The sequence below is a fragment of the Comamonas terrigena NBRC 13299 genome, from assembly GCF_006740045.1.
In the GTDB taxonomy this organism is placed as follows: domain Bacteria; phylum Pseudomonadota; class Gammaproteobacteria; order Burkholderiales; family Burkholderiaceae_C; genus Comamonas; species Comamonas terrigena.
Window position 1 is genome coordinate 4042300 of record NZ_AP019749.1, and the last position, 57671, is coordinate 4099970.

50 protein-coding genes and 1 pseudogene (2 of these 51 only partly in view) are annotated in these 57671 nt (G+C 60.4%); 11 read left to right on the top strand and 40 right to left on the bottom strand.

All coding sequences use genetic code 11. The features are described from left to right. The 6 genes from CT3_RS21615 to CT3_RS18315 all read right to left on the bottom strand — a co-directional run. Positions 1–444 carry the 5' portion of a YXWGXW repeat-containing protein gene (locus CT3_RS21615; protein ID WP_083520597.1) on the bottom strand. Its footprint begins 336 nt before the window's first position, so the window shows 444 of its 780 coding nt (coding positions 1–444); the start codon lies at positions 442–444; the stop codon falls past the left edge of the window. A gap of 107 nt (positions 445–551) precedes the next feature. Next, positions 552–1427, bottom strand: coding sequence for a protease HtpX (htpX, locus tag CT3_RS18295; RefSeq protein ID WP_066540899.1), 876 nt, complete (start codon positions 1425–1427; stop codon positions 552–554). Positions 1428–1502: 75 nt separating this feature from the next. Then, positions 1503–2378 (bottom strand): DUF3025 domain-containing protein, encoded by an 876-nt coding sequence (locus tag CT3_RS18300; RefSeq protein ID WP_083520598.1) that lies wholly within the window; start codon positions 2376–2378, stop codon positions 1503–1505. Positions 2379–2401: 23 nt separating this feature from the next. Then, positions 2402–3382, bottom strand: a complete 981-nt coding sequence (locus CT3_RS18305) for an NYN domain-containing protein (RefSeq protein ID WP_066540901.1) — start codon at positions 3380–3382, stop codon at positions 2402–2404. A gap of 234 nt (positions 3383–3616) precedes the next feature. Continuing rightward, on the bottom strand, positions 3617–4669 hold the full coding sequence (pyrC, locus tag CT3_RS18310; RefSeq protein WP_066540902.1) for a dihydroorotase: 1053 nt from the start codon (positions 4667–4669) through the stop codon (positions 3617–3619). A 97-nt stretch (positions 4670–4766) separates the two neighbouring features. After that, a complete protein-coding gene (locus CT3_RS18315) occupies positions 4767–5765 on the bottom strand; it encodes a Bug family tripartite tricarboxylate transporter substrate binding protein (protein WP_083520599.1) in 999 nt (332 codons plus the stop codon). Positions 5766–5917: 152 nt separating this feature from the next. On the opposite strand from CT3_RS18315, the gene CT3_RS18320 reads away from it, so the two are divergent. Next, on the top strand, positions 5918–6754 hold the full coding sequence (locus CT3_RS18320; protein WP_083520600.1) for an IclR family transcriptional regulator domain-containing protein: 837 nt from the start codon (positions 5918–5920) through the stop codon (positions 6752–6754). Between the two features lie 85 nt (positions 6755–6839). Here the strand turns inward: CT3_RS18320 and CT3_RS18325 are convergent, their stop codons facing one another. The 5 genes and pseudogenes from CT3_RS18325 to CT3_RS18345 all read right to left on the bottom strand — a co-directional run bounded on the left by CT3_RS18325 (position 6840) and on the right by CT3_RS18345 (position 11263). After that, entirely contained in the window at positions 6840–7577 is a 738-nt protein-coding gene (locus CT3_RS18325; protein ID WP_066540905.1) for an amino acid ABC transporter ATP-binding protein, read from the bottom strand. A gap of 32 nt (positions 7578–7609) precedes the next feature. Further along, positions 7610–8281 carry an amino acid ABC transporter permease gene (locus CT3_RS18330; RefSeq protein WP_066540906.1) on the bottom strand — a complete coding sequence of 224 codons (672 nt, stop codon included), beginning with the start codon at positions 8279–8281 and terminating at the stop codon, positions 7610–7612. 1 nt (position 8282) lies between these two features. Further along, positions 8283–9038, bottom strand: coding sequence for an amino acid ABC transporter permease (locus CT3_RS18335; protein WP_066540907.1), 756 nt, complete (start codon positions 9036–9038; stop codon positions 8283–8285). Positions 9039–9144: 106 nt separating this feature from the next. Then, a pseudogene (locus CT3_RS18340) lies at positions 9145–10033 on the bottom strand (amino acid ABC transporter substrate-binding protein). Positions 10034–10321: 288 nt separating this feature from the next. Next, entirely contained in the window at positions 10322–11263 is a 942-nt protein-coding gene (locus CT3_RS18345) for a LysR substrate-binding domain-containing protein (RefSeq protein ID WP_172591766.1), read from the bottom strand. A 284-nt stretch (positions 11264–11547) separates the two neighbouring features. Here CT3_RS18345 and CT3_RS18350 point away from each other — a divergent pair, with 284 nt between their 5' ends. The 4 genes from CT3_RS18350 to CT3_RS18365 all read left to right on the top strand — a co-directional run bounded on the left by CT3_RS18350 (position 11548) and on the right by CT3_RS18365 (position 15584). Next, positions 11548–12231 (top strand): hypothetical protein, encoded by a 684-nt coding sequence (locus tag CT3_RS18350; RefSeq protein ID WP_066540909.1) that lies wholly within the window; start codon positions 11548–11550, stop codon positions 12229–12231. A 412-nt stretch (positions 12232–12643) separates the two neighbouring features. Then, a complete protein-coding gene (locus CT3_RS18355) occupies positions 12644–13207 on the top strand; it encodes a TRAP transporter small permease (protein ID WP_066540910.1) in 564 nt (187 codons plus the stop codon). Then, positions 13204–14502, top strand: coding sequence for a TRAP transporter large permease (locus CT3_RS18360; protein WP_066540911.1), 1299 nt, complete (start codon positions 13204–13206; stop codon positions 14500–14502). The genes CT3_RS18355 and CT3_RS18360 overlap by 4 nt, the downstream gene beginning before the upstream one ends. Before the next feature lie 44 nt (positions 14503–14546). Then, entirely contained in the window at positions 14547–15584 is a 1038-nt protein-coding gene (locus CT3_RS18365) for a DctP family TRAP transporter solute-binding subunit (RefSeq protein WP_066540912.1), read from the top strand. Between the two features lie 127 nt (positions 15585–15711). Here the strand turns inward: CT3_RS18365 and CT3_RS18370 are convergent, their stop codons facing one another. Further along, positions 15712–17553 (bottom strand): Na/Pi cotransporter family protein, encoded by a 1842-nt coding sequence (locus tag CT3_RS18370; protein ID WP_218568100.1) that lies wholly within the window; start codon positions 17551–17553, stop codon positions 15712–15714. A 262-nt stretch (positions 17554–17815) separates the two neighbouring features. Between CT3_RS18370 and CT3_RS18375 the strand changes: the two genes are divergently transcribed. Continuing rightward, positions 17816–18928: a malate/lactate/ureidoglycolate dehydrogenase gene (locus CT3_RS18375; protein WP_066540914.1), complete on the top strand. Its 1113-nt coding sequence runs from the start codon at positions 17816–17818 to the stop codon at positions 18926–18928. Positions 18929–18999: 71 nt separating this feature from the next. On the opposite strand, the gene CT3_RS18380 is transcribed toward CT3_RS18375, so the two are convergent. Both CT3_RS18380 and CT3_RS18385 read right to left on the bottom strand, forming a co-directional pair. Continuing rightward, on the bottom strand, positions 19000–19980 hold the full coding sequence (locus tag CT3_RS18380; RefSeq protein ID WP_066540925.1) for a 2-hydroxyacid dehydrogenase: 981 nt from the start codon (positions 19978–19980) through the stop codon (positions 19000–19002). A 90-nt stretch (positions 19981–20070) separates the two neighbouring features. Beyond that, a complete protein-coding gene (locus CT3_RS18385) occupies positions 20071–21927 on the bottom strand; it encodes an ABCB family ABC transporter ATP-binding protein/permease (RefSeq protein ID WP_066540926.1) in 1857 nt (618 codons plus the stop codon). A gap of 44 nt (positions 21928–21971) precedes the next feature. Here CT3_RS18385 and CT3_RS18390 point away from each other — a divergent pair, with 44 nt between their 5' ends. Beyond that, positions 21972–22394, top strand: a complete 423-nt coding sequence (locus CT3_RS18390) for an acyl-CoA thioesterase (RefSeq protein ID WP_066540928.1) — start codon at positions 21972–21974, stop codon at positions 22392–22394. Between the two features lie 110 nt (positions 22395–22504). Here the strand turns inward: CT3_RS18390 and CT3_RS18395 are convergent, their stop codons facing one another. The 14 genes from CT3_RS18395 to argB all read right to left on the bottom strand — a co-directional run bounded on the left by CT3_RS18395 (position 22505) and on the right by argB (position 38673). Further along, positions 22505–23131 carry a bactofilin family protein gene (locus tag CT3_RS18395; RefSeq protein WP_066540930.1) on the bottom strand — a complete coding sequence of 209 codons (627 nt, stop codon included), beginning with the start codon at positions 23129–23131 and terminating at the stop codon, positions 22505–22507. Positions 23132–23373: 242 nt separating this feature from the next. Then, positions 23374–23856, bottom strand: a complete 483-nt coding sequence (locus tag CT3_RS18400; RefSeq protein WP_066541517.1) for a thioesterase family protein — start codon at positions 23854–23856, stop codon at positions 23374–23376. Positions 23857–24085: 229 nt separating this feature from the next. Next, complete coding sequence (locus CT3_RS18405) at positions 24086–24871, bottom strand: enoyl-CoA hydratase (RefSeq protein WP_066540931.1); 786 nt, start codon at positions 24869–24871, stop codon at positions 24086–24088. A 66-nt stretch (positions 24872–24937) separates the two neighbouring features. Then, on the bottom strand, positions 24938–25777 hold the full coding sequence (locus CT3_RS18410) for an acyl-CoA thioesterase (RefSeq protein ID WP_066540933.1): 840 nt from the start codon (positions 25775–25777) through the stop codon (positions 24938–24940). Continuing rightward, positions 25774–26838, bottom strand: a complete 1065-nt coding sequence (locus CT3_RS18415; protein WP_083520601.1) for an alpha/beta hydrolase family protein — start codon at positions 26836–26838, stop codon at positions 25774–25776. Before CT3_RS18415 ends, CT3_RS18410 begins: the two co-directional genes overlap by 4 nt. Before the next feature lie 4 nt (positions 26839–26842). Then, positions 26843–28036 carry an acetyl-CoA C-acyltransferase gene (locus CT3_RS18420; protein ID WP_066540935.1) on the bottom strand — a complete coding sequence of 398 codons (1194 nt, stop codon included), beginning with the start codon at positions 28034–28036 and terminating at the stop codon, positions 26843–26845. 20 nt (positions 28037–28056) lie between these two features. Next, positions 28057–30459 carry a 3-hydroxyacyl-CoA dehydrogenase/enoyl-CoA hydratase family protein gene (locus CT3_RS18425; protein WP_066540937.1) on the bottom strand — a complete coding sequence of 801 codons (2403 nt, stop codon included), beginning with the start codon at positions 30457–30459 and terminating at the stop codon, positions 28057–28059. An 84-nt stretch (positions 30460–30543) separates the two neighbouring features. Further along, positions 30544–30990, bottom strand: a complete 447-nt coding sequence (locus CT3_RS18430) for a DUF2147 domain-containing protein (RefSeq protein WP_066540939.1) — start codon at positions 30988–30990, stop codon at positions 30544–30546. A gap of 89 nt (positions 30991–31079) precedes the next feature. Next, positions 31080–32876, bottom strand: coding sequence for an acyl-CoA dehydrogenase C-terminal domain-containing protein (locus CT3_RS18435; protein WP_066540941.1), 1797 nt, complete (start codon positions 32874–32876; stop codon positions 31080–31082). Positions 32877–32925: 49 nt separating this feature from the next. Continuing rightward, positions 32926–33618 carry a TetR/AcrR family transcriptional regulator gene (locus tag CT3_RS18440; protein ID WP_083520602.1) on the bottom strand — a complete coding sequence of 231 codons (693 nt, stop codon included), beginning with the start codon at positions 33616–33618 and terminating at the stop codon, positions 32926–32928. 233 nt (positions 33619–33851) lie between these two features. After that, positions 33852–34532 carry a nucleoid occlusion factor SlmA gene (gene slmA / locus CT3_RS18445; protein ID WP_066540943.1) on the bottom strand — a complete coding sequence of 227 codons (681 nt, stop codon included), beginning with the start codon at positions 34530–34532 and terminating at the stop codon, positions 33852–33854. A 393-nt stretch (positions 34533–34925) separates the two neighbouring features. Then, a complete protein-coding gene (locus CT3_RS18450; protein ID WP_066541523.1) occupies positions 34926–36359 on the bottom strand; it encodes a sensor histidine kinase in 1434 nt (477 codons plus the stop codon). 361 nt (positions 36360–36720) lie between these two features. Next, complete coding sequence (locus tag CT3_RS18455) at positions 36721–37443, bottom strand: response regulator transcription factor (protein WP_066541524.1); 723 nt, start codon at positions 37441–37443, stop codon at positions 36721–36723. Between the two features lie 336 nt (positions 37444–37779). Then, positions 37780–38673, bottom strand: coding sequence for an acetylglutamate kinase (gene argB, locus CT3_RS18460; protein WP_066540944.1), 894 nt, complete (start codon positions 38671–38673; stop codon positions 37780–37782). Between the two features lie 151 nt (positions 38674–38824). Between argB and CT3_RS18465 the strand changes: the two genes are divergently transcribed. Next, positions 38825–39949: an MraY family glycosyltransferase gene (locus tag CT3_RS18465; protein WP_066540946.1), complete on the top strand. Its 1125-nt coding sequence runs from the start codon at positions 38825–38827 to the stop codon at positions 39947–39949. Continuing rightward, the gene (locus CT3_RS18470) at positions 39939–40838 is read left to right on the top strand and encodes a glycosyltransferase (RefSeq protein ID WP_083520603.1); all 900 of its coding nucleotides are present in this window, start codon (positions 39939–39941) and stop codon (positions 40836–40838) included. The genes CT3_RS18465 and CT3_RS18470 overlap by 11 nt, the downstream gene beginning before the upstream one ends. Before the next feature lie 948 nt (positions 40839–41786). Here the strand turns inward: CT3_RS18470 and CT3_RS18475 are convergent. The 10 genes from CT3_RS18475 to glyQ all read right to left on the bottom strand — a co-directional run bounded on the left by CT3_RS18475 (position 41787) and on the right by glyQ (position 53941). Further along, positions 41787–42890 carry a glycosyltransferase gene (locus tag CT3_RS18475; RefSeq protein ID WP_083520604.1) on the bottom strand — a complete coding sequence of 368 codons (1104 nt, stop codon included), beginning with the start codon at positions 42888–42890 and terminating at the stop codon, positions 41787–41789. After that, positions 42859–43812: a hypothetical protein gene (locus CT3_RS18480; RefSeq protein WP_127446160.1), complete on the bottom strand. Its 954-nt coding sequence runs from the start codon at positions 43810–43812 to the stop codon at positions 42859–42861. Before CT3_RS18480 ends, CT3_RS18475 begins: the two co-directional genes overlap by 32 nt. Before the next feature lie 306 nt (positions 43813–44118). Then, complete coding sequence (locus tag CT3_RS18485) at positions 44119–45267, bottom strand: glycosyltransferase family 2 protein (RefSeq protein WP_172591765.1); 1149 nt, start codon at positions 45265–45267, stop codon at positions 44119–44121. A 14-nt stretch (positions 45268–45281) separates the two neighbouring features. Further along, on the bottom strand, positions 45282–46289 hold the full coding sequence (locus CT3_RS18490; RefSeq protein WP_066540951.1) for a polysaccharide biosynthesis protein: 1008 nt from the start codon (positions 46287–46289) through the stop codon (positions 45282–45284). A gap of 15 nt (positions 46290–46304) precedes the next feature. Then, positions 46305–47693, bottom strand: coding sequence for a lipopolysaccharide biosynthesis protein (locus CT3_RS18495; RefSeq protein ID WP_127446161.1), 1389 nt, complete (start codon positions 47691–47693; stop codon positions 46305–46307). Positions 47694–47697: 4 nt separating this feature from the next. Then, positions 47698–48822: a DegT/DnrJ/EryC1/StrS family aminotransferase gene (locus CT3_RS18500; RefSeq protein ID WP_083520606.1), complete on the bottom strand. Its 1125-nt coding sequence runs from the start codon at positions 48820–48822 to the stop codon at positions 47698–47700. Positions 48823–48827: 5 nt separating this feature from the next. After that, a complete protein-coding gene (locus CT3_RS18505) occupies positions 48828–49913 on the bottom strand; it encodes a DegT/DnrJ/EryC1/StrS family aminotransferase (protein ID WP_066540955.1) in 1086 nt (361 codons plus the stop codon). Further along, positions 49914–50780 carry an acyltransferase gene (locus CT3_RS18510; protein WP_115594619.1) on the bottom strand — a complete coding sequence of 289 codons (867 nt, stop codon included), beginning with the start codon at positions 50778–50780 and terminating at the stop codon, positions 49914–49916. A gap of 23 nt (positions 50781–50803) precedes the next feature. Continuing rightward, positions 50804–52915 (bottom strand): glycine--tRNA ligase subunit beta, encoded by a 2112-nt coding sequence (gene glyS, locus CT3_RS18515; RefSeq protein WP_066540957.1) that lies wholly within the window; start codon positions 52913–52915, stop codon positions 50804–50806. A gap of 87 nt (positions 52916–53002) precedes the next feature. Then, positions 53003–53941, bottom strand: coding sequence for a glycine--tRNA ligase subunit alpha (gene glyQ, locus CT3_RS18520; protein WP_066540960.1), 939 nt, complete (start codon positions 53939–53941; stop codon positions 53003–53005). Between the two features lie 370 nt (positions 53942–54311). Here glyQ and CT3_RS18525 point away from each other — a divergent pair, with 370 nt between their 5' ends. Continuing rightward, positions 54312–55433 (top strand): SPFH and helix-turn-helix domain-containing protein, encoded by a 1122-nt coding sequence (locus CT3_RS18525; RefSeq protein ID WP_066540962.1) that lies wholly within the window; start codon positions 54312–54314, stop codon positions 55431–55433. 210 nt (positions 55434–55643) lie between these two features. Continuing rightward, positions 55644–56738, top strand: coding sequence for a TFIIB-type zinc ribbon-containing protein (locus tag CT3_RS18530; RefSeq protein ID WP_066540966.1), 1095 nt, complete (start codon positions 55644–55646; stop codon positions 56736–56738). 70 nt (positions 56739–56808) lie between these two features. Here CT3_RS18530 and rfbC read toward each other — a convergent pair whose 3' ends face one another. Both rfbC and rfbA read right to left on the bottom strand, forming a co-directional pair. After that, positions 56809–57363: a dTDP-4-dehydrorhamnose 3,5-epimerase gene (rfbC, locus tag CT3_RS18535; RefSeq protein WP_066540968.1), complete on the bottom strand. Its 555-nt coding sequence runs from the start codon at positions 57361–57363 to the stop codon at positions 56809–56811. Next, positions 57360–57671: the end of a glucose-1-phosphate thymidylyltransferase RfbA gene (rfbA, locus tag CT3_RS18540; protein WP_066540969.1), read on the bottom strand. Its footprint extends 576 nt past the window's final position; the window shows 312 of its 888 coding nt (coding positions 577–888); its start codon lies off the right edge, out of view; it ends in the stop codon at positions 57360–57362. Before rfbA ends, rfbC begins: the two co-directional genes overlap by 4 nt.

Sequence of the window (57671 nt, forward strand, 5' to 3'; positions counted from 1 at the left end):
GGGCTGGAAACTCGGGCGCGGTGGGGGTGGAACGCCCCAGCCCGGCCGTGCCGGCTCCCGCCACAGCGGTGCGCGGTGCGGCGGCTCCCAGCGCCCCGGGCGCCAGTCGTAGCGACTGCCTCCCCAGAACCAGTCCCCACTCACCCAGACATAGTCCGGGTACGGCGACACCGTGCGGTATTCCACACGGGGTGGCGGGGGCGAGCCGTACTGGGTGTAGACCACGGTGCTGGAGTCGTAATAGCCCGCGCTGCTGTACCCACTGTCCACTGGCGGTACCACACAGCCAGTCAGTGCGGCAGCGCCGACGGCAGCCACCAAAACCGCCAGCACCCGGCCTGCGGGCCGTGCCGCATGGCGGACAGGGCCAGCAGCAGGGGAAACAACGGTCTGAGTCATACAGTGGCTCCAGTAGATACACCTATAACGAACAACCCCGGTCATATGCTGACCGGGGTTGTCATCTGGGGCGTAAAGCGAGGGTAAAGACCTCGCTCGAATTGTTGCTGCCCGCCTGTTCAGGCGGCGCCCGCCCGCAAGCAGCGAGCGGCTTACTGGGCGCTGTTTTGCAGCGCAGCAATGCGCTCTTCAATCGGCGGGTGGCTGGAGAACAGCTTGCCGATATTGCCGGTGATCCCCATGGCCTGGATGCTCTTGGGCAGCTCGCCGGGCACCATGCCGCCCAGGCGGGCCAGGGCGTTGACCATGGGCTGCTTGCGGCCCATCAGCTGGGCGGCACCGGCGTCGGCACGGAATTCACGCTGGCGCGAGAACCAGGCCACGATGATGGCTGCCACAAAGCCCAGCAGGATGTCCATCACGATGGTGGTCACGTAGTAGCCGATGCCGGGGCCGGAGCTGCTCGATTCGCCCTTGCGCAGAAAGCTGTCCACGCCATAGCCGATCACGCGCGAGAGGAAGACCACAAAGGTGTTCATCACCCCCTGGATCAGCGTCATGGTCACCATGTCGCCGTTGGCAATGTGGGCCACTTCGTGGCCGATCACGGCCTCCACCTCTTCGCGCGTCATGCCTTGCAGCAGACCGGTGGACACCGCCACCAGCGCGTTGTTCTTGAAGGCACCGGTGGCGAAGGCATTGGGCTCGCCTTCGTAGATGCCGACTTCGGGCATGCCGATGCCGGCCTTCTGTGCAAAGTTCTGCACCGTCTGCACGATCCAGGCTTCATCGGCGTTGCGGGGCTGGTCGATCACGTGCACGCCCGAGCTCCACTTGGCCACGGGCTTGGAGATCAGCAGCGAGATGATGGCGCCGCCAAAACCCATGATGAAGGCAAAGCCCAGCAGGGCGCCCAGGTTCAGGCCATTGGCGGTCAGAAAGCGGTTCACGCCCAGCAGGCTGGCCGTGATGCCGAGCACCGCCACGACGGCGATGTTGGTCAGAAGAAAAAGTGCAATACGTTTCATGGGGGTTGTTGCTCCACGCGGGGGAAAACAGGACAAAGCCCTACAGCAGGTGAAATGGGGCCGGACCCTGCAATTTCAAGCGGTTGTCACCTCTGCAGGCCCCAAAGTTATCGTGGTATTGCTGGGACGCTGGCCGCGAAATACGAGGGAGTCATCATAGAAGGAAAAGTTCGTATTTTCCGGCCACCACCCCGGCACCCCCAGCACCGGCAGCGGGGCAAATGGCTTGGCCGCCAAGGCGGCGGCCTGCAGCAGGGGCTGGCGGGCCAGCGCAGCATCGCACAGAGCAGGCATGTCGGCGCAGCCGGGCAGCGCCTGCGTACCGTCTGTCGGCAGGCACAGCAGGTGGGCGGTGATGGGCTTGCGCGGTGCCGCCAGCTTCTCCAGCAGTGCATGGCCCACAGGCAGCAGGCGACTGTGCACCCACAACGGGCGCAGCGCCACCATCAGGCGCTGCCAGTCGCGGGCATGCAGCGCATCGATCAGCGGCTGCGGCGCCCACCAGACGGCACCGTTCTCGTCCAGCACCGTGAGTGCATCGCGCAACGGCCCACGCCGCGCTCCCACGCCCGCGCTGGCAATTTCAGCCGCCTGCAGCCGGTTCATCTGCAGCTTGAGCTGGGGCCAGTGCAGCCACACCAGTCCGTTGAAAAAATCGTGCAGGTTGTCCCGCGTGGGCACGCAGCGCTGCGCATGGATGAAGGCTTCATAGGCCATGCCCGCGGGCAGATCGGCCTGGGGCACAAAGCGCAGGCCGATGGCCTGCAGCGCAGGAGGCACCGCGCTGTTGAGCACGGCATGCACCGGCAGCCCTTGGCCCAGTTGCTGCGCCAAAGGCGCGCCCACGGCACGCAGGCTCTCCAGCCAGGGGCGGGACCAGTCGATGGCGCACCAGTCCGGGTGCAAGACAAGCGACGGGCCGGGTGGGCAGGCGGAAAAAGCGGCAGACATGGCCCCGATTGTCAGGCCACGGCTCAGTTGCCGACGGTGCGGTGGTAGCCGTTGCCGTTGCCGTTGCCGTTGCCAGCATTCGCCTTGTGCGCCCATTTGCCGCGCACCGCCACGCGCGAGGTGCCTTCGTCGCGCATCTCGAAGGCCTGGGTGGCAGCCAGCAGCTTGGACAAGGTGGCATAGCCATAGTTGCGGGCATCGAACGAGGCCTTGTTGGCAATCTGCGTGCCCAGTGCACCCACCGAGGCCCAGCCCTCTTCGTCCTGCATGGCCTGCACGGCATCGCGCAGCAGGTGCATCAGTCGGTGGTCCTGGCGCAGTTCACCGCCCGGCACACGCAGCCCTTGCTGGGGCAGCCTGGCAGGGGCCACCACCGCCACCGGGGGACCGGCATGGGCCGCCGGGGCCGGTGGCGGCGCCGGAGCAGGCACAGAGATCGCCCGCTCCGCCGGCTTCCCGCCAGCTGCCGCCGCCTCGGTGCGTGGCGGCGCGGGCCGCGGCTCCACCGTGCTGCTGCCGGTCCCACCCTCGCCTTCGATCTGGGTTTCCGCATCCTTGCCCGACAGGCTGCCCAGCGCCTCCAGATACAGAAAGCGCGAGCAGGCGTTGACGAAGGGCTTGGGTGTCTGGGCCATGCCAAAGCCATAGACGGCCGCCCCCTTGGCACGCAGGTGCATGACCAGCGGGGTGAAGTCGGCGTCCGAGGAGACGATGCCGAACGCATCCGGCTTCTCGGTGTACAGCAGCTCCATGGCATCCACCGTCATGGCCATGTCGGTGGCGTTCTTGCGCTTGGAATAGTCGTACTGCTGCATGGGACGCAGCGCAAATTCCAGCAGCTTGGATTCCCAGCTCTTGAGCCCGGCCTTGGTCCAGTTGCCGTAGGCACGGCGGATGTTGATCACCCCCAGGGTGGACAGCTCGTTCAGGATCTCGTCGATCATCTCGGCCGGCGCGTTGTCGGCGTCGATCAACAGGGCGATGCGCAACTGGGTTTCTGCCATGGCTGCAGGCTCTCCTTCAGGAATCTGCCCACAGCCTACACGAGCCCCCGTCTCGGCGAAACCCAGCCAGCCCAGGGCCGTGCAGCCTAGCAGGCACCACGGACACCTTCGCAAGCGGGGCCGGCCACTGGGTGTGAGGGTGCTGGCCGTCAGGCCTTTGCCGCCCGTGCACCAGCCCCCAGCCATTCGACCCCACCGCCGGATCCAGCCCGGCAGCAGGCGGCGCCATGCCGCTCAGTCTTGCGTGGACACCACGCGCCACGGCAGTGCGTCGCCGGCACGCAGCGGCTTGAGCTGCGCCTCACCGTAGGCAAAGCTGTCCGGCGGGGTCCAGCTTTCGCGGCGCAGCGTCAGCGTGCCGGTGTTGCGCGGCAGACCGTAGAAGTCGGCGCCATGGAAGCTGGCAAAGCCTTCCAGCTTGTCCAGCGCGCCGGCGTTGTCAAACGCCTCTGCATACATCTCGACGGCCGCATGTGCGCTGTAGCAACCCGCGCAGCCGGTGGCGTGCTCTTTCAGGTGGGCCGCGTGCGGCGCGCTGTCCGTGCCCAGGAAGAACTTGGGGCTGCCGCTGGTGGCCGCCTTGACCAGGGCCAGGCGGTGGGTTTCGCGCTTCAGCACCGGCAGGCAGTAGTAGTGCGGGCGGATGCCGCCCATGAAGATGGCATTGCGGTTGAACAGCAGATGCTGGGGAGTGATGGTGGCGGCCAGGAACCGGTCGGAAGCCGCCACATACTCGGCGGCTTCCAGCGTGGTGACATGCTCCATCACAATCTTCAACTCAGGGAAATCACGGCGCAGCGGAATCAGTTGCTGGTCGATGAAGGCGGCTTCGCGGTCGAACAGGTCGATCGCGGGATCGGTCACCTCGCCGTGCACCAGCAGGATCAGGCCTTCGCGCTGCATGGCCTGCAGCGTGGGATAGATCTTGCGGATATCGGTCACGCCATGGTCGCTGTTGGTCGTCGCACCTGCCGGGTACAGCTTGCAGGCCACCACGCCGGCGGCCTTCGCGGCCACGATGTCGGCGGGCGAGAGCTTGTCGGTCAGGTACAGCGTCATCAGCGGCTGGAAAGCGCTGCCGGCGGGCAGGACGGACAGGATGCGCTCGCGGTAATCGGCCGCCATCTGCGCCGTGGTCACCGGCGGCTTCAGGTTGGGCATGATGATGGCGCGACCCATCTGGGCGGCGCTGTGCGGCACCACGGCGCGCATGGCTTCCCCGTCGCGCACATGCAGGTGCCAGTCGTCGGGACGGGTGATGGTGAGGGTGTCGAGTGGGGCGGTCATGGGGCCCTATTGTCCCATTACCGCCCCACTCTGCGCTGGGCAGCGCCAGCGCTTTGTATGTCCATTGACGGCAGCGGGGCAATGCCCCGCCCGCGCATCAGTTGTTGGTGATGTGGTTGTCGGTAATCACCTTGCCCCACTTGCCGAGGTCGCTGGCAATGCGTTTGTGCATGGCGGCACCGGGGGCAAAGGCCGCCGTGGTACCCACCTGCTGCAGCTTCTCCTGCACGCTCTTGTCGTCCAACGCCTTCTTCAGGGCGGCGGTCAACTGGTCCATGACGGGTTGCGGCGTGCCGCGGGGCGCCATCAGACCGCCCCATGCCACCGCGTCAAAGCCCGGGAAGCCTTGTTCGGCCACGGTCTTCACATCCGGAGTGAACACCACGCGCTGGGGCGAGCCCACCGCGATCGGACGCAGCTTGCCGGACTTGATGTGCGGCAGCGCGGCAATCATGTCCGAGAACATCATGGGCACCTGGCCACCGAGCAGGTCGGTCATGGCCGGTGCGCTGCCCTTGTAGGAGATGTGCAGCATCTCGAATTTGCCCTGGCTCTTCAGCAACTCGGTCGACAGGTGCCCGAAACTGCCGGAGCCGGCGCTGTTGTAGTTGAGCACCTGCTTCTTGGAGGCCGCAATCAACTGGGAAATGTCCTGCACATCCAGGACTTTGGGATTCACCACCATCACGATGGGCAGGTCGTAGGCCACCCCGATGTGGGCGAAATCCTTCAGCAGGTCGTAGCGTTTCTGTCCATACAGCTTGTCTCCCAGCACGGTGGGAGAGGCCAGCATCACCAGCGTATAGCCGTCCGCGGGGCTCTTGGCGGCGGTCTCGGTCCCCACCAGGCCCGAAGCACCGGCGCGGTTTTCCACCACCATGGGCTTGCCCAGGGTCTCACCCATGTGCTGGCCCAGAATGCGCGCTGCCGTATCCGTCGGCCCTCCTGGCGGGAACGGTACGATCAGCTTGATGGGCTGGTTGGGATAGGCCCCCGCATTGGACGCCAGCGCCGGCGCGCTCCAGGCGCCTGCCAGCAGCGCGACGGCTGCCATGCAGGCCGAACGACGGGCCAGAAGAGAGGAAGTGATGGACATGGGAAAGTCTCCGAAAAATGGCGTACGCAATTTCTGAGGTGTCGCGTATCTGCCAAGCAGCATTAGATTGCGAACATTTGTTCGGAAATAATGCTATCGGACTTCCTTCCATTCCTGCGTCCAGCAGGTGACAGTTGCCAACCGCCCGCACCATGCCTTCACGCCCCCCATCCTCTGCCGCCGCGGACACATCGCCCACCTCTGCCTTGCACAGCGAACGCCTGGAGTCACTGGCCAACGGCCTGGCCGTGCTGCGTGTCTTTGCGGAGGGCACACCGACGCTGACCGCCCAGGAAGCCGCACTGCGGCTGGGCCTGACGCGTGCGGCCGCCCGGCGCCTGCTGATCACGCTGCAGCTGGAGGGCTATCTGTGCAACGAAGGCACCGAATACCGGGTCACTCCCAAAGTCATGGACCTGGGCTTTGCCTACTACGCCGCCATGAGCCTGCCGCAACTCGCCCATGGCACCTTGCAGGCTTTGGGTGAACAGGTCACGGAAGCCTGTTCGCTGGGGGTGTGGGATGAGGGGCATGTGGTGATCGTGGCGCGGCACGAACCGGCACGCATGCTGCGCGTCAACGTCGACATCGGCCGCCGGCTCCCGGCATCGGCCCACTCGATGGGCCGGGTGCTGCTGGCCGCGCAACCCGTCGCGGCACAGCAGGCCCACTTGCGTGCCCACCCTCCCCGGGCGTTCACCAGGGAGACGGTCACGGACACGGCCCAGCTGCTGCAGATCTTTCACCAGGTCGGCCAGCAAGGCTGGTGCCTGCTCACGGGCGAGCTGGCCGAAGGCTTTTGCGGCATCTCCGTCCCCATCCACGGCGCCTCGGGAAAGACCCTGGCGGCCTTGAGCATCACCATGGTGCAGGGACGCCACAGCGCGCACGACATCCAGTCGCGCTTTCTCCCGCCCTTGCAAGCCGCAGCCCAGCAGCTGGAAGCCCTGATCGCAGGGCGAGAGCGCTTTCATGGCTTCACCTTCTGAAAGCGGTCCACGCCGCCTTTTTCTGGCGCCATGACAAAAAAAGGAGCACCCGGGGTGCTCCTTTTGTGCGGGACATGCGGCCCGGTCAGTGCTGCAGGATCTTGCTGAGGAAGTCCTTGGTACGCGGCTGGCGTTCGTCGGGCTTGCCAAAGAAATCTTCCTTGGTGCAGTCTTCCAGAATCTTGCCGCCCACGTCCATGAAGATCACGCGGCTGGCCACCTTCTTGGCAAAGCCCATTTCGTGCGTCACGCACATCATGGTCATGCCTTCGTTGGCCAGGCCCACCATCACATCCAGCACTTCCCCCACCATTTCGAGGTCCAGCGCGGAAGTGGGTTCGTCAAACAGCATCACGATGGGGTCCATGGACAGCGCACGGGCAATCGCCACGCGCTGCTGCTGACCACCGGAGAGCTGGCCAGGGAACTTGTCCTTGTGGGCGGTCAGGCCCACGCGGTCCAGCATCTTCAGGCCGCGCACCTTGGCATCGTCAGCCGAGCGACCCAGCACCTTGATCTGGGCGATGGTCAGGTTCTCGGTCACCGTCAGGTGGGGGAACAGCTCGAAATGCTGGAACACCATGCCCACCTTGGAGCGCAGCTTGGGCAGATCGGTCTTGGGATCGTGCACGGCGGTGCCGTTCACATAGATCTCGCCTTTTTGCACCGGCTCCAGCGCGTTGATGGTCTTGATCAGCGTGGACTTGCCGGAGCCCGACGGGCCGCACACCACCACCACCTCACCTTTGTTGATGCTGGTGGAGCAGTCGTTGAGCACCTGGAAGCTGCCGTACCACTTGGAAACGTTTTTGAGTTCGATCATGAGTATTCCTCAGAGTCTGGGTGATACGCCGCTCAGCGAATGATGGCGATCTTCTTGTGCAGACGCTTCACCAGCCACGACAGAGCGAAGCAGATGATGAAGTAGATGACGGCAGCAGCGATATAGGCCTCCATCGGGCGGCCATAGTTCTTGCCCGCCACTTCAAAGCCCTTGAGCATGTCGTAGGCACCAATGGCGTAGACCAGCGAGGTGTCCTGGAACAGGATGATGGTCTGCGTCAGCAGCACCGGCAGCATGTTGCGGAAAGCCTGTGGCAGCACCACCAGACGCATGTTCTGGCCATAGGTCATGCCCAGCGCCTGGCCGGCAAACACCTGGCCACGCGGGATGGACTGGATGCCGGCCCGCATGATTTCCGAGAAATACGCTGCCTCGAATGCCACGAAGGTGATGACGGCCGACAGTTCCGCACCGATCGGGCGGCCGATGACCAGCGGCACCAGCAGGAAGAACCACAGGATCACCATCACCAGCGGGATGGAGCGCATGCCGTTGACGTAGATCGTGGCCGGCACGATCAGCCATTGCTTGCCCGACAGGCGCATCAGCGCCAGCAGGGTACCGAAGAAGATGCCGCCCAGCGTGGCCACCACCGTCAGGGTGACACTGAACATCAGCCCCTTGAGGATGAAGTTCTGGACCAGGTCCCAGTTGTAGAACGAGAAGTCGAGTGCCAAGTTCATATCAGTGTCCTCCCGCACCCGATGCGCTGATCATGCCCGGCACGCGGGAGCGCTTCTCGATGAAAGCCATGATGCGGTTGATCGCAAAGGCCGAGATGACATACAGACCTGTCACCGCCATGTAAACCTCGATGCCCCGGCCGGTTTCTTCCTGGGCCTGCATGGCGAACATGGTCAGCTCGGTCACCGACACGGCAAACGCCACGGACGAGTTCTTGAAGATGTTCATCGTCTCGCTGGTCAGCGGCGGAATGATGATGCGGAACGCATTGGGCAGCAGCACATAGCGGTAGGTCTGCCAGGTCGTGAAACCCACGGCCATGCCGGCATAACGCTGACCACGCGGCAGCGCCTGGATGCCGGAGCGCACCTGCTCTGCAATACGCGCCGAGGTGAAAAAGCCCAGAGCCAGCACCACCAGCACAAAGCCGGAAACCGACTTCATCGCCGGGAACAGCGAAGGCACCACGTGGTACCAGAGAAAAATTTGCACCAGCAGGGGGATGTTGCGGAAAAACTCCACCCATGCATTGCCAAAGCGCACGACCCACGGGTGGTCGGGCAAAGTGCGCAATGTGCCGATCACGATACCCGCCGCCAATGCCAGCAGCAGCGCCAGCAACGAAACCGAGATGGTCCAGCCCCAGGCCGACAACATCCAGTCCAGGTAGGTGACGTCACCGTTCTTGCCGAAACACCCTTGCACCTGCGTGCGCTCCAGGGTGTCTTCGCAGAACATCTGCCAATCCCATGCCATAGGATTTCCTTCACAAAATTTCAACTACGGGCGCGGCCCACGGCGCCCGCCCAACAAAAAACGCCCCTGGCGATGCCAGGCACCGCAGGGGCGTCACCGGGCCGATTTACTTGTTGAAATCTTCCTTGGGCTTGTTGTTGGGGTGCAGCCAGGCGTTCTTGGTCGACTCCGACAGCGGCAGACCCACCTTCTGGTTGGCCGGCGGGATGGGTTGCATGGTACAGCTTCTCCAGCGAGCCGTCCTTGACCTGGCGGGCGATGGAGTCGTTCACGGCCTTCAGGAAGGCAGGATCGCTCTTGCGCACCATGCAGGCGATGGGTTCGGTCGACAGGGGTTCACCCACCAGCTTGAAGTCCTTGGGAGCCTTGGACTTGGAGATGTTGCCCATCAGGATGGAGCCGTCCATCACGAACGCATCGGCGCGACCGGTTTCCAGCAGCAGGAAGCTGTCGGCGTGGTCCTTGCCCATGATGTTCTTGAAGTCGATGCCTTCGGCACGCTTGTTCTGGCGCAGCAGCTGCACCGAAGTGGTGCCCGTGGTGGTGGCCACGGTCTTGCCGTTCAGGTCCTTGATGTCGTTGATGCCGGAATTGGCCTTCACCGCAATGCGCACCTGCTCCATGTAGGTGGTGTTGGCGAAGTCCACGTCCTTCTGGCGGTTCAGGTCATTGGTGGTGGAGCCGCACTCCAGGTCCACCGTGCCGTTCACCACCAGGGGGATACGGTTCTGCGAAGTCACAGGCTGGTACTTGACGTCGACCTTGGCCACGCCCAGTTGCTTCTGGATGTCCTTGACGATGTTCTCGGCCATCTCGGTGTGGAAGCCCACGTACTTGCCGTCACCCAGCGTATAGGCCAGGGCGCCCGAGGACTCGCGCACGCCCAGCGTGATGCTGCCGGAGGACTTGACCTTGGCCAGGGTGTCATTGGCTTGCGCCATCGCGCTGCCTGCAGCCAGAGCGGCCACAGCAACGGCCAGCAAATGCTTCTTCATATCTGTATCTCCTCAATAGATAGGGTCCAACGCAGGACGGCAGGCCGCACCACCGGCGATGCCTGCCATGCTCACATCCTGGGAGCACATTGTGCAACCAAGCTTGCGCTGGATCGCAGTATGTGTCCACCACGTGACCGTGTCGTCAGGATTTGACCTGTATGCGTGTAAATCTCTAGGTAAGAAATTTTCATGCCAGGTTCTGCCCGGGCGCCGGGTTGCCGCATCATATGCAAGTAGGCACTCTCCGCCAATGCCGCGTTGTTTGGAAAGTATGCGCAGCCTGCATCAGGTGGGCAGTGTGCCTGCACCCTGCTCCTGCAGAAACGTCCACAGTGCATGGGCAACGCTGTTGCCCCCATCCTTGCCGACAGGTTTTTCCCTATAAGCCCTGACATCCATAGGCATTTGGAACTGGGTCAGCTCGGCCGGAGCCGCCTGCACCAGGCGCCCGCTCTCCAGTTCCTTGCGTACCGCACTGAAGGGCAGGAAGGCAATCCCATGGCCTTCCAGTGCCATGGCTTTCAGGCCTTCAGCCATATCCGTTTCGTACACCCGGTCCAGGTGGATGGGGATGCCCGCATCCTTCAGGATCAGCTCGGTCACCCGGCCCAGGTAGGCGCCGGGCGCATAGCCCAGGAAAGGCAGCGGCTGCCCCGCCGTGCCGGGCAGCGCGTACAGCGGGCGCCCCTGTGCGTCGGGTTTGGAGTACGGGGCCAGCAGTTCCTGGCCCAGGCTGACCATCTCGTATTTATTGGCGTCCAGCTGCAGCGGCTGGGAAGAGTGGTGGTAGGCGATCAGCAGGTCACAGCCGCCTTCCACCAGGCGCATCACCGCGTCATGCACATTCAGCGCGATCAGGCGGCTCTTGAAGGGGCCGAACTGCTCGTGCAAGGCCGACACCCAGGCCGGGAAAAAGGTGAACGCCAGCGTGTGCGGGACCGCAAAACCGACCATGCCCTTGCCCGCGCTGACGTGCGAGCGCAGCATGGTGCGCGTGCTTTGCAGCGACTGCAGCATCTCCAGCGCCTGGTCGTACATGGTCTTGCCCGCGGGCGTCAGCCGCGTGGGATAGGAGCTGCGATCCACCAGATCGGTGCCTGCCCAGGCTTCCAGCGCCTGGATGCGCCGCGAGAACGCCGGTTGGGTGACATGACGCAGTTGCGCGGACCGGCTGAAACTGCGGGTTTCAGCCAGGCTGACAAAGTCTTCGAGCCATTTGGTTTCCATGCCCGCCATTATCCGCGAGCGCTATGCATGGAATGCATAGTTGGCATGCAACGCCCTCCCGCGCGCCAGAGAAGTGCGTAAAACCGTTGTATCCAGCGGCCCTCGCACGCACAACTCCCGCTTCCACATCGCCACGCACCGGCATGGTGCTGTAGGCACTGTCTGAAGCGAATGCCTGCCCCTGTCCTACGACATCTCGAGAAACTTCCGATGACTATCGAAGTGATAGCAGCATGATGTGCCGTGTCACTCTGGCACGGCACATCTCCCAACCAGGAGCAGCCGTGAGCTACACCAAACGCCAAGTCCAGAATCTGTTGACCAAGCCGGAGCTGGAACTGTTCCAGGCCAGCCGCATCGGCGCCATCAAGGCCTTCAATGCACGGCAGCTGGTGGGCAAGATTTCCCGTGCACGTGCGCTGCGCGACAAGTACCGCGACCTCTACCAGCGCCAGACCGTGCGCACCGCGACCGCCCCGGCCACCCCGCGCAAGGTGACGGGCACGGCCAATCTCCGCACCGACGTCAAAGCCGATGTGATGCAAGAAGTGCTGGGCCGTTTCGAGGCCCAATTCGAGAAGGTGCAAAGCCCCCCCGGCCAGGCCAGCAAGAAAGCACCTGCTGCCAAGCGGGCGCCAGGCAAGGCCGACATCGCCATGCGCGGGGTGAATGGCACCACCCCCAGGCAGCTGGCGCGCACCCAACGCGCGGCAACCGATTTGGCGCAGGAGGTCGTGCAGTCGCGCGCCGCCACCCCCAAGCCTGCCGCCAAAAAACGCGCAACACCCTCTGCGGCAACCCAAACCGCCACCACCTCCGCCGCCAAGACGGGCCGCACCAAGGCAGTCGCCGCACCCGCCAAAACCCCGGCCAAGGCAGTGCGCGCTACCGCAGCCAAGAAATCTGCCGCAGCGAGCGCCCCCGCCAGGCGCAGCAGCCCCAAGGCAGGTAAAAAGGCCGCAGCGTGACACCCTGCCGGTGATGTGGCACCCGGCGCTGCCACCCGGCGCGCGCCCCTGCCCATGCCCATGGGGCCCGGCGTGGCAACCGCGAACGCAGCGCCGCCCGGCCCCTCTGCACACCGGCCCTTGTGAGGGCCGGTTGCCGTTCAGGGGGTGAAGCCGCTGCCGTGCCCGCCGACCGCCTCAGGCAGCCGGCGATCGCGGCCGGCCTCTGACAGGCCTTGCACATTCGTTGCGCGGATGCTCCAAACCAAGGGAAATGCCTATTGTTTGGCGACAGGCCGTGCCGCGTTGTTCCTCGATAATGCCCCAGCGCACCCACCGGTGCGTTCTCCACTCCACACCTCACGGTGCACAACGCCGCGGCGGTAGAGGGACTGCATTTCAACCATGTGTGTTTTTCTGACTTCCCGCGTTCATGTCCTCCATTCCTCCCGAGACCGAAGGTGCGGCCGATGCCGGCGCGCGCCCGGATGACCCTCGCTCGCTGCGCATCGAAGACTGGCTGACGGTGGCCATCATGGCCGCACTGGCCCTGATCACCTTTGCCAATGTGCTGGTGCGCTACTTCACCGACTCCTCCTTCGCCTGGACCGAAGAAATCTCGGTGTTCCTGATGATCCTGCTGGCCCTGGTGGCCGGCTCCGGTGCGGTGGCGCGCAACCAGCACATCCGCATCGAGTTCTTTGCCGACCGGGGCTCCGTTGCCCGCCGCCGTGCACTGGCGCGCTTCGGCACGCTGATGGTGGCCTTGCTGTTTGCGGTGATCGCCGTGCTCAGCGTGCGTGTCGTCTGGGACGATTACCGCTTTGAAGAGACCTCGCCCGGCATTGGCGTGCCGCAATGGTGGTATTCGATCTGGCTGCCCCTGGTGTCGGCCCTGATCACCCTGCGCGCCCTGGGCCTGTTTGTGCGCCAGGGCAAGCCCGGCGCCTTCACCGAAGACGAGACCATCGAAGCCTCCGGCAAGGAGGCCCCATGATTGCCACCCTGCTGTTTCTGGCCTTTCTGGGCCTGATGTTCGTCGGCGTGCCCATTGGCGCCGCCCTGGGCCTGGCCGGTGCGGCCGCGATTGCGCTGGCCAATGCCGATGCCCAGTGGTTCGGGCTGCTGGCCGTGCCGCAGAACTTCTATGCAGGCCTGGGCAAGTACCCGCTGCTTGCGATCCCCATGTTCGTTCTGGTGGGCTCCATCTTTGACCGCTCGGGCGTGGCCTTGCGCCTGGTCAATTTCGCCATCGCCATCGTGGGCCGCGGCCCCGGCATGCTGCCACTGGTGGCCATCTGCGTGGCCATGTTCCTGGGTGGCATCTCGGGCTCCGGCCCGGCCAATGCCGCCGCCGTGGGCGGCGTGATGATTGCCGCCATGAGCCGCGCCGGCTACCCCAAGAGCTTCTCGGCCAGCGTGGTGGGCGCTGCCGCAGCGACCGACATCCTGATTCCGCCATCTGTGGCCTTCATCATCTACTCGGTGCTGGTGCCCGGCGCCTCGGTGCCGGCCCTGTTTGCCGCCGGCATGGTGCCCGGCGTGCTGGCGGGGATTGCCCTGATCGTGCCGGCCGTGTGGATGGCACGCCGGCACAAGATGGGGGCCCTGGAAGCCACCCTGCCCCGCCCGGCTTTCTGGAAGAGCCTGAAGGAAGCCTCCTGGGGTCTGGCCGCGCCGGTGCTGATCCTGGGCGGCATGCGCGCCGGCTGGTTCACCCCCACCGAAGCCGCCGTGGTGGCCGTGTTCTACGGCCTGTTCGTGGGCATGGTCATACACCGCACCATCCGCGTGCGCGACCTCTACCCCATCCTGCGCGAAGCGGGCGAACTGTCCGCCGTGATCCTGATCGTGGTCTCGCTGGCCGGTATCTTTGCCTTCTCCCTGTCCACCCTGGGCGTGATCGACCCGGTGGCCGCCGCCATCGTGAACTCCGGCCTGGGCGAATACGGCGTGATGGCGCTGCTGATCCTGCTGCTCATCACCGTGGGCATGTTCCTGGACGGCATCTCCATCTTCCTGATCTTTGTGCCGCTGCTGCTGCCCATCATGAACCACTACCACTGGGACCCCGTGTGGTTCGGCGTGATCCTCACGCTCAAGGTGGCGCTGGGCCAGTTCACCCCACCGCTGGCCGTCAACCTGATGGTGTCCTGCCGCATCGCCGGTGTGCGCATGGAGTCCACCGTGCGCTGGGTGGGCTGGATGCTGCTGGCCATGTTCCTGGTCATGGTGCTGGTCATTGCCTTCCCGCAGCTGGCGCTGTGGCTCCCGGCGAAGCTGGGCTATTGAGTGTTCCCCCGGTTCCGATTCCCAACCTATAAGGAGACAAAACCATGCAACTGCGCACTTTCCTGACCACCGCCGTGGCGGCCGCCGCCACCCTGGCCTTTGCCCTGCCTTCCGCCATGGCCGAGACCAAGTACAAGAGCGAATACCGCATGTCCCTGGTGCTGGGCACCGCCTTCCCCTGGGGCAAGGGCGGCGAGATCTGGGCCGACAAGGTGCGTGAGCGCACCCAGGGCCGCATCAACATCAAGCTCTACCCCGGCACCTCGCTGGTGCAGGGCGACCAGACGCGTGAGTTCAGCGCCATCCGCCAGGGCGTGATCGACATGGCCGTGGGCTCCACCATCAACTGGTCGCCCCAGGTCAAGGCGCTGAACCTGTTCTCGCTGCCTTTCCTGTTCCCCGACTACGCGGCCGTGGATGCCGTGGTGCAGGGCGACACCGGCAAGGAAATCTTCAAGACCATCGACAAGGCCGGCGTGCTGCCACTGGCCTGGGGCGAGAACGGCTACCGCGAGATCTCCAACTCCAAGAAGGCCATTACCAAGCCCGAAGACCTCAAGGGTCTGAAGATCCGCGTGGTCGGTTCGCCGCTGTTCCTGGACACCTTCACCGCCCTGGGCGCCAACCCCACGCAGATGAGCTGGGCCGATGCCCAGCCCGCCATGGCCAGCAGCGCCGTGGACGGCCAAGAGAACCCGATTGCCGTGTACATGGCCGCCAAGCTGCAGTCCGTGGGCCAGAAGCACATGACGCTGTGGGGCTACATGAACGACCCGCTGGTGTTTGTGGTGAACAAGGACGTCTGGGCCAGCTGGACTCCGGCCGACCAGGCCATCGTCAAGCAGGCCGCACTGGACGCGGCCAAGGAACAGATCGCCATCGCACGCAAGGGTCTGGTGGAGCCCGGCAAGCCCCTGGTCAAGGACCTGGAAGGCCTGGGCGTGACAGTGGTCGACCTGAATGCGGCACAGCGCAAGGTGTTTGCCGACGCCACCAAGAGCGTCTACACCAAGTGGAAGCCCCAGATCGGCACCAACCTGGTGGACATGGCCGAGAAGGCCATCGCCGGCAGCCGCAAGTAAACAGCGCCACGGGCACATCGCTGCCGCCTGGCAGCGGCGTGCCCCGGATGCACGGGGCGCGGCAGCGCAGTTCAGATTCTGCTGCCGCACCCAGCGCTGCCAGCCTGGCGCCCGCAGTGCGCCACACTCACAGCCCTTCGATCAGCGGCGCCTCCCCCATCAGCACTTCCATCTGGCGCGCCACGGCGTGGCCCTCGCCCAGCAGCAGCACCTGGCGCAGACTGGCCAGCATGCGCTGCGCAAACCCCAGATCATTCATCAGCGAGCTCGCCACCAGGCCAGGCAAGGCACCGCCGCGGATGCCGGCGAACAGGTGCTGGCGAAACTGGTCGGCAAAGTTCTGGTTGCGGTCGTCCAGTGCCTGCAGCTGGGCGGCCCATTCGGTGTCCGGCGCATCAGAGCGGCCCAGTGCGCGCACATCGCGCAGTGCCAGCAGCACATGGTGGCGCAACTCGATATAGCTGCGCCGCGCCGCACTCTCGGAGGGCTCCGGCAGGTAGCGGTGCATATTGCGCTGCAGGCGGTGGGCGTTCTTGACGGCATCCACCATCTGGAAGGCTGCCACCTGGCTGTCGTGCCAGAACTGTTGCTGGGCCGGGTCGGCCGGCAGGTCCACCTTGCCCATGAAGGCCAGCAGCTGGGCGTAGACGCCCTTGATGTGCAACTGGTAGAGCCGGTCGGCATCCACACGCTGCAGCTCCACCCGGGCACGCAACTGGGCATCGTCGCGCGGCGGGTCTTCCAGCATGGCCAAGGGACAGTACAGCGCATGGCAGATCACTTCCAGACTCAGCCGCCCCATGTGCTGCAGCTCCTGGGCCACGGCACGTGCCGCGCTCTCGGTGGTCTGCAGCGCACTGGTCTGCAGGTAGCGGGCCTGCGTGGCTTCGGCGGCCTGCTCGGTCTGGGTGGCGATCAGCACCGCAGGCTCGGCCTTGTCCGGCAGCCAGCGGGTGAGCGCAGCCGCCAGCTGCGGCTGCCAGGGCCAGAACAGCAGCACACCCAGCACATTGAACAGGGTATGGAACAGCGCCAGCTGGATCAGCAGATTGCTGCCCGCGCCAAACCACCCCGTGGCCTGCACCACCAGCCAGCTCAGCGGTGACAGCAGCGCAAAGCTGACCACGGCCGTGCTGCAGTTGAACACCACATGGGCAATGGCCAGGCGCTGGCCGCTGCGGCTGCTGCCGATCATGCCCATCACGGCCGTGGACACGCTGGAGCCCACATTGGAGCCGATCGCGATGCACAACGACTGCTGCAGCTCCAGTTGGCCACTGCCCAGGGCCGCCAGCGTCAGCATCAAGGTGGCGTGGCTGGACTGCACCACCACGGTGATCAGCGCCCCGACGGCCACAAACAGCAGCGCGCCCTGCAGACCGTCGGCGCTGTAACGCTGCAGGTCCATGTCGCCAAAGCTGGTGAAGCCCTGCTTGATCTCGTCAATGCCCAGAAAGATCAGACCGATGCCCAGCAACAGCCGCCCAATGGCCGCGCCGCGGGCACCGGAAAAGCCCAGCAGCACCCCGAACACCAGCAGCGGCATGGCCAGTGGCGCCATGCTCAGGTTCTGGCCGGCCATGGCCAGCAGCCAGATGCCGCTGGTGGCCCCCAGGTTGGCGCCAAACAGCACGGCCAGGCTGCCCGCCAGGGTGATCAGGCCGGTGCTCAGAAACGCGATCGTCAGCAGCGACACCAAGGTGCTGGACTGCAGCAAGAAGGTGGCCACACAGCCGAACAGCAGGCCCTTGCCCGGGGTGGCCGTGCTGGCAGCCAGCAGCGTCTGCAGCCGCCCCCCGGCCAGGCTTTTGAGCCCCTGTTCCAGTTGCTGCATGCCGAACAGGAACAGCGCCAGACCGGCGCACAGCGTGAGCCAGCCCGGGCTGAACCAGAACGACCAGGCCAGTGCCCCAGCGGCCAGCGCAATCAGCGAATGTTTGGAATACGTGGAATACGCTGCGGCCAGCACGGAGGATCTCCCGTTGTCATACGGCGGTCATATGGAAGGCATATGGCGGGCATATGGAAAAGCGACTGAGCTTAGCGGAAGCGGTCCATCTCAGGGCCTGCCCGCACTTGACCTGCATCAACCGCCTCTTGCGACGCCATTGCAGCACGCCCGCGGGCACCGCGCAATGCGACACCTGTGCGACGGCACCTCATGGTTTCCCGGGTTGCCCCTGCGCTGCGTGCTTTGCAAGCTGGCAGCACCTCCGCTTCCTCTTGCCGCCATGTCCCACGCCCTGATTGCTCCCGCCACGCTGCACCGCTGGGTGCAGGACCTGTGGACCGCCGCCGGCTCCAACGCCCGCGAAGCGGCGCTGACCGCCGACCACCTGGTGCAGGCCAACCTCAGCGGCCACGACTCCCACGGCGTGGGCATGGTGCCGCGCTATGTGCTGTCCTGGCAGGCCGATGCGCTGCAACTCAACCAGTCGGTGCGCGTGGTGCACGACGGCGGCAGCCTGCTGAACCTGGACGGCCAGTGCGGCATGGGCCAGGCCGTGGCCGAGGAAGCCATGGCCCTGGCCATCACCCGCGCGCAGCAGCACGGGGTGTGCATCCTGGGCCTGCACCACAGCCACCACATCGGCCGCGTGGGCCACTGGGCCGAGCAGGCCTGCCGCGCCGGATTGATTGCCATCCATTTCGTGAACGTGCTCTCCAGTGCCTTGGTCGCGCCCTGGGGCGGGCGCCAGGCCCGCTTTGGCACCAACCCCTTCACCATCGGCGTGCCGGTCGACGGTGCGCCCCCGCTGCTGCTGGACTTCGCCACCAGTGCCATCGCCATGGGCAAGGTGCGCGTGGCATTGAACCAAGGCCACGCCGTGCCGGCCGGCTGCCTGCTGGATGCCGACGGAGCGCCCACCACAGACCCGCAGGCCATGTACCCGGCCACCGGTGACGGCATGGGTGCGCTGCAGACCTTCGGCGGCCCGGTGGCCGGGCACAAAGGCTATGCGCTGGCTTTCATGTGCGAACTGCTGGGTGCCGCCGTGGCGGGCGGCCAGACCATCCGCCCCGCCACACTGCAGCGCAACGCCGGCGTGTGGAACAACATGCTGGCCATTGTGTTCGACCCGGCCCGCCTGGGCAGCAGTGCCACGCTGGGCCACGAGGTGCAGGCCTTCATTGACTGGGTGCGCTCCGCCGAATGCCAGCCCGGCGTACCAGGCATTGCCGTGCCCGGAGAGCCCGAACAGGCCATGCGCCGTGCCCGCGCCGAGGCCATTCCCCTGGATGCCGCCACGCTGGCCGAGCTGGACCGTGCAGCGGCCCAGGTGCAGGCCGCACGCGGCAGCGGGCCGGGGCCGCTGTCCGCGCTGGTGCAGACCGGTTCCTGAGCAAGCCGCAGTTGCTCACTCCTTGACCCTGCGGCCTTGCATGCCGGCGCCATGCTGCCGGCAGAGACCGCTCAGACCGGCGAGACCAGCGGGCGACCGGCCAGATGGGCCTGCACATTGGCCACAAAGCGGTCCACCGTGGCCTGTACCGATTCGGGCGACCAACCGGCCACGTGCGGCGTCAGCAGCACATTGGGCAGATCCAGCAGCTCCTGGGGAGCGAGCGGCTCGCTCTCGTACACGTCCAGCGCGGCAAAACCCAGCTCGCCGCTGCGCAGCGCCGTGGCCAGGGCCTGGGTATCCACCACGCTGCCGCGGGCGATGTTGACCAGGTGGCCTCGCGGGCCCAGAGCGCGCATCACGGTGGCATCCACCAGGTGCAGGGTCCCGGCGCCGCCGGGCGTGGCCACCACCAGCACATCGGCCCATTCCGCCAGCGCCAGCAAGCTGTCGAAGTAGGTCCACGGTGCATCGGCCTTGGGCGAGCGGTTGTGGTAGCCCACCTCCATCTCGAACGCCTGGGCACGCAGCGCGATCTTGCGGCCGATGGTGCCCAGACCCAGCACGCCCAGGCGCTTGCCGGTGATGCCGGCGGGCAGCGGCAGCGTGGTGCGCCACACACCGGCACGCAGCTGTGCACCGTAGTAGTCCAGCTGGCGCACGCTGGCCAGCACCAAGGCCAGGGTGTGATCGGCCACGCAGCTGTCGTTGGTGCCCGCACCGTTGCCGGTGGCAATGCCACGCGTGCGAGCATGGGCCACGTCCACTTTCTCGTAGCCGGCACCCAGCGCGCAGACCAGTTGCAAAGCAGGCAGCTGGTCCATCTGCACCGCACTCAAACCCACGGAGCCGATGGTCAGCACCACCTGCACGCGCGCAGCGTGCTGCTGCAGCGCCGCCTCGGCGGCGGCGGGTTCGGGCACATAGACCAGTTCCAGACTGGGCAGGCGCTGGGCGATCTGCAGCAGATCCTCATCGGCAACGACGGTGTTGATCAGCAGGATGGGGCGGGAAGCGGCGGCGATGGGTGCGGTAGCGGTAGCGGAAGTCATGAGAGTCTTTCAGGGGAACGCAGGAAACACAGCCCCGACCGTACCGCATTCCCTGCGTGTGGCCGTGCTGATGGAGAACATGTGGACAGGCTATGCCTTCAGCGGTGCAGCTTCCGTGCCACCTTCGCTGCCATCCGCCTCACCGCTTTGCTGCAAGGCCCACATCTGGGCATAGCGCCCGTTCAGCGCCAGCAGCTCGCTGTGGCGGCCACGCTCCAGGATGCGGCCGGCCTCCATCACCAGAATCTCGTGTGCATCCACCACCGTGGACAGCCGGTGGGCGATCAGCAAGGTAGTCTTGTTGCGCGCCACCTGGGCCAGCTCCGCCTGGATGGCCCGCTCGTTGGCGCTGTCCAGTGCCGAGGTGGCCTCGTCAAAAATCAGCACCGGCGGGTTCTTCAGCAGCGTGCGGGCAATGGCCACGCGCTGCTTTTCGCCACCGGACAGCTTCAGGCCCCGTTCCCCCACGCGCGTGGCATAGCCCTGGGGCGTGGCCGCAATGAAGTCATGGATGCGGGCCGCCTGGGCCACGGCCACCACCTCGTCGTGGCGGGCGCCTGGCCGGCCATAGGCGATGTTGTATTCCACCGTGTCGTTGAACAGCACCGTGTCCTGCGGCACGATGCCGATCGCGCACCGCAGGCTGTCCTGCGTGACATGGCGGATGTCCTGGCCGGCGATGGTGATGCGTCCGCCCTGCAGGTCATAGAAGCGGAACAGCAGCCGTGCCAGCGTGCTCTTACCCGAGCCGGAGGGCCCCACCACGGCCACGGTCTTACCGGCCGGAATCTCGAAGCTCACATCCTGCAGAATGGGCCGCGCCGGATCGTAGGCGAAGCGCACCTGCTCAAAGCGCACGGCCGGCTCTCCCGCCAGCTGCAGCGGCGCTGCATCCGGCGCATCGGCCACTTCGCGCTCCTTGTCCATCAAGGTGAACATGCGGTCCAGGTCCACCAGACTTTGCTTGATCTCCCGGTAGAGCACGCCCAGAAAGTTCAGCGGGATGTACAGCTGGATCATGAAGGCATTGATCATCACCAGATCGCCCAGCGTCAGCGTGCCCGCCACCACGCCCTGGGTGGCGCGCCACAGAATGGCCACCAGCGCCACGGCAATGACCAGTTGCTGACCGCTGTTGAGCAGCGTCAAGGTGCTCTGGCTCTTGAGGCGCACCTTGCGCAGGCGCTCCAGGTTCTCGTCGTAGCGCGCCGCTTCGAAGGCTTCGTTGTTGAAGTACTTGACGGTTTCGTAATTGATCAGCGAATCGATCGCCTGGGTGTGGGCGGCCGAGTCATGCTGGTTGGCCGCACGGCGAAACTGGGTGCGCCACTCCGTCACCTTGACGGTGAAGGTGATGTAGACCGCCAGTGCAGCCAAGGTGATGGCGGCGAACCAGGGGTCGAACTGCACGGCCATGATGCCCAGCACCAGCGCCACCTCGATCAGTGTGGGCACGATGCTGTAGAGCGAGTACGAGATCAGCGACTCCACGCCCTTCACCCCGCGCTCGATGTCGCGGGTCATGCCGCCGGTCTGGCGCTCCAGGTGGAAACGCATGCTCAAGGCATGCAGATGGAGAAAGGTCGCCAACGCAATGCTGCGCGCCGCGCCGTGGGTGGCCTTGGCAAACACCAGCTCCCGCAGCTCTGAGAACAGCGAGGTGCACAGCCGCAGCAGGCCATAGGCCAACAGCAGGCCCACGGGCACCACCAGGATGGCAAGCGGGTCGCCAGGCTTCAGCGTCAGCGCATCCACCAGGTTCTTCAGCAGCACCGGCACGCCCACATTGGCCAGCTTGGCCCCCACCATGAACAGCAGGGCGGCGATGACCCGCCATTTGTATTCCCACAGATAGGGCAGCAAACGGCGCAGCGTGGCGGCGTCACGGCCAGAAGCCTGGGGCGTGGTCGTGGAAATGGGATCGGGGGGAGCGGCGTGGTGGCGCATGCGGTGACAATTTCGCAGTTTTGTTGTTTTGCGAGATTGTGCCCATGTCCACCCCCAACTCCCCCGCCCATGTCACCTTGCCCACAGACAAGGAGCTGGTGCTCAAGGTCATTCCCATGCCCGGCGACTGCAATGCCAATGGCGATATCTTTGGCGGCTGGGTGATGTCGCAGGTCGACCTGGCCGGCTCCGTGCTGCCGGCACGCCGCGTGCAGGGCCGCATGGCCACTGTGGCGGTGAAGGAATTCATCTTCAAGCAGCCGGTGCGCGTGGGGGATCTGCTGTCGTTCTATGCCCACCTGTCGCATGTGGGCCGCACCTCGGTGACGGTGGAGGTGGAGGTCTATGCCGAGCGCATCCAGCGCCAGGGCCGTTACATCAAGGTGACCGAGGCCACGCTGACCTATGTGGCCATCGACGAAGCCGGCCGTCCCCGCGCCATTCCGCCCGAAGTCAGCGGCAACTGAGGCACCTGTGCCGCCTGAGTCGGCTGCACGCCGGCCTGCAGCACTGCGGGAGAAAGATCCCGGCCTTCCGCAGTGACCGCCCTCCCGCACCACAGGAGGGCGCGGCTGGCTTACACGGCCAGCGAGGAGGACGAAGACGAGGTCTCGTCGGCCAGTTGCAGGCCGGAGGTGCTGCTGGAGGTGCCGCTGGCGCTGCTGTTGGAGAATGCGCTGCTGGAGCTGGAAGCGGTGCCGCCTGCCCCCACCTGGATGTCGCCGCTGAGCTGGCCGCCTTCTTCGATCACGATCTTGCCGTAGCGGATGGAGCCGCTCACCTTGCCTGTACTGAAGATCACCAGTTTCTGGCGCACGGTCAGGTTGCCATTGAACTCACCGTGGATCTCGGCAATGTCGATCTCGGCGGAGCCACGGAACGCGCCCTGCTCGGCAATCTGGATCACGCGGGAATTCATGGTTGCCTCGACCGTGCCTTCCACCACCAGGGTGTCGCAGTCGGTGATCTCCACCCCTTTGAGCTTGATGTTGGGGCCGACGGTGAGCTTGCTGCCGCTGCTGTCACTGGATGCCGAAGAGGTGCTGGAGCGGGGGCTGGTGGAAGACATGCTGGTGCCGGATGTACTGGATGTGCTGCCGTAGCTGCTGGAACTGCCTGTGCCCAGCGCGCTGCCGCTGGTCGAGGTACGGGTGGAAAAAGTGTCGTTGTCGCGCTTGCCGAAAAAGGGGTTCTGCACTGCCATGGGTCCTCCTGCGAAAAGCTGCATCCTAGAAAGGATGTTGTGCAACGAAGACAGCAAGATCGCAAGAGTTGTAAGCAAAAATCACACATGCAACATGCACTTGCAGTTCTTTCGTTTGCAAGTATTTTGAGAGCATGTGACGCTGGCGCGGCGCGCTTCGCCAGCACTTGGGCTTTGCACATCATGAAACCGCAAGGTGCGTACGGCAGTGCCGCGCCCGGCCAGCTTTGTGTCGGCCGTGGTTACGAGACGATGTAGGCCGCCGCACCGGCGGTCAGCAAGGTACCGTCCTCACCCAGGAATTCCATGCGCGTGGATGCCACGCGCGAGCCCAGGCGCAGCACACGCGCCTGGACACTGAACACCTCGCCAATCCCCTGGCGCAGAAAATCCACCCGCAGGTCGATGGTGCCCAGGCGCGCAAAACGCTGCATGCGCTGCACCACCGGCTCGTCCATGTGCTTGGCGGCAATGGCGGCCATCACTGCCACGCCGCCCATGGCATCCAGTGCAGCGCTGATGGCGCCGCCGTGGAGGCGGTTGTAGCCAAAGTGGCCTACCAGCTCGGGCTTCATCACCATGCGGGCCTGGGCCTCCTGCGGGGTGACGGAGACCAGCTGCAGGCCCAGCACCTTGTGGAAGCTGATCAGCTCCTCCGTCAGCTGGCGCATGGCAGCAATGAATTCTGGCTCGAAGGCCGTGGGAACCGCGGGGGTCTGGGGCATGTCCATGTCCTGTCCAATCAGGAACAGCCTGTGGCTATGCGGCCCCGGATTCCGGAGCTTGTGCTTCGGAACCCGGCACCGCCAGAACACAGGACGCTCCTATTTTTAGTGTGCAAAGGTCCCACGAAAAAGGCCCGCAGCAGAAGCTGTGGGCCGTGGCACGGGGGATCGGGCACCGCGTCACCGGATGGCGCTGCGGGAAGCGGCCGGAGCCCCCGGCCTGCCGGTCTCAGCAGTGGCTGAAATCGGGCTTGCGCTTTTGCATGAACGCGGTGAAGGCTTCCTTGGCCGCCGGAGCCGTCAGCATGCGGCCAAAGCTGGCGCCCTCTTCAGCCATCTGCGCCTTCACGGCGGCTTGCTGCCCGCCCTTCATCAGGCGCTTGGTCTCGATCAGCGCGCTCAAGGGCTTGGCCGCCAGCTTCTTGGCCTGGGCCTGGGCATAGGCGTTGACTTCGGTGGGCGGCAGCACGCGGTTGACCAGACCCACTTCCAGCGCGGCCTCGGCCATGAAGGGCTCGCCCAGCAGCAGGGCTTCGGCGGCACGGTGGTAGCCCAGCATCTGCGGCAGCAGCAGGCTGGAGGCCGCTTCCGGGCACAGGCCCAGATTCACGAAAGGCATGGAGAACGCAGCGTTGTCACCGGCGTAGACCAGGTCGCAGTGCAGCAGCAAGGTGGTGCCGATGCCCACGGCCGGGCCCGCCACGGCCGCCAGCAGGGGTTTGGGGAAGCTGGCGATGCCGTGCAGGAAGCGGAAGGTGGGGCTTTCCTGCGGCAGGCCCTGGCCGTCCTGGCGGTTCAGGAAGTCGCCGATGTCATTGCCGGCACTGAAGATGGTGGCATCCCCCTGGATCACCACCACGCGCACCGCGTCATCGGTGGCGGCGCTGGCCAGGGCATCGGCCATGGTGCCGTACATCAGCTGCGTGATGGAGTTCTTCTTGTCGACGCGGTTGAAGGTGATGGTGCGCACACCGGCTTCGGTGTGGACCAGGATATCGGTGGTGGTTTCGCTCATGGATAGGCTTCCTGGGGAGAAGGAAAAATCAGCACGCTGCGCAGCCTGGCTGCACACAGCGATGCTTCACTCTTTGTAGTACACGGTCTGGTGCGATGTGGCCAGCAACTGGCCTTTCGCATCCCAGACCTGGGCGCTCTGGTCGAAAAAGCCGTTGCGGAAAGCCTGGGCATCGGCCTGGCCCAGCACGTGCTGGTCGCCCTGCGCAGCGAGCTGGGCACGGTCGGCATGGAAATAGGTAGTGATCGACACCGTGCCCGCCGGCACCCGCCGCGCACGGCGCAGCCACACGCGGGGGAAGAACACGTCGCACAGCGCCGCCAGCGCCGGAAAGTCCAGCGCACGCGGCGGATTGTCGCGCACCCACAGCTGGCTCACGGGCTCGTGCGCGCTGTCGTCCCACACTTTGGGAATGGCACCGGTCACCACGCGCATGTCGTAGCGCTGCAGCCACTCCATGGCGCCGGTGGTGTCGAAACGCTCGCAGGTGGCAGGGTCGGGCATGTGGGGCGGACGGCCGTCTTCGATGCTGAAGGTGTCGCGCCGCACTGCCGTCACGGCCGTCGCCGTGGTGGTGACCTGCTGATCGCCGTTCTCGTCATCCTGCAACAGCACCACCGTCCAGTGCTGGGTGGAGCGGTTGGTACGCACCGGAGTGGCTTCGATGCGGTAGGGACCTGACGCCACCGGGCCGGCAAAGTTCACCGTCAGTGCCACCGGGTCGCCCAGGCAGTCCGGGTGCTGCAGGATGCTGTGCAGCATCAGCGCAGCAGTGGCGCCACCGTAGGGGCCCACCATGTTCCAGTAACCGGCGTGGGTATGGCCTTCGTAAACCCCGGGCTCGCGTGGCTGCAGCGCCAGCATGGCGTCCAGCGCATGGCCTGGGGGGGTGCTCGAATCTGTCATGTTGCCTCCGTGAACAGATCACCCTGCCCCGCCGCCATCGAGGGCGCAGCAGGGGGGCAATGCTTTGCCACCACTGTAGCGGGTTCCGCCAGCGCCGCCTGACTCGCAGGCGCCACCGCCGAACCGCCATGCGGTCGCCGGGGCAGCCCCTCCATGTCACCCGCCGGGCCCAGCCACTGCTCCAGCACGGCCGCCGCACGCGGCCACAGCGTATCGGCCATGTCACGGCGGAAAAACCCGAAATGCCCGATGCGCGGCTGACCGGCATCGGCAGGCCGTACCCGTTCAAGCACCTGGGGGGCGTTGCGGTACCAGCTCAGCAGCGAACGCGTGCTGTTCCAGGACATCATCTCGTCGTCGGTCATCGACAGCGCATGCACCGGATAGCGCACCGCGGCATAGCTTTGGCGTGCACGCTCGCCCTCCACGCCCAGGCTGTAGCTGGGGTGCATGCACCAGCGCCGCCACTGCCAGACCACGCCGGCCGGCAGATCGCCAATCAGCCCCAGGCGCTTGCCCGGCAGACAGCCGCACAACGCCGTGATCACAGGCTGTATGCACCACCACCACAGCAGCGCCTTGCGCTTGGTCGGCGGAGCGTTGTCACGCCAGTAGCCGCTGCCGCTGGCAACGGTCAGCATGCCGTCCACCGGCAGCGCCGGCCGGCACAGGCCCGGCAGCTGCGCCCCCACGCTGTGGCCCACCCACAGCACCGGACGCTGCAGGCCCTCGGCGGCGTCCAGCGCGCGCAGGTGCTGGGCCACGGCCAGGCAGTCCTGGGCCCAGTCCAGCAGATCGGCCTTGGCTTGGCGCAGCGGGCCCTGCAGCGAGGCCGCATGGCCCCGGTAGTCAAAAGTGGTCACGGCCAGACCGCGTGCGGCCAGCCATTCGGCAAATGCCGCATAAAAGGTTTGTGGCACGCCCACGGCCGGCGCCAGCACCACCCGGCCGCGCACGGGCATGTCGGCGGGCTGGCAGTGGCGCAGCGCCAGCCGGGCATCGCTGCCCGGCACGGCCAGCTGGGCTTCGGTCCACCCGACTGGTTGCAGAAGGGTGGTCATGGCCTCAGACGCTCTCAAAGATGCCGGCGGCGCCCTGGCCTGTGCCCACGCACATGGTCACCATGCCGTACTTCAGCTTGTGGCGGCGCAGCGCATGGACCACGGTGGCCGCACGGATGGCACCGGTCGCTCCCAGGGGGTGGCCCAGGGCGATGGCACCGCCCATGGGGTTGACCTTGGCCGGGTCCAGACCCAGGCTGTTGATGACCGCCAGCGACTGGGCCGCAAAGGCTTCGTTCAGCTCGAACCAGCCGATGTCCTGGTGGTTGATGCCGGCATAGCGCAACGCGGCAGGAATGGCTTCGATGGGGCCGATGCCCATGATTTCAGGGGGCACGCCGCGGGCGGCAAAGCTGACGAAGCGGGCCAGCGGCGTCAGGCCGAACTGCTTGACGGCCTTCTCGCTGGCCAGGATCAGCGCACCGGCGCCATCGCTGGTCTGCGAGCTGTTGCCTGCCGTCACGCTGCCGCGTGCGGCGAATACCGGGCGCAGTTTGCCCAGCGCTTCCAGCGTGGTGTCGGGGCGGGGACCTTCATCCAGGCTCACGGTGCGGGTCCTGGTGATGACTTCGCCGGTGGCCAGATCGGGGCTGCGGTCGATGATGTCGATGGGCGTGACTTCGTCGGTGAATTCACCCGCCTGCTGGGCGCGCACGGCACGCAGGTGGGATTCCAGCGCGAAGGCGTCCTGCATCTCGCGCGTCACCTTCCACTGCTGGGCCACTTTCTCGGCGGTCAGGCCCATGCCGTAGGCAATGCCCACGTTTTCGTCCCGCGCAAAGATCTCGGGATTGAACGAAGGTTTGTTGCCGCCCATGGGCACCATGCTCATGGACTCGGCTCCGCCCGCGATCAGCACATCGGCTTCGCCCACGCGGATGCGGTCGGCCGCCATCTGGATGGCCGTCACGCCCGAGGCGCAGAAGCGGTTCACCGTCACGCCGCCGATGGGGTGGTCGAACGCCAGGCCCACGGCAATGCGCGCCATGTTCATGCCCTGCTCGCCTTCGGGGAAGGAGCAGCCGATGATGGCATCCTCGATCGCCTTGGGGTCCAGCGTGGGCACCTGGGCCATGGCGGACTTCAGCGTGGCCACCAGCAGATCGTCCGGACGGGTGTTCTTGAAATAGCCCCGGCCCGAGCGGCCGATGGGCGTGCGCGTGGCGGCAACGATGTAGGCGTCTTGTACTTGTTTCATGGTTCTTGTCTCCTTGCCAATCAGTTGCGAACCGGCTTGCCGGTGTTCAACATGCCCAAGATGCGTTCATGGGTCTTGGGTTGGCCGATCAGGTGGCAGAAGGCCTTGCGTTCCAGCGCCAGCAGGTATTCCTCGGTCACCAGCGAGCCGGCATCCACGTCGCCGCCGCAGACGATCTCGGCAATCATCGAAGCGATCTTGAAGTCGTAGGCGCTGATGAAGCCGCCATCGCGCATGTTCACCAGCTGGGCCTTGATGGTGGCCATGCCGCTGCGACCCGCCACCGGGAACAGGCGCTTGAGCGGCGCGCGCCAGCCACCGGCGGCCATGGAGCGGGCTTCGTTGATGGCGGTGAACAGCACCTCGTCCTTGTGCGGCACGATCAGGTCGGAATCCAGCAGATAGCCCAGCTTGCGCGATTCGATGGCGCTGGTGCCCACCTTGGCCATGGCCGCGGAGGTGAAGCCCTCGGTCAGGAAAGGCAGCACATCCTTGCTGGTGGACTGGGCCATGTTCTCGGCCGCACGGCGGGCGACATAGGTCAGGCCGCCGGCGCCGGGGATCAGGCCCACGCCCACTTCCACCAGGCCGATATAGCTTTCCATGTGGGCCACGCGGCGGGCGCTGTAGACGGCCAGCTCGCAGCCGCCGCCCAGGGCCATGCCATGGATGGCCGCCACCACCGGCACCTGCGCGTAGCGGATGCGCAACATCATGTTCTGCAGCTCGGCTTCGATGCTTTCGATGGCGTCGGCGCCACCGATCACGAAGGCGGGCATGGTGGCTTCCAGATCGGCGCCCACGCTGAAGGGGGCGTCACCGGACCAGATCACCATGGCCTCGAAATCACTCTCGGCGGTTTCCACGGCTTCCACCAGGCCTTCCATGACCTCGGGGCTGATGGCGTGCATCTTGTTCTTGATGCTGGCGATCAGCACCTGACCATCCAGCGTCCAGGTGCGCAGCGCCTTGGTCTCGGCAATGGTGGTGCCGGCTGTCTTCCAGTCCGGCAGACTGTCTTCGCCCAGCAGCTTCTCAGGGAAGATCTGGCGCTCATAGACGGGCAGCACGCGGCGGGCGACAAACTTCTTTTGTGCCGGGCTCCAGGAGCCTTGGGCGGTGTGCACTCCGCCGGCTTGTGCCACCGGGCCTTCGAACACCCAGCGGGGCAGCGGCGCCGTGGACAGCGCCTTGCCGGCATCGATATCCTCCTGGATCATCGTGGCCACCTGCAGCCAGCCGGCTTCCTGCCACAGCTCGAACGGGCCTTGCTTCATGCCGAAGCCCCAGCGCATGGCCTGGTCCACATCGCGTGCGGATTCGGCAATGGTCTCCAGGTGGATGGCCGCGTAGTGGAAGCTGTCGCGCAGAATGGCCCACAGGAACTGGCCGGGCGCGCCTTCGGCGTTGCGCAGCAGTGGCAGGCGTTCGGCAGCGGGCTTCTTGAGCATGCGGCCATAGACCTCATCGGCCTTCTGGCCACCGGGCACGTAGTCCTCGCTGTCCAGCTCGAACTGCAGCACCTCGCGGCCCACCTTCTGGTAGAAGCCTTTTTTCGCCTTCTGGCCCAGGTGCCCCAGGTCCAGCAGTTTCTGCAGCACGGCGGGCGTGCCGAAGTTGCCGTAGAAAGGATCGGTCTCCGGGCTCAGATTGTCCTGCAGCGTCTTGATCACATGGGCCATGGTGTCCAGGCCCACTACGTCGGCGGTGCGGAAGGTGCCGCTGGAGGCGCGCCCCAGCTTCTTGCCGGTCAGGTCATCGACCACATCGAACGTCAGGCCAAAGTTCTCGGCCTGCTTCATCGTGGACAGCATGCCGGCAATGCCGATGCGGTTGGCGATGAAGTTGGGGGTGTCGTGCGCGCGCACCACGCCCTTGCCCAGACCGCTGGTGACAAAGGCTTCCAGCTGGTCCAGCACCTCGGGACGGGTGGTGGGGGTGTTGATCAGTTCCACCAGCGGCATGTAGCGCGGGGGATTGAAGAAGTGGATGCCACAGAAACGCGGCTTGATGGCGTCGGGCAGCGCCTCGCTCAGCTTGGTGATGGACAGGCCCGAGGTGTTGGATGCCACCAGCGCATGCTTGGCGATGAAGGGCGCGACCTTGGTGTAGAGGTCCAGTTTCCAGTCCATGCGCTCGGCAATGGCTTCGATGACCAGGTCACAGCCCTTGAGCAGCTTCAGGTGCTCCTCGTAGTTGGCGGCCTGGATCAGATCAGCATCTTCGGCCACACCGATGGGCGAAGGCTTGAGCTTCTTCAGGTTGGCGATGGCGCGTTCGGCAATGCCGCTCTTGGAGCCTTCCTTGGCGGGCAGGTCAAACAGGATGACCGGCACCTTGACGTTGACCAGGTGGGCGGCGATCTGCGCGCCCATCACGCCGGCGCCGAGCACGGCGACTTTCTTGACGTTGAATCGGGACATGGTGTTCTGGGTGAAAAGACGCAGCCCCGGCCAGCGGCCGGGCTGCGTCGAAATAGGGGAGTAAGACGGGCAGGCGCGCGGTGCTTACTGCACGCGCACCCAGGTCTGGGTGCGGCCAAACGGGCCGATGGAGCCGCGCACTTCCAGCTTCTTGCCGTCGTCGATCGGGGTCAGGCGCAGGGTGTAGCTCTTGCCGCTTTCGGGGTCGAGGATCTTGCCGTCCTCCCAGACGGTCTTGCCCTCGGCCTTCTTGGCACCGGTGATGATGGGCAGGCCCACCATGGGCTTACCCTTGAGGCCGTCCTTGCATTCGGTGCAGACGGCGGCAGGGTCGGCACCCTTGCGCAGCAGCTTGGTGACATGGCCGCTGAGCACGCCCGCGTTGTCACTGATCTGGATTTCCGATTTGGCTTCGCCGGTCTTGTCATCCACGCTGTGCCAGGTGCCCACAGGCGTCATCTGTGCCCAGGCGGCAGACATGCCACCAACCATCACCACTACGGCAGCTACCAGTACTTTTACGGTCTTCATATCCAGGTCCTTTCTGTTCGAACTTCAGGATTTGTCTCCACAGGCCGCTCCGCTGTTTGAGGGTGTTGCAGAGCGGCCTCCCCAGTGCATCAGGCCAGTGCAGCGTCGCTGTCCATCAGAGTCTTGCCGCCAGCGCGGGCAGTGCGCATCAGCGTCGCGGTTTCCGGGAACAGTTTGGCGAAGTAGAAGCGCGCCACCTGCAGCTTGGCCACGTAGAAGGGATCGGTGTTGCCGTCGGCGATGGCGCGCAGCGACACCTGGGCCATGCGGGCGAACAGGTAGCCGAACACCAGGTGGCCGGCCACACGCAGGTAGTCCACGCTGGCAGCGCCCACTTCGTCGGGGTTTTGCATGCCCTTGAAGCCGATTTCGGTGGTGAACTTGGTCATCTGCTCGCCCAGCATGGCCACGGGGGTGATGAACTCGCTCATCTTTTCGTTGACGCCCTCTTCCTCAACCAGCTTGGCGATCAGCTTGCCGAACTTCTTCAGCGAGGCGCCCTGGTTGCCCAACACCTTGCGGCCCAGCAGGTCCAGGGCCTGTACGCCGTTCGTGCCTTCGTAGATCATGTTGATGCGGTTGTCGCGCACATACTGCTCCATGCCCCATTCCTTGATGAAGCCATGGCCGCCAAACACCTGCTGGCTTTGCGTGGTGGCGATCCAGCCGTTGTCGGTCAGGAAGGCTTTGACGATGGGGGTCAGCAGGGCCACCAGATCGGCGCTGTCGCTGCGCACTTTTTCATCGGGGTGGTTCAGTTCCTGGTCGATCAGCAGTGCGCAGAAAGTGGACAGCGCACGGCCGCCTTCTGCATAGGCCTTGGCGGTCAGCAGCATGCGGCGCACATCAGGGTGCACGATGATGGGGTCAGCCGGCTTGTCCTTGGCCTTGGTACCGGACAGGCTGCGCATCTGCAGGCGGTCCTTGGCATAGGCCAGCGCGTTCTGGAACGCCACTTCGGTCAGACCCAGCGACTGGTTGCCCACACCCAGGCGGGCCGCGTTCATCATCACGAACATGGCTTGCAGGCCCTTGTTGGGCTGGCCCACCAGCTCGCCCACAGCGTCTTCCATCACGATCTGGGCCGTGGCATTGGACTTGATGCCCATCTTGTGCTCCAGGCCGCCGCAGTAGATGCCGTTGCGCTCACCCAGCGAGCCGTCGGCATTCACCAGGTACTTGGGCACCACGAACAGGCTGATGCCCTTGGAGCCGGCGGGTGCATCGGGCAGGCGGGCCAGCACCAGGTGGACGATGTTGCTGGTGAAGTCGTGCTCGCCGGCGGAGATGAAGATCTTGTTGCCGGTGATCTTGTAGCTGCCGTCGGCCTGGGGCTCGGCCTTGGAGCGCAGCAGGCCCAGATCGGTGCCGCAATGCGGCTCGGTCAGGCACATGGTGCCCGTCCATTCACCGCTGGTCAGCTTGGGCAGGTACTTGGCCTGCAGTTCGGGAGAACCGTGGGCGTGCAAGGCTTCATAGGCGCCGTGCGACAGACCAGGGTACATGGTCCAGGCCTGGTTAGCACTGTTGAGCATTTCATACAGCGCGGAGTTCACCACAAAGGGCAGGCCTTGGCCCCCGTACTTGGTGTCGCACGACAGTGCCGGCCAGCCACCTTCGACGAACTGGGCATAAGCTTCCTTGTAGCCCTTGGGCGTGGTCACCTCGTGCGTGGTCTTGTCCAGGTGGCAACCTTCTTCGTCACCGCTGATGTTCAGCGGGAAGGTGACGTTGGCAGCGAACTTGCCCGCTTCTTCCAGCACCGCATTGATGGTGTCGGCATCCACCTCGGCATGCTGGGGCATGGCCTGATAGACGTCAGTCACCTTGAACACTTCGTGCATCAGGAATTGCATGTCGCGCAGGGGCGGGTTGTAGCTGGGCATGGGTCGGTCTCCTCGGGATGTAGGTATGGGTCTGGAATGGAGCGGCAGCTCAGGCCTGGGTGATGCCGTAGCGCTGCAGGATGTTGTCAAAGCCACGCTGGGCACGCGGCAGGGAGTCGGGCAGGCGCATGAAGCGCGCTTCGTAGTGCAGCACCAGGATCAGGCCATGCACTTCGAACAGCACCTGGGATTCATCGGTGTCGGCGCGCAGGTCGCCGCATTCCTTGCACTGGACGATGGCGCGGCGCAGCGCGGCATGCCAGGTGCTGACCGATTCAACCAGGGCATCGCGCACCGGGCCGGTGCGCTCGTCAAATTCAATGGCGCCGCTGATGTAGATGCAACCGGAATCCAGCTCGATGGAGGTGCGCTGCATCCAGTTGGCAAACAGCGCGCGCAAGCGCGGCAGACCGCGCGGCTGGCGGATGGCGGTGAAGAACACTTCGTGCTCGAAGCGGCGGTGGTATTCGACCACCACAGAGATCTGCAGCTCTTCACGTGAGCCAAAATGGGCGAACACACCCGACTTGCTCATGCCCAGTGCCTGGGCCAGTGCCCCGATGGACAGGCCTTCCAGGCCGATGTGCATGGCCATGTCGAGCGCGGTGTCGATGATGGCGGCCTTGGTCTGCTGGCCTTTGTGGGCGGCGCGTGGGCGGGCACCAGCGACCGGCGGCAGCGGTTGATCGCCGAGCGGGCGGTCATCGGAAACAGAAGTGGGAGCGGGCGCGGAAGCTGTCATGACGCAAATAAAACGAACGATCGTTCTATTTTGCGCAAACTTCCGGCTTTCGAAAAGCTGACCAAGGGTAAACACTCAAACCCTGGATCCGCAGACTGTCGCGTTTACCCGACAGAAAGTCGGCGGCTGGGGGCAGAGGAAAGCCCCACTCCTCTACGAAAAAAGCCCCCGTCCCAGCACGCGGACGAAGGCCAGGCGCTGCCTCCAGACCGCGCTTGTACAAGCGGAACGCCTTAGATCAGCATGGCCAGGCTGGCGTCCAGGTGTTCGGTAGGCAGGCGGCGGAAGCCCGTGCGCGCAAAGCGCTGCATGCGGCCCAGCATGAAGGCGGTCAGCACACTGGCGGCCACATTGGCATCCACCGTCGGGGTGGCAGAGCCCAGGGCGTCGGCAGCCGGACGCAGGCACTGGCGCAGCGTGGATTCGATGCGATCGAAGAACTGGTTCATGCGGGTCTGCAGGCGCTCGTGCTCGAACAGGATGGCGTCGCCCACCATCACGCGCACCATGCCGGGGTTGCGTTCGGCAAACTGCAGCACAACCCCCACGGCGCGGGCAGCGCGGCGGGCACCGTCTTCGGGCGTCACCGTGCCCTCTTCCACTTCGCGGGTGACGATCTGTTGTACCAGGGCAAAGACCGACTGCTCGATGAACTCGATCAGGCCTTCAAACATCTGAGCCTTGCTGGCGAAATGGCGGTAGAGCGCCGCTTCGCTCACCGACAGGCTGGCAGCCAGCGCGGCGGTGGTGATGCGGTCTGCACCGGGCTTTTCCAGCATGGCCGCCAGGGCCTGCAGGATCTGCTCGCGGCGCTCGCCTGGCTTGGGACGTTTGCGCGTACGCGTGGTATCAGCGGCAACGGCCACAGGCTCTTCGGTTTCGGCGGGCGGGCAAATCACTTCAGACACTGACATAAGGCATTTAAATGTAACAACGCAGTCATTCTCGCACAGCACTTTTCAAAAGTAACCGCTTGTCATGACTCGCCAATTTCGTTTAGGGCACCATGTCTCCTTGCACTGCGCACAGAGCCATCGGTACCCCACGAGACCATGGACTCCAGCCTGCCGGCACAGAGACAGCGCTTGCAAAAGCACGCCATATGCCGCATTCCGAATCCATGCAACCAGCCGACACCAGGTGTCCAAAGACACCAGCTGCGCACGGCCAACGCTGCCCCGGCGGACATGCAATTCCCGTGCACAGCGGTCACAGCCGACCATTCCCCGTCGTAACAACCATTGGGGACAGATAAAAAGTGTAGCAGCCCGTAGATGCCGCGAGGGCATGAGGAAATATTGAAATTCTTACTCTGGAAACACCAGGGTAACTTGCAGCCCCTGCTGGCCGGCCCCCGGCGTCAGCCGCAGCGCGGCATGGTGGCCCTGGGCAATTTCGTGTGCAATGGCCAGACCCAGGCCCGAGCCTTCGCCCACCGAGCCCGGTAAACGGTAAAACCGCTCCAGAATGCGCCCGGTTTCGCCCAGAGGCACGCCCGGCCCATCGTCCTCCACCTGCAGAAAGGCCTGCGGCTGGCGCCCGCCCAAGCGACGGCGCCCACAGCGCAGCGTGACCTGCCCGCCCGAGGGCGTGTATTTGATGGCGTTGTCCACCAGATTGGAGAGCAGCTCACGCAGCAGCCAGGCCTGACCGCTGATGTACACGGCCTCCACCTCCAAGCCCAGGTCGATCTGCTTGGCTGCAGCGCTGTCCCAGAAGGCTTCCAGCAGGTTTTCGCACAGCTCCTTCAAATCCACCCGCTCGTGTGCCTGGGACTGCACATGCCGCGCATCGGCGCGCGACAGGGCCAGCAACTGGTGGGCCAGCTGGGAGGTACGGCGGGTGGCGTTGCGCAGCTTTTCGATCTGCTCGGTCTGCAGAAACAGGCCGGACTGCGATTGATCGGCTTCGGCCCCAGCAGAGGCCGGCCCCAGCCGTTCCACCTGGGCGGCCATCAGTGCCCAGGCTTCCACCTGGGCCTGCAGCGCCGCCAGGGGTGTGCGCAGCTGGTGGGCGGCATCGGCCACAAAGCGGCGCTGGGTTTCGGACTGTGCCTGCACCAAGCCGAACAGCCGGTTGAGCGACTGCACCAGCGGCCGGACTTCCTTGGGCGAGGTGGTTTCGTCAATCGGACTCAAATCCCGGGGTGAACGGCTTTCCACCGCCTGAGCCAGGTCCAGCAGCGGTTTGAACGCCTTGCGCACCGACCAGTAGATCAACAGCGCCGCCACCACCACCAGCAGCATATTAGGCAGCAGCACATGGGTGAGCAACTGGTGGCGCCACTGCTGGCGCACGTCCGAACCATCCGCCAGGGCCACCACCATTTCACCGGCACCCGCCGTCATGGAGCGCTGCACGGCGACGCGGTAGGTGATGCCACCGAACTCCTGGCTGTGAAATTCCGCCGCCGGCGTGGTGGGCACGACCACACTGATCCACGGGTCGCCCGCCAGCACATGGCCGTCCAGGTCGGCCACGGCGAAGCCCGTGATGCCGCTGCGGTTGCGCACAAAGTCGTCGATGCTCGGAGACAAGGCCATCAACGGCTCCATGTCCTTGCCGATGGCCGGTGCCATCACCGAATCGGCCAGTTGTGGCAACAGGCGCAACAGACGCTGGTCATGCTGGCCGGCCGCAGTCTCGGCCGAGCGATAGCCCCACCAGCTGCCCGCCACGGCCAGCACGCACACCGGCAGCACCAGCAGCAGCAGCAGCCGGTTGCGCAAGGTGGTGGTCATGGTGCCGCGGGCCATGGCTCAGTGCTCCAGCACCACAGTCAATATCGCAGCATCCTGCGACGCCGGAGCATGTGCCGCCAAGCGTGTCAAAAAAACCGCGGTCAACGCCGTGTGTGCGCCTGCTGCGCCATCCTCAAACCTGAATCGCATGGAGTTCCTTGATGCACAGGGTGCCGCCGCCGATGGGTGGCCTTCGGATGGCTTGCCGATCGCCACGGTGATCGCCGGAGCAGATTCGCCCACGACGGCCACCATGCGAAGCGCCGACCACCACATGGCGCAATATGAACGCCGGCCGCCCCCACTCCGCACCGCCACGGCGGTGGCGCAGAAAGCACTACGTTGCAGAAAGCAGCCCACCTCAGGCGGCAGAAGAATCCACCGCCGCCAGCTCCAGCCGGTAGCCAAAGCCGCGAATCGAGCGCAGCGCCACACCGTGCGGCTCCAGCTTGCCGCGCAGGCGAGACACATAAACTTCCACCGCATTGGGGGTGATTTCCTTGTCCCAGCCGGTCAGTGCCTGCAACAGCTTGTCTTTGCTGGCGGGCTTGGGCGCGTGGATCAGCAGATATTCCAGTACCGTCCATTCGCGCGGCCCCAGGTCGATGGGCAGCAATTGCTCACCCAGCACCGGGTCCTTGCTGCGCACGCCGGCGCTGCGCCCGGCCGTGTCGAGCTCCAGCGGGCCAAAGCTCAACACCGCCGAAGTGGCCGCCTGAGAGCGGCGCAGCAGCGCACGCAGCCGGGCCAGCAGTTCAGGCAACTCGAAAGGCTTGACCATGTAGTCGTCGGCTCCCAGATCCAACCCTTGCACACGGTCCTGCAGAGCATCACGTGCCGTCAGAATCAGGACCGGCATGCCGCTGCTGGCCATGTCCTTATGGCGCAGCCGGCGCGTCAGCTCCAAGCCATCCATGCCGGGCAGGCCGATGTCGATCACCGCCACATCAAAGGTTTCGGCCGCCAGCACCTCCAGTGCCCGTTCACCGCTGCCGACCCAGTCCACGGCATAGCCCGCGTCGGCCAGACCCAGCTTGATGCCACTGGCCACCATCACATCGTCTTCCACCAACAGCAAACGCATGCTCTGCACTCCTGACTCGTCGCTCTGTATCTACGGGGTATGCAACCGCTTGGGCTGCATCCTGGAGCGCTGGCATGGCCGCCCAAAGAGCAACCATATGTAAAACAAGCAACCATGGCGCGCCATGTCGGCAGCTTCGTTCCGGTTCGAAACAGCGCCAACCCCACTCTGTAGCGCGCGAGTGTACGCGGCCAGCCCTGCACCTGCAGAGCGGCTTTCCTGATCCTTCCGATCACTGCAGCCCGCATGCTCCACGAAAAACGCCTGCCGGCGCAGCTCAACTGCACGGGCAGGCGTTTCCAAGATGGCAGCTTGCGGCACAGCGCAAGCCCGCGCTCAATGGCTGCGAATCATGGTGCCATAAGCCTGATCGGTCAGGATTTCCAGCAGCATCGAGTGCGGCACGCGGCCATCGATGATGTGCACCGCGTTCACCCCGGCCTTGGCGGCATCCAACGCGCCGCTGATCTTGGGCAGCATGCCGCCGGAGATGGTGCCGTCGGCAAACAGGCCGTCGATCTCGCGCGCCGTCAGGTCGGTCAGCAGGTTGCCGGCCTTGTCCAGCACGCCGGGGGTGTTGGTCAGCAGCACCAGCTTTTCTGCCTGCAGCACGGTGGCCAGCTTGCTGGCCACCACGTCGGCGTTGATGTTGTAGCTTTCGTTTTCTTCACCGAAGCCGATGGGGCTGATGACAGGAATGAAGGCATCGTCCTGCAGTGCCTTGACCACGCTGGGGTCGATGGCCACGATATCGCCCACTTGGCCCACGTCGTACTCCACGCTTGGGTCCTTGTTGTCCACCATCTTCAGCTTCTTGGCGCGGATCAGACCACCATCACGCCCCGTCAGACCCACGGCCTTGCCACCAGCCTGGTGAATCAGGCCCACGATGTCCTGCTGCACCTCGCCGGCCAGCACCCACTCCACCACCTCCATGGTCTCTGCGTCTGTCACACGCATGCCCTGGATGAACTCGCCCTTCTTGCCCAATCGGTTCAACGCGGTCTCGATCTGGGGCCCCCCACCGTGCACCACCACCGGATTGATACCCACCAACTTCAGCAACACCACATCTTCCGCAAAGTCCGCCTGCAGGGCAGGATCGGTCATGGCGTTGCCGCCATACTTGATGACCATGGTCTTGCCATGGAACTTGCGGATGTAGGGCAGCGCCTGGGCAAGGATTTCGGCTTTGTCGCGGGGGGCGATGTGGGAGATGGAGTCGGTCATGGCAATCAGTTACGCGTCACGTGGGACAATACAAGAAATGAATCTTCGCATTGTGCCGTAACTGCACCAACTGCATTTCGTAACCGGCAAGATTCAGAGACACATAAGATAGAACAAAGACTGTCCACTGGATAGATATCCACTCCTACGCATGCCCAATACTCCTTTATTTTTTACAGAACTGTTTAGATACGATGCTTTCATTGCAGGGGTTGCATCTCTTATCACCAGTCTTCTTCTCGTTTTTACCAAAAATTGGCACGGCAGTTTTTCAATGGACCACAACAGTGGCATTCAAAAAATGCATACCTCCCCCACTCCACGCATAGGGGGCATAGGCATCGCCGTAGGGGTTCTTGCAGGTTTTGCGGCCTCTAGCCATGGTATTGCTGCCGCAGAAAAACGTGCCATCCTCAGCACCATTTTGTTAGCGGGCATGCCCGCTTTTCTTTTTGGCTTGCTCGAAGATGTCACCAAAAAGGTATCTGTCAAAACCCGCCTGCTTGCCACCATGGCATCTGGCGTGCTCGGCTGGGGAATTACAGGCACTGCCATTACGCATGTAGATATTCCAGGACTGGATTTCATACTGGGCTTCACAGTGTTTTCAGTCATATTCACTGCTTTTGCCGTTGGTGGCGTAGCAAATTCCATCAATATCATCGATGGATTCAATGGGTTGACGGCCGGAACCGCATTGATCATGCTGGCCGCATTCGGAATTATCTCTCGCCATGTCGGAGACATTCCATTAGCTTTTACGTGCATGATCATATCCGGCGCTGTAATGGGGTTCTTCCTTGTTAATTGGCCGCGCGGAAAGCTATTTCTAGGAGATGGTGGCGCCTATTTTCTGGGGTTCACGCTTGCCTGGATTGCCGTGCTCTTACCGGAACGCAATTCAAGCATCTCTCCCTGGACCAGTTTGCTTATCTGCTCATATCCCATCATTGAAGTCGGCTTCAGCATTTACCGAAGAAAATTCTTGCGCGAGGATGCATCGGCCACACAGCCGGATGCAGTTCACTTGCACACCTTGGCCAACAAACGATGGGCCAAGAAAATATTCCCGACCTTTTCCAAAACTGCCCAAAATGGCCTGACTTCACCTTTTTTGTGGTGTTATGCACTGTTGCCCTGCGTGTCCGCAGTTATCTTTCATACCAACAAATGGCTCACACTCGCGGCCTTGCTATTTAGCCTCATTATCTATCTACTGATGTACAGCAAATTGGCTTTTTTCCGCTGGATTCCAAAGAACAAGAATGAAAAGTGAAATGAAAAAGGTTGCGATTCTATTGGCTGCCTACAACGGCGAAAGATATATAGCAGAGCAGCTGGATAGCATATTGGCCCAGACATGCGTATCCGTTCACATATTCATCAGCGTGGACAAGTCCAGTGATCAAACGCTGAAGATACTAAATAATTTAGATAGCGGAAACGTCACCATCTTGCCTTACGGGAACCGGTATGGAAATGCCGCCCGTAATTTTTACAGATTGATTCAGGATGTTGATTTTTCAGATTACGACTTTATTGGATTTTCCGATCAAGATGATCGCTGGAAATCGGACAAATTATCCCGCGGCATAGATCTCATTGAAAAGACAGACTCCGATGCTTATTCAAGCAATGTGACGGCCTTCTGGGAAAATGGGAGATCCAAAGAGATCATAAAGTCCCAGCCACAAAAAAAATGGGATCACTTTTTTGAAGCAGCTGGTCCAGGGTGCACTTATCTATTTCGGACAGAAAATTTCACCCAATTCAAAGAATTTTATAAAAAAAATCAAAAAGAAATCTCAGCCATCACACACCATGACTGGTTGATCTATGCCTGGTATCGAGCATCCGGATTTACCTGGTTGATCGATGAAAATTCTTCCATGTTTTATCGCCAGCACGGCAGCAACGAGCTGGGTGCCAACAAAGGGATAAAACAAAAAATCAATAGAATAAAAAGAATTAAGAACAAGAATTTCAGAGCAGAAGTTCTGAAAATATCAAAGCTGATCCACCGACAAAAACTCCCCACCCCTCCTGGAATTGTGGAGTCAGGCGGGGGAAATGTTGCATTTTTTCTCAAGAACTTCAATCAGACTAGAAGAAAACCTGTTGAGGCTTTTTTTCTTGCATTCTGTGCAGTCATTGGCATCTATTAAAAAATACATTTCTGGACCTTGCCAGCCGTTGTTTTGTCGCCCGGTGTTTGGCTACAGATAGGCCTGGACGGCGCGCAACGCCCAGCCCTGCGCGCTATGACCCCTATCCGTGGGATAGCATACAGAGCGGTGTTTGCTGCCCCAGTCTGGCAAGACCGCGTCAATCTGTCCGTGGCCAGCCAGCACAGGTTGACGCAGATGCAGCGGCTGTCAGCTCAGCCGGATCAACCAAATCCTGTTCGGCGTGGCTGTGCGAGGTTCCCCGGATATATGCGGTCCTTGCTCGCCTGGCCTCGCGGCGTTGGCCTGCGCCGGCTTTCCGCAGACCATGCTCCCTGGGGGGACTGGTGGCTTACCCGCCCCACAGCGTCTGGCTTCATGGGCATGATGCCCCAGAGCAAAGGCAACTGGGAACGCAAGAACCCGATGCGAATTGCCAAGTGCAATGCAGACTCACATTGTTGCCCACACGCACACGCAGAAGGGCCTTGCCTGCATTACACCTGCAACAACGCCAGCGAGTCTCCATGGGATAGCACCATCACAGGCATATTTCCCTGCCCCCTCTGCAGAGCGGCACAGCGACAGCGCTTGTGGCCGACGGCCACCAGAATCACCCAAGAAGGGTGCACAGCGGCGAAAAACCAATGCCGTTGTGAACCGGAAGCGGGCATCGCCACATGTCTGCGCCGTGGACCACCGACACAGGTGTCCGCCTGCTGCGTTGTCCGATGGGCACCAGCAGCATGCATTGCATCCAGCAACGAGCCAAGTAGGCGGAGCCCAGGACGTCTGAAGTCAATGGCCATGGGCTGCACTTTGGGCTTGGGCAGTCGTGCTCCTCCGGTGCAAGCGCAGGACGCATAGACTGTCGGTGATGGCATCGCCACGCTTGGGCTTCGGTAAACCATGGCTTCAAGCTGATTTACCAAGCACACCGCATCCAAATTAATTCACGATATATGAAAGCAAATCTTTCCAATTATTTTTGAAAGGCTGTTGGGCATCTTTTGAAATTATCTTTTCGAAATGCAATTCGCCTTTTGAAAATGCGATTATTTTTTCTGCCAGTTCATTTGCATTTTTCGCCGAATAAAATGAAGCCGCGTCATATGAACCAATCGCTTCATGTGCATAGGGTAAATCAGCTGCAATGATGGCAAGGCCATGCTCTTTGGCTTCACTCAGAGGCAAACCCCAAGTCTCCAGCAAAGAGGGAAATATCACACAGTCCACATTTTTATATTTCTCTTGCATCTCGCTCTTGGGAATTATTCCCACAAAATCTACTGATTGCAGATGCTGAAATTTTTTTACCAAATGGCGCGAATATCTATTTTCATTTCCGTTCAGTGTTACGGTCAAATGTAAATCCAAAGCATCAGTTTTCTCTATGATTTCCCAGGCACTCAGCAGTGTCTCAAAATTCTTGAACGCTCTGGGAAATGATGGATAGAAAAATCTAACCCCACTCTTTTTCAGCAGTACATTGCTTTTATTTTCATGCAGGGGATGTGCAACGACGATTCTTTTAAGATTGAATTTTGCAAAAAATTCATTTCGAACCCATTCTTGCTGAACAATCACACACTCATTGGAGTGAATATTTATTCTGTAAAACAATCCATACAACCAAGAAAATAAAATCAGCTTCGGCTCATAAAACATCTCTTTCCAAGACATTGAATAAAAGCACATTGCATTATGGCAATATACCGATTGCCGCACATTACCGACACGCGGTGACATGTCATGCATGGCAAGCCAATAGTCAGGATTTATATCTTCAGCTATTTTCTTTGATTCAACGTATTCAAATAAAATTCTTCGAAACCAAGATTTTTTTATCTCAGGCCGTTCAATATAATTGATACCTTCAATACCTATCAAATCTGACTTATGTACAATAGCGGTAATATCCCAGTCTGCAGATAAATCTCGACGTGCAGAAGCCAGACAATCTCTCAATACCGTAAGAGTTCCGCCCTCAACCAGATTGACAGCAGAAATGACGAGGTGTTTACGCTTCATTTTTTTGGCACTTGATTGCATTTCGGAAATCTAATCCGATAACTGCGGTTGTTGCAAGAAAAAATCCTGTTGAAAAGTACCCTACACCTCTGACGAAAAGTTCAATCAGCAACGCCAAGACGCATGCCGCGAAAAATATATCTATCGCTTTTTTCGGGTTATCCCCATGTCGTAAAAATACGATACACCGCATGCATAGCAGTAAATAAAAAAATAATCCAGCGAATCCCCAAACACCCAACTCACCTATGATTTTCGCCGCGCTGCTGCCTCCGTCATAGAGGTTTTGATCACTTAATTTCAACGCCGCCAATTTATCCGATAGTTCACCACCCAACCCCAGCATGCCAAATTGCTGAAATCCTCCGCCCCACAACCCAGACTCACGAAAAGCCAGCAGAGCCATCTCCCAACCCCGCAGTAACACAACGACTGAAATATTATCAGACTCCGCGGAGATAGAAAATCTATCCGTGAAATACTGACTTTTGGCGAAAAATAATACTGCAATACATATTGCAATAAATATTGGAACGAATGTCTTTAACCTAACTCGTGTGATGAGACTCAACGAGAGAATAATGACTATCATGGTGGTCAGATTCTGAACCAGTACTGCAAATACAAAAAAAACAAACAAAAAGAACTTGTACCACCGGTCCTTGATCACACAACTATAAATAATAAATGGCGCCAATGCCAAAGCGAAGTGGGATGGCTCGGAAAAAACACCCACGGGCTTGTGTGACATATGCGGGAACATTTTTATACCCAGAACACCACAGATGGCATTCATGAGCATAAAGAAAAGTATTGCCCTGATAATTTTTGACAGTTTGTCATCTTGCAGTTCAGAAATAACTGAATGAAAAATGAAACAACCGATCGCAAAAAACATCAGCGCAACATAACTCCAAATAAATCGACCGATGTCAAGCGGCACATCTCTAATATTGTTCAAAGAGAAATGCAACAGTAAAAAAATAAAAAAAACAAACGAAAAATATTATTTTTTTAAAATTTATCTTTTTTCTTGAGGAAATATTCGAAGAGATGTAAAAAAAACCAAGGAAATATACAATCAAAATTGACAGGAGCAATCCCGATGCCAGAGAGCTTTGCCCCAGCGAAACCATGAGCAGCGAAGGAAAAAATAATAAACAAAAAAATAATGGAAGTATCATTATATTATCTACAGATATACTTTATATAATCAATCCACTTCGCGCTCATTTTATAAGCATTGGATTTATTTATTTTTCCAGTCCCCAGATATCTTGAAGAGTACTTTATATGCCTCTCCAATATCAGTGATATCTGCGTGCTCACGTGGAGAAGAGAAAAATCTATAGTAAATGCGCTTCACTTGCGAGGACATTTCGTCAAGCAATGAATTCAAGATACGGACAACCGCTCCTTTACCACCGGCAGATTTCCATTTCTGGAATGCAATCTTAATTTGCCCCCAATGCTCTGGATAATGAATGGCACAGCGCACATAAAGCCCGGGGAAATCGAACGTATACAGCGGATCATTTATCTCTTCAAGCGCCTTGAGTTGGGAGTATGCCCACACAGTATGCGGGGCATAAAATGCAGGTATGCGCTCATCCCATCGCAAGCTGGGACCGAAGCGTTTGATATGGTCACGCTCGTGCAAGGCATCCGTATCCTCTCGGGCCGCTCCTTCCCCCGCCGTGCTTTTGGGAGATGCGCCTGGTATGACAAAAGGATAATCCACTGCACAGGCTTTTTTTACCTCATAAGACAGCAGGGTGGCACTAAAAATATCCGGGCTTACACCACCAAACAGATGGCCATATTTTTCTATGACCCGTTGTACCAAGGATCGACTGATCACTCCATGGTATGCGCGAACCATGCTACCGAGCCCGGTTCCTGGTTTTTTGAGCACGGAAGCAATTGCAGATTTTCCATTGATTTTTTCGATGCCACCGGAGTAACTTCGCAGAAAAAGCTTCCCCGCATACCCATCACCAAAATATTTCGACTTTATCTTGGGCCAAAAATAATTGGCAATGAATCGCTGTTTATAAGAAATTACTGCCTCAACATCGTGGTTCTTTGCCCATTGCACAATGTCCTCGATACCAGGGCCAACACAATCGTCGTCCCCAAGGAATATCAAATAATCCCCTGACGACATATCAAGAGCCATCTTGAAATTACCGACAACACTCAATTTCTCTGTCGTATGCTGATAGATTACCCTTCCAGCATGGATAAATTCATCTACGGACTCATCTGCCAGCTTATTATCGCTGTTGTCGCAAATAATAATTTCTGCATTAGTCTGCTCCACCAACGTCTTAACGACAGGAATCAAATATTCATGTCTATTTCTGGTTGGGATGATTACTGAAAGCGAAGGATTCATGACAGCCATTTCAATTATTTTAATTCTTCATTGATATAAGAAAGCTTCATCAATAGCTCTTTAATTTTATGAACCGTCAATCTCTCTGTATTGTGAGATGTGTAGTCATCCACTTCATTGGCTTCAGGTTTGCCAAACAAAATGAATTTGTCATAATTCAGATCTCTATTATCCGCAGGGACTCTGTAATATTTCCCCATATCTTCAGACTTTGCCATTTCCTCTCTGGAAACCAAAGTCTCATAGAGCTTTTCCCCATGGCGAGTTCCAATAATTTTAATTGGTACGGAGGAATTAAAAAGCTCTTGAATCGCCTGCGCCAGGTCAGCAATAGTGGATGCAGGAGCCTTCTGCACAAAGATGTCGCCTTGTCGTCCATGCTCAAATGCGTGCAACACCAGATCCACAGAGTCCTCCAGTGACATCAGGAAGCGGGTCATCTCAGGATCTGTGATGGTCAACGGCATTCCTGCCTTCAGCTTCTCAACAAAGAGCGGTATGACCGATCCCCTGGATGCCATAACGTTCCCGTAGCGGGTTGCACAAAATACAGTTCCGCCATCCGGGACCGTACGAGATTTTGCGATCACAAGTTTCTCAGCCATGGCTTTTGAAATCCCCATGGCGTTGATAGGATAGACTGCTTTGTCAGTGCTCAGCACAACAACACGTTTAACTCCCCGATCAATGGCTGCATTCAGAACATTCTCGGTTCCTGTGACATTGGTATGTACAGCCTCCATGGGGAAAAATTCACAAGATGGAACTTGCTTCAATGCGGCGGCATGGAACACATAGTCGACACCAACCATTGCACGTGAAATGCTCTCGTAATTTCTCACGTCTCCAATATGAAATCTTACTTTTGGATTATTCAGTGCAATACGCATATCCTCTTGCTTTTTTTCATCGCGACTGAATATTACAATTTCTTTGATATCCGTATTCAGGAATCGATTGAGAACCGTATTCCCAAATGACCCTGTACCACCAGTGATCATTAGAACTTTATCTTTTAGCATATTAGACCGATAATTTCACGAGTAATAGATATTTTTTCCCAATGCTATTGCAGACAAGACAACAACAACGGAAAAAACCAGGAAAAAAGCATATGCAGCGGCACGCGCTGCATAAGGGATGTTCAATTCTGCTTTTAAATAAAAAACTCTGGCCCAAGAAATAAGCATGGAAATGCTATGGTAAAGCGTATACGCCCAGCAAATCGCCAAGATGTTATTTGTTCTGGCAAAGAAAGTCACCGCGGCAAGCGTGCAAACGGTCATGAAAACGGACATGAGCGCCTGCGCTCTGTAATCTTGTCCCGCCACCAATAAAGTATATGGGACATAGCCCAGGGCACCCAATGCGATTCCAGGCAGCAAGACTCCGGCATAGTGAGCCACTTCGGCGGAATTGGGCTGCCCATGCAGCCACGCATGGATTATTATCTCTCTATTTATCCACAGAATAGCCGAAGGCAGTGCCACAACTCCGATAAGGATTGTGAGCATGGATTTTATCTGCTGCTCCGACAGAAGAATATCTTTCGAAATGAAACTTCTAATGATTTTTGGCTGAAAATACTGTGCTACAGGTCCTGCCAGAACGCTGACAGGAACAAGGCACAACGTCATAGCTAAATAGTATGAAGCAAGAAGTTCTGGCTTTGAAAATGATCCAATGATGATTTTGTCCAACTGTAGAACCGCCGCTCCTGAAATACCAAAGAAAACGAGCGGTCGCCCTTTCATGAAAATACTCTTGGCGACCGATGTTATTTTTTCCACATCAATGCCAACAATGGATTCATGCAAGATCTTCCGGCAAGCTGCGGATGTGATACACATTTGAGCGATTGCAAACAATACTTGGACAAAAAGAAAAGTATTGATGTCTGCCTTGTAGTAATACAGTGCAGCCAGCGTGGCAATGGCCCGAGCCAGGACTCCGGCTGCTTGGATCAGCGCTGCGATACGATACTCTTTTCGAGCCAGCAACACCGACTGGCCTGCATTCTGAACAGTAAGCGACCAGAAAAAAATCAGACACAATGTCACTTGCAAGAAAGATAAATAAAAATCGAAAAATATATAAGCAACACTGCTAAGAAAAAATAATATCAAATACAGCGAATGCAGAACCCATTCTCCCGCCCGCCAGATGAGCTTGGGAGATTCTGCATTTTCACTGGCTGCGATGTCCCGCCCAACAATCGTTGATACGCCCAAATCCAGCATAATCAAAAATGTTTGCAGAGAAAAAATCAATGCAACCCATCCAAATGCCGATGCCCCCAAAAGCTGCTGGTACCAAGGCAGTATGAATACACCGACCACAATCGCACCTGATTTACTAATGTACAACATTAATAAATCAAGAATATTTGCTGATTTTAGTAGTGCGTTGATTTTTTGTTTTATCACGAATTCAATTAATTGCTGACTCTAATGTTTCCGCGATCTTCTCTATGTTTTCATCATTCAACCACCAGCCGCACGGCAAGGCCATGATTTTATCCATCACGAAATCTGTTCCAAGGAGGGAATCATTAATTTGATTAAATCCGGTATAAACATCATTGCGCTGATGCATTATTGATGCCAACACTCCATTGGATTTCAATTTCATCAAAATGGCATCACGATGCTCGGCATAGACCAGCATCCCCCAGTATGCTGAGATTCCATTTTCTACCACTGGAATTGGCTGGATATCTTTGAGATGGCTCAGTCGTTCTGTCAATTTCCTGGCATTTTCCCGCACCTTTGCTTGACGCGAAGAAACGGTTGGGAATTGAGAGAGTGCAACTGCGGCATTCAATTGACTGAAAGAGGCGGAATATCCAATACATTCAACATCCGAATCAGGATTGATTTCTCCACGGGAATCTCTAAAGGTTGAAAAATCAACCCCAAAACGTCGCAGTTTTTTCGCTTGCCGTGCCTGCCCCGCATCCGCGCAATATAGGGCACCACCATCCAATCCATTGATCTGTCTGTTTGGATAAAACGAAAACACCGAAAAATCGCCAAACGTACCTATCTGCTGATCATTGAACATTGCACCCAGTGCATTATTACAATCCTCGATCAACGGAATATTTGCTGCCCGGCAGATCGCAGAAATTTCGTCAACTTTTGCTGGATAGCCTGCAATGTGATAGAGCAGAACAGCCTTGGTTTTGGATGAAATCTTTTTCTCCAAATCCCTTGGGCACATGGAGATATTCTGTGGATCGATATCGATCCATTTGGCCTGAGCGCCAATGACGGCTATGGGAGAGTTTGAAGAAAGGCAAGAAAACGCCAACGTCGCAACTTCATCACCTGCGTTCACTCCCGCCAACTTAAGTGCAATGATCAAAGCACTCGTCATATCATTTGTACTAACGATATTTGTGCATCCGGAGTATTCTTGGAATTTTTTCTCGAATGCATCGACCTTGGGGCCGGCTGCAATTTGCCCAGACCTTATCACATCGACAGCGGCACTCTCCATTTCGGGGAGCCTGACAGGATAGAACAGAGGAATCAAACTCTCTTGTACGCTCATAGAATCTACCCTTTTTTCACCGTTTCAACGATAAGAGCACGATCCTCGTCGCTGACCCACCAACCGCAAGGCAGATGCAACAAGCGTTTATAGAACTTATCCAATCCAGGAAGATCAGTTTTAGATCCGTCAAAAATACTGTGATAATTATTGGGTCGGTGCAATTTGGAAGCGGAAATCCCGGCTGCGTTCAGGGCTTTCTCAAGATCTTCCGACTCATCGCTTAGCAGCGTATAGAGCCAATAACTTGGCTCAGCATTTGCGTCGCATTTGGCAAAATCAACCCCCGCCACTTTGGCAAACATTTCATCGAAATATTTACCATTTTCAATATGGCGCTGCAAAACATTTTCTATGTTTCTGAGCTGAATCTGACCAATGGTGGCTACAACATTATTCATATTGTATTTATAGCCAACACTAGAAATATTGACTTCGGTTCGAGGAACGCCTTTTAGCATTCCAAACCATCTGAATTTCTTGGCTTCCTCCATTTTTTCAGGATTGGCCATGGCCAGTACACCACCATCGATCGTGGTCATGTGCTTGATTGCCTGAAATGAGTAGATCGCATAATCCCCCACCAAGCCCACATGCTTGCCTGCATACAATGCCCCCAGGGCATGTGCACAGTCTTCAATCAATGGAATTCCATGCTGATTAGCGATGGATTTCAACTCGGCGAGATTCACAGGATAACCTGCATAGTGCACGCAAAGTATGGCTTTTGTTTTGTCGGTTATTTTGGACCTGACTGACTCGGGGTCCATGCCACCCAACTGGGGATCGATGTCAGCCCATACGACTTTCGCACCACAATATAAAATCGACAGATTTGTGGGCTCTGCCGTCATTGGCGTTGAGATGACTTCGTCACCCGGCTCAACCCCACAGAGTTTCAAGGCCGCATGGAGGGCGGCAGTGCCGCTGCTCATGGCCAAAACATTCTTTATGTTGAATTTTTCAGAGAATTGCTTCTCAAATTCATAAACCTGCTCGCCCTCGGCAATTTGCCCGCTGTAGAGCGTTTTTTCCAGCGCAGGCATCAACTCATCTGCGGCAGGCAGTGCAACTTTAACAATAGGTAGCATTTACTCCCCCAGTTTATTGAATCTTGCTTTGTTCCCCGAAAGAAACTTCAAAACCTTATATTCCAATTCTGAAAATTTCTTATTATATGTTTTATCCTCAACACAACAGACTGTGGAGAGCGACTTGAGCCTCATATCCATTGCACCATCTTTGTATTTTGAAAAAACAACTTCCCCACCATCGGTCGATTTTTCATTCCTCACATGTAGAAAATCCTCTGTGACGTCAAGCATCAACCCGCTGTCTGCACAATAGGCTTGCATCCATTCTTTTAGCAGATCCCATTTCTCATCCAGGGAAATATCTTTATAAAAACTTAAATTACTTTTTTCCTGGGCAGGGGACCCTGCAATCACCGCATTAGGAGGAAAGGACTTGGTTATATTGGAGCCGATCAGGGCAACCGTTCTTTTCCCAAGGGTCACTCCAGATGCAACAATACATGAACCAACCAGCCAGACATCGTCCCCAATATCAACAGGTCGTCTCCCGAAAAGGGTGCAGCCTTCAATTTGCTCGCCGGCAGCAACATGGGACCAGAGTTGCGAATACATTCCAACCCGCACACCACGCCCGATTGAAATACCACCACTACCATCGATTACCGAGTTCTGCCCGAACCAGCAATGCTCTCCAATCTTCACATACTCACCACTCAATACCAGACAGTTATCGTGCAGTGTGGTCCAGTCGTCGATGAAAATATCACCGCCTGAACATATGAATTTAACCCCATCACCTATCGAGCAATAATCTCCAATCGATATATTTCCTGGCGATTGGAATATGAATTGAACATCATTGCCTATCTTTGCAGACTTAGAAACATTAATATTTCCATTACCGGAAATTTTATATTCTTTCATAGATCCTCTATTTATAAATAGATTCAAATCAGGTTAGACAAATCAGCAACACGATTCATGGCCTGGTGCAGCGTGGCAAGCAAGCCCAGGCGATTGGCCTTGAGTGCTGCATCTTCCGCATTCACCATCACATGCTCAAAGAACGCATCCACAGGAGCGCGCAATGCTGCCAAGGTCTGCAGGCTGGCGGTGTAATCACCTGCAGCAAACTGTTGCTCGGCTTTGGGAGCCACCTGTTGCAGCGCGGCATACAGATCTTTTTCGGCCTGCTCCACCAGCACCGCTGCGTTCACCTGGGGTTGAACCGCTTCTTCCGCCTTCTTCAGAATGTTGCTCACGCGCTTGTTGGCCGCGGCCAATGCAGGTGCTTCCGGTAGCGCCGCAAACGCGCGCACGGCTTCCAGGCGCTTTTGCACATCGGAGAGGCGCTGGGGGTGCAGTGCCAGCACGGCTTCGATTTCCTGGGCGCTGTAGCCTTGTTCGCGGAACATGTTGGCCAGGCGGTCGTAGACGAATTCGACCAGTTGGGACGTAGCGTCGATGATTTTGTCGCCAAAGGCGGGCAAGGCACTGACCAGCAGCGTTTCCAGATCCAGCTCCAGATCCTTTTCCACCAGCATGCGGATCACGCCCAGCGCATGGCGGCGCAGCGCAAAGGGGTCGCGGTCGCCGGTGGGCAGGTTGCCGATACCGAACATGCCGACCAGGGTTTCCAGCTTGTCGGCCAGCGCCACCACCACACCGACATCGCCGCGCGGCAGTTCGTCGCCTGCAAAGCGGGGCTTGTAGTGGTCTTCAATGGCATCGGCCACGGCCAGGTCCAACTGGTCGTTCAGGGCGTAGTAGCGGCCCATGGTGCCTTGCAGCTCGGGGAACTCCCCCACCATGTCGGTCACCAGATCGGTCTTGGCCAGCATGGCGGCCTGATCAGCCAGGCGGCCCAGTTCGGGGTTGCCCAGTTGCTGGGCAATGCTCTTGGCAATGGCACGCACACGGGCGATACGCTCACCCTGGGTACCCAGCTTGTTGTGATAAACCACCTTATCCAGCAGCTCGACGCGGCTGGCCAGGGTCTTCTTACGGTCCTGGTCGAAGAAGAACTTGGCATCGGCAAGACGGGGGCGCACCACGCGCTCGTTGCCACCGACGACTGCCGATGCATCCTGGGGCTGGATGTTGCTGACAATCAGAAACTGATGGGTCAGCTTGCCGCTGGCGTCCAGCAGCGGAAAGTACTTCTGGTTGGCCTTCATGGTCAGGATCAGGCATTCCTGGGGCACTGTCAGAAATTCCTTCTCAAATTCGCAGACCAGCACATTGGGGCGCTCGACCAGGGCCGTCACCTCGTCCAGCAGGGCTTCATCCTCAATGGGACGCACGCCACCGCCGATGCGCTCGGCCGCGGCCTGCAATTGCCGGGCAATGTCTGCACGGCGCTCCGCAAAGCTGGCAATCACGGCGCCTTCTTCGCGCAGTTGCTCGGCATAGCTGTCGGCATTGCGGATCACCACAGGGTCCACGGCCGCTTCAAAACGGTGGCCGTGGGTGGCCGTACCGGCCGTCAGGCCCAGGGCCTTCACGCCGATCAGCACCTCGGTGCCATGCATCACCACCAGCCCGTGGGCCGGGCGCACAAAGTGCACGCTGGTCCAGCCATCCTGCAACTGGTAACGCATGACCTTGGGAATGGGCAGCTTGGCCAGCGCTTCGTCCAGCGCTTTCTGCACGCCGTCGGTCAGCAGCACACCCTTGGCCGTGGATTCGTAGAACAGGGCTTCGGCCTTGCCTTCGCCCTGGCGCTTCAGACCGGCCACAGCGGATGCGTCCGCACCCAGCGCGCTCAGCTTCTTGAGCAGCGCGGGCGTGGGCTTGCCATCGGCGTCCAGGCCCACAGCCACAGGCATCAGCTTTTGCGAGACCGCCTTGTCGTCGGCCTGGGGCAGCACTTCGGTGATGTGGGCCGCCAACCGGCGGGGCGATGCATAGGCCGTCAGGCGCGATTCGGTCGACGCCAGCAGGCCCTGGGCCTTGAGCTGGTCAAACAGCACGGCGGCAAAAGCATCACCCAGCTTTTGCAGTGCCTTGGGTGGCAGCTCTTCGACAAACAGTTCAACCAGTAGATTCGATGCGTTCATGATGATTTGGATAGCTGCTCAAGCTCACCAGATGGGCTCAAAGCAGCTGAAATTACGTGTAAGTGGACGGTCTGCAGTAGCGGCGCTTCAGGCCGCTTTCTTGGCGGCCTGCTCTGCGGCCTTGGCCAATTCGGCCAGCACTTCGTCGGCATGGGCCTTGGGCGCCATGGGGAAGCCCAGGCGCGCGCGGCTGTCCAGATAGCTCTTGCCCACCGCACGGGCCAGATTGCGGATACGGCCAATATAGGCGGCACGCTCGGTCACGCTGATGGCACCGCGGGCATCCAGCAGGTTGAAGGTGTGGGCCGCCTTGAGCACCTGCTCATAGGCAGGCAGCGCCAGCTGGGCATCGATCAGTTGGTTGGCCGTGCCTTCGTGCGCAGCAAAGGCGCTGAACAGGAACTCGGCGTTCGAATGCTCGAAGTTGTAGGTGGATTGCTCCACTTCGTTCTGGTGGAACACGTCGCCGTAACTCAGGCCATCGGTATAGACCAGGTCGTACACCGATTCCTTGCCCTGCAGGTACATGGCCAGACGTTCCAGGCCGTAGGTGATCTCACCGGTGGCGGGCTTGCAGTCGATGCCGGCCACTTGCTGGAAATAGGTGAACTGGGTCACTTCCATGCCATTGAGCCAGACTTCCCAGCCCAAGCCCCAGGCACCCAGGGTGGGGTTTTCCCAGTCGTCTTCGACAAAGCGGATGTCGTTCTTCTTCAGATCAAACCCCAGGGCTTCCAGCGAGCCGAGGTACAGCTCCAGGATGTTGTCAGGAGCCGGCTTGAGCACCACCTGAAACTGGTAGTAGTGCTGCAGGCGGTTGGGGTTCTCGCCATAGCGGCCATCCTTGGGACGGCGGCTGGGTTGCACATAGGCGGCCTTCCAGGGCTCCGGACCGATGGCACGCAGGAACGTGGCGGTGTGCGAGGTACCGGCGCCGACTTCCATGTCATAGGGCTGGAGCAATGCACAACCATGATCGGCCCAGTAGGACTGCAGTTTCAGAATGATTTGTTGGAAGGTCAGCATGACGGGCTATTCGGATCGGTGCAGACGACGGGCGGCTACACCCTCTATCTATCGTTATGGAGGCGGGTGCCCCACCGCCAGGAACAAACCAGCGGCACGGCTACGCGCGCGAAAGGAGTGATTTTAGGCCTGCCGCCCTGTATTCACGAAGCCAGACCGGGCTACGGTGTTACACGAATGAGCGGAACGCACAAATTAGGAGCACACTACGCCCGTCTTTCTTGCATCTCCCAAATTAATCATTTTCAAAACCTTGTTACATGGGCGCCAACAGCTACGCTTTTGATACTCGCAATCATCTCTGCCAACAGCCCGGGTTCTACAATGACCGCGCAATGGCCCACTTTCCCACCTGCCTGCGAGGTTTGGCATGAATCTGTTCAATATCATCAAAAACCAGCTGATCGAAATCATCGAGTGGACCGATGACTCGCGCGACACCCTGTCCTACCGCTGGCCGGATGAGGACAAGGAGATCAAGAACGGCGCCCAGTTGATCGTGCGCGAATCGCAGCAGGTGCAATTTGTCTCTGCAGGCCAGTACGCCGACCTGTTCGGACCGGGCAAGCATGCCCTGACCACGCAGAACATCCCCATCCTCTCGACCATCCAGGGCTGGAAACATGGCTTCCAGTCGCCGTTCAAGTGCGATGTCTACTACCTCAACACACGCCTGTTCACCGGCAACAAATGGGGCACATCCAACCCCGTCATGCTGCGTGACAAGGACTTTGGCGTGGTGCGCATTCGCGCCTTTGGCACGTATGACTTCCGCATCGTTCAGCCGGCTAAGTTCCTGAAAGAGGTGGCGGGCACGGACCAGAACTTCCGCCTGGACGAATTTGCCGACACCATGCGCTCGCGCATTGTCAGCATCTTCACCGAAGCACTGGCCAAGGCCCAGGTGCCGGTGCTCGACGTGGCCACCCGCTACAGCGACCTGGGCGATGCGCTGCTGCAGATCATCAACCCGGCTGTCACCGACAAGTACGGCCTGGAAATCACCAGCTTCATCCTGGAAAACGTGTCCGTGCCGCCCGAGGTGGAGCAGGCCATCGACAAGCGCTCCAGCATGGGGGCCATCGGCAACCTGAATGACTACGTGAAATACCAGATGGGCCAGGCCATGGCGAACGGCAGTGAAGGCGCAGCGGCAGCCACCCTGCCCGCCACCATGGCCATGGGCTTCGGTATGGCGCAGGAGATGATGAAAAGCATGCAAGGCGGCGCAGCAGGGGCGCACGGGGCTTCCGGAGCAGGCGCTTCTTCTGCAGACCCTTTCTCACCTGAAGCTGCACAGGCGGCGCACACCCAGGCTGCACCCGCACCAGCGGCCATGCAGGTCTTCACCCCGGCCCAGGCCGCCCAGGTACTGGGCGTGGCCGAAGCCGATGTACTGGCCGAAATCCAGGCCGGTCACCTGAAAGCGCGCCAGATCGGCAGCCAGTGGCGGATTGGCCAGGCGGCACTCGATGAGTTCCTGCGCGGGTAAATCAACGCCCTCTCAGCGGCTTGGCCGCGTACCACAACCCAGTGCTGCCCACTGAAGGGAAACCTGCCAGGCGGCCGGTGCGCGGCGCCCTGGCCAGAGTGCCAGCAGCAAGGGCCTGTGCAGTGCACCTGATATTTTTGCGCCGTGACCCACCACACTGCCCCCACCTCCTCCAGCCATGCCCCCGCTGCGCCAGCAGCCCCGCCGACCATGGTGCGCAAGCACCCCTGCCCGGAGTGCGGTGGCAATCTGGAATGGAATGCCAAGGCCCAGGCACTCAAATGCCCGTACTGCGGCACCACCGCGCCCTGGAGCGAAGCCACGCGCGAAGAGCTGGGCCGCGCCGTGGTGGAGCAGGATCTGGCTGAAGCCCTGCGCAACCCTGTCAGCGGTCGCGGCTGGGGCACCGATGCGCGCTACGAGGTGCAGTGCCAGAACTGCCGTGCCATCTCGGTCTTCCTAAACAAGACGGCAGCCCAGCGCTGTGACTTCTGCGGCTCGCCGGCCATCGTGGCACACGAAGAGCGCAACGATGCCATCACGCCGCAGAGCATCCTGCCGTTCCAGATCAGTGACGGACAGATCCGCGACCGCATCCGCCAGTGGTATGGCAGCCGCTGGTTCGCGCCCAGCACACTCAAAACCGCAGCGCTGACCGATACGCTGCACGGCATATACCTGCCTTACTGGACCTTTGATGCCCATGCCACTGCCCAATGGCAGGCCGAGGCTGGTTACTACTATTACAGAACCGAAACCTACCGCGATACCGATGGCACGCAGCAAACCCGCGAGGTGCGCCATGTGCGCTGGGAATCGGCTTCCGGCCAGTTGCAGCATTTCTTCGACGACGCGCTGGTGCCCGGCACCGTCGGCGTGCAACCCGATTTGCTGCGCCAGGTGGAGCCCTTTCCGACCACCACCGACCTCAAGCCCTACACCCCTGAATTCGTCCGTGGCTGGACGGTGGAGCGCTACCAGGTCGACCTGTCCAAAGCCGCACAACTGAACGAGCAGGACATGGATGCCCAGCTGCGCAGCCTGTGCGCCCGCCAGGTGCCCGGCGACACCATGCGCAATCTGCAGGTGCAGCGCCAATACACCGGCAGAACCTTCAAGCACACGCTGGTGCCCGTATGGCTGGTGGGCTACACCTATGGCCGCACCACCTACCAGATCGTGGCCAATGGCTATACCGGCCAGATTGCGGGGGAGCGCCCATACAGCTGGGTGAAGATCAGCTTCGCCGTGCTATGCGCTGTACTGCTGTTGCTGATCGTGCTGGGCCTGGCACAGAACAGATAACAGATGACAGATGAATAAAAAAAGAGCTGCCACTGGCAGCTCTTTTTGGGTGGTGCAATGGTGCAGTGCCTTATCCGATGAAGGTATCCGCATCCTGCAGCAAAGGCTGCTTCAGGTCTTTTTCCGACAGCAGCCAATCCATGCCCAAATCCGGCCAGGCAATGCCAATCTGCGGGTCATTCCAGGCAACGCCCCGGTCCGACTCGGGCGCGTAGTAGTCCGTGGTCTTGTAGAGGAAATCGGCCGACTCACTCAGCACCACGAAGCCATGGGCAAATCCTGGGGGAATCCAGAACTGCTTGTGGCTGTACTCCGTCAATTCCTCGGCCACCCATTTGCCAAAGGTTGCAGACCCCTGGCGAATATCCACCGCCACATCCCAGACGGCGCCACGCACCACGCGCACCAGCTTGCCCTGGGCATGTGGAGGCAATTGGTAATGCAGGCCACGCAGCACCCCTTTGCGGCTACGGCTGTGGTTGTCCTGCACAAACTCGAAATTGGTGCCAGTGGCGGCATTAAAAGCCTGCTGGTTGAAGCTCTCGTAGAAAAACCCGCGGGCATCCCCGAACACCTTGGGTTCCACCACCATCACGTCCGGGATCGCGGTAGGGGTGGCTTTCATCGCACACCGCCTTTGAGGCATTGCACCAGATACTTGCCATAGCCATTCTTGAGCAGCGGCTGCGCCAGCTTCTCCAGCTGTGCGGCACCAATCCAGCCGGAACGGAAGGCAATTTCTTCGGGACAGGCCACTTTCAAGCCCTGGCGTTGCTCCAGGGTGGCAATGAACTGGCCGGCTTCCAGCAGGCTGTCGTGCGTGCCGGTATCCAGCCATGCATAGCCCCGGCCCATCAGCTGCACATTCAACTGCCCCTGCTCCAGATACAGGCGGTTCAGGTCGGTGATTTCCAGCTCGCCACGAGGCGAAGG

Excerpts from the sequence above, each read along its gene's own strand:
- CT3_RS18505 (WP_066540955.1), bottom strand. The coding sequence starts at position 49,913 with ATGCTACCTATTGTTAAAGTTGCACTGCCTGCCGCAGATGAGTTGATG.
- glyS (WP_066540957.1), bottom strand. The coding sequence starts at position 52,915 with ATGAACGCATCGAATCTACTGGTTGAACTGTTTGTCGAAGAGCTGCCA.
- CT3_RS18525 (WP_066540962.1), top strand. The coding sequence starts at position 54,312 with ATGAATCTGTTCAATATCATCAAAAACCAGCTGATCGAAATCATCGAG.
- CT3_RS18400 (WP_066541517.1), bottom strand. The coding sequence starts at position 23,856 with ATGCCCCAGACCCCCGCGGTTCCCACGGCCTTCGAGCCAGAATTCATT.
- CT3_RS18465 (WP_066540946.1), top strand. The coding sequence starts at position 38,825 with ATGCCCAATACTCCTTTATTTTTTACAGAACTGTTTAGATACGATGCT.
- CT3_RS18485 (WP_172591765.1), bottom strand. The coding sequence starts at position 45,267 with ATGAATCCTTCGCTTTCAGTAATCATCCCAACCAGAAATAGACATGAA.
- slmA (WP_066540943.1), bottom strand. The coding sequence starts at position 34,532 with ATGTCAGTGTCTGAAGTGATTTGCCCGCCCGCCGAAACCGAAGAGCCT.
- CT3_RS18500 (WP_083520606.1), bottom strand. The coding sequence starts at position 48,822 with ATGAGCGTACAAGAGAGTTTGATTCCTCTGTTCTATCCTGTCAGGCTC.
- CT3_RS18475 (WP_083520604.1), bottom strand. The coding sequence starts at position 42,890 with ATGCAATCAAGTGCCAAAAAAATGAAGCGTAAACACCTCGTCATTTCT.
- CT3_RS18345 (WP_172591766.1), bottom strand. The coding sequence starts at position 11,263 with ATGGAAACCAAATGGCTCGAAGACTTTGTCAGCCTGGCTGAAACCCGC.
- pyrC (WP_066540902.1), bottom strand. The coding sequence starts at position 4,669 with ATGACCGCCCCACTCGACACCCTCACCATCACCCGTCCCGACGACTGG.
- CT3_RS18390 (WP_066540928.1), top strand. The coding sequence starts at position 21,972 with ATGTCCACCCCCAACTCCCCCGCCCATGTCACCTTGCCCACAGACAAG.
- CT3_RS18360 (WP_066540911.1), top strand. The coding sequence starts at position 13,204 with ATGATTGCCACCCTGCTGTTTCTGGCCTTTCTGGGCCTGATGTTCGTC.
- CT3_RS18325 (WP_066540905.1), bottom strand. The coding sequence starts at position 7,577 with ATGATCGAACTCAAAAACGTTTCCAAGTGGTACGGCAGCTTCCAGGTG.
- CT3_RS18435 (WP_066540941.1), bottom strand. The coding sequence starts at position 32,876 with ATGCCCAGCTACAACCCGCCCCTGCGCGACATGCAATTCCTGATGCAC.
- CT3_RS18315 (WP_083520599.1), bottom strand. The coding sequence starts at position 5,765 with ATGTCCATCACTTCCTCTCTTCTGGCCCGTCGTTCGGCCTGCATGGCA.
- CT3_RS18320 (WP_083520600.1), top strand. The coding sequence starts at position 5,918 with ATGCCTTCACGCCCCCCATCCTCTGCCGCCGCGGACACATCGCCCACC.
- CT3_RS18380 (WP_066540925.1), bottom strand. The coding sequence starts at position 19,980 with ATGACTTCCGCTACCGCTACCGCACCCATCGCCGCCGCTTCCCGCCCC.
- CT3_RS18385 (WP_066540926.1), bottom strand. The coding sequence starts at position 21,927 with ATGCGCCACCACGCCGCTCCCCCCGATCCCATTTCCACGACCACGCCC.
- CT3_RS18450 (WP_066541523.1), bottom strand. The coding sequence starts at position 36,359 with ATGACCACCACCTTGCGCAACCGGCTGCTGCTGCTGCTGGTGCTGCCG.
- glyQ (WP_066540960.1), bottom strand. The coding sequence starts at position 53,941 with ATGCTGACCTTCCAACAAATCATTCTGAAACTGCAGTCCTACTGGGCC.
- rfbC (WP_066540968.1), bottom strand. The coding sequence starts at position 57,363 with ATGAAAGCCACCCCTACCGCGATCCCGGACGTGATGGTGGTGGAACCC.
- CT3_RS18300 (WP_083520598.1), bottom strand. The coding sequence starts at position 2,378 with ATGTCTGCCGCTTTTTCCGCCTGCCCACCCGGCCCGTCGCTTGTCTTG.
- CT3_RS18405 (WP_066540931.1), bottom strand. The coding sequence starts at position 24,871 with ATGAGCGAAACCACCACCGATATCCTGGTCCACACCGAAGCCGGTGTG.
- CT3_RS18355 (WP_066540910.1), top strand. The coding sequence starts at position 12,644 with ATGTCCTCCATTCCTCCCGAGACCGAAGGTGCGGCCGATGCCGGCGCG.
- CT3_RS18510 (WP_115594619.1), bottom strand. The coding sequence starts at position 50,780 with ATGAAAGAATATAAAATTTCCGGTAATGGAAATATTAATGTTTCTAAG.
- htpX (WP_066540899.1), bottom strand. The coding sequence starts at position 1,427 with ATGAAACGTATTGCACTTTTTCTTCTGACCAACATCGCCGTCGTGGCG.
- CT3_RS18430 (WP_066540939.1), bottom strand. The coding sequence starts at position 30,990 with ATGAAGACCGTAAAAGTACTGGTAGCTGCCGTAGTGGTGATGGTTGGT.
- CT3_RS18410 (WP_066540933.1), bottom strand. The coding sequence starts at position 25,777 with ATGACAGATTCGAGCACCCCCCCAGGCCATGCGCTGGACGCCATGCTG.
- CT3_RS18335 (WP_066540907.1), bottom strand. The coding sequence starts at position 9,038 with ATGGCATGGGATTGGCAGATGTTCTGCGAAGACACCCTGGAGCGCACG.
- CT3_RS18330 (WP_066540906.1), bottom strand. The coding sequence starts at position 8,281 with ATGAACTTGGCACTCGACTTCTCGTTCTACAACTGGGACCTGGTCCAG.
- CT3_RS18365 (WP_066540912.1), top strand. The coding sequence starts at position 14,547 with ATGCAACTGCGCACTTTCCTGACCACCGCCGTGGCGGCCGCCGCCACC.
- CT3_RS18440 (WP_083520602.1), bottom strand. The coding sequence starts at position 33,618 with ATGACAGCTTCCGCGCCCGCTCCCACTTCTGTTTCCGATGACCGCCCG.
- CT3_RS18490 (WP_066540951.1), bottom strand. The coding sequence starts at position 46,289 with ATGCTAAAAGATAAAGTTCTAATGATCACTGGTGGTACAGGGTCATTT.
- CT3_RS18415 (WP_083520601.1), bottom strand. The coding sequence starts at position 26,838 with ATGACCACCCTTCTGCAACCAGTCGGGTGGACCGAAGCCCAGCTGGCC.
- CT3_RS18455 (WP_066541524.1), bottom strand. The coding sequence starts at position 37,443 with ATGCGTTTGCTGTTGGTGGAAGACGATGTGATGGTGGCCAGTGGCATC.
- CT3_RS18395 (WP_066540930.1), bottom strand. The coding sequence starts at position 23,131 with ATGGCAGTGCAGAACCCCTTTTTCGGCAAGCGCGACAACGACACTTTT.
- CT3_RS18425 (WP_066540937.1), bottom strand. The coding sequence starts at position 30,459 with ATGTCCCGATTCAACGTCAAGAAAGTCGCCGTGCTCGGCGCCGGCGTG.
- CT3_RS18470 (WP_083520603.1), top strand. The coding sequence starts at position 39,939 with ATGAAAAGTGAAATGAAAAAGGTTGCGATTCTATTGGCTGCCTACAAC.
- CT3_RS18530 (WP_066540966.1), top strand. The coding sequence starts at position 55,644 with ATGGTGCGCAAGCACCCCTGCCCGGAGTGCGGTGGCAATCTGGAATGG.
- CT3_RS18375 (WP_066540914.1), top strand. The coding sequence starts at position 17,816 with ATGTCCCACGCCCTGATTGCTCCCGCCACGCTGCACCGCTGGGTGCAG.
- CT3_RS18420 (WP_066540935.1), bottom strand. The coding sequence starts at position 28,036 with ATGAAACAAGTACAAGACGCCTACATCGTTGCCGCCACGCGCACGCCC.
- argB (WP_066540944.1), bottom strand. The coding sequence starts at position 38,673 with ATGACCGACTCCATCTCCCACATCGCCCCCCGCGACAAAGCCGAAATC.
- CT3_RS18305 (WP_066540901.1), bottom strand. The coding sequence starts at position 3,382 with ATGGCAGAAACCCAGTTGCGCATCGCCCTGTTGATCGACGCCGACAAC.